Genomic DNA, 56,051 nt, shown 5'->3' on the forward strand with positions numbered 1-56,051 from the left:
AGACGTTTTGTTCTTGGTGATCCGGATAAACCTCGGCCGCCCCTTCTCCGGGCAGGCGGGGGGGTGGGGTGCGGGGGGGGGGGGTGGGGTGTTGGCCTTCTTCGGCACCGGCGCCGGTCCCGCCTCGCTGCTGCTCACCTGGCGCGGCCGGGTCCCCCGCGCGGGCGCCGTCGCCGCCGCCAGCGGGCTCGTCGGGGCCGGGGCCATCGCGCTGCTCGCCCAGGTGCCGACCGTTCCCGCCGCGACCGGCGTGGCGCTGCTCATCGGACTGTCGGCCGGGACGGCCGGAGCACTGGCCGGGGCCCTGGTGCAGAGCCGGGCCGGCGCCGCTTACATGGGGCGGGTCACCGCCGTCACCACCCTGGTCGGCTTCGGCGTCGCACCGCTCACCTTCCCCCTGGTCGGCGGTGCCGCCGCCCTGTGGGGCATCGCGCCGGTGTTCGCGGCCTGCGCCGCGGTCGACGCGCTCGGTGGAATCGTCGTCCTGTGCTCCGGCGCGCTGCGCCGTGCGGAACTTCCCCGCTGACCCTCACCCTTTCGGCCGGGCCGTGGGGGTGCGGCCCCTCAGATGCCCAGCTGCCTGGACTCGTGCAGCTTGCTGATCGCGTCCGCCTCGCCGTCCACCTGCACCTTGGCCGCGTCCTGCCGGCCGAAGGCGAACATCAGCAGCTCCGACGGCTCTCCGGTCACCGTCACCACCGGGGCTCCCCGGTGCGCCACCGCCGTCTGCCCGTCCGGGCGGCGCAGCACCAGACCCGTCGGCACACCCCGGGCCACCAGCCGGGCGGTGCGCTCCAGCCGGGACCACAGGGCGTCCTGGAAGACCGGGTCCAGCTCGCGCGGCGTCCAGTCCGGCTGGGCGCGGCGGACGTCCTCTGTGTGGACGTAGAACTCGACGATGTTGGCCGCCTCGTCGACCTGCTTGAGCTGGAAGGGCGAGAAGCGCGGCGGGCCGGTACGGATCAGCTGGATCAGCTCCTCGTACGGCTTCGCGGTGTACTCGGCCATCACCTTCTCCAGGCGAGGCGCGAGCTGCTTGATCAGCGTGCCCCCGGCCGCGTCCGGGCGGCGCTCGCGCACGATCACGTGCGCGGCCAGGTCCCGGGTGCGCCAGCCCTCGCAGAGGGTCTCCGCGTCCGGACCGACGGTTTCCAAGAGGTCGGCGAGCAGCAGCCGTTCACGCTTGGCGAAGGTCGACATGGGGTCAGCCTACGACCAGGCGGCGAGTCCGCGCAGTGGACACGGCAGCGGCACTGTCGTACCCGCGCGGCACAATGGCACCCATGACCAGTACGACCGGGATGCCCCGGCCCAGCAGCCTCGACCCGGAGATCGCCGCCCGCCTCAAGCGCAGCGCCGACGGCCTCCTGCCCGCCATCGCCCAGCAGTACGACACCGGTGAGGTGCTCATGCTCGGCTGGATGGACGACGAGGCGCTGCACCGCACGCTGACCACCGGCCGCTGCACCTACTGGTCCCGCAGCCGCCGGGAGTACTGGGTCAAGGGCGACACCTCGGGCCACGTCCAGTGGGTGAAGTCGGTCGCGCTGGACTGCGACGCCGACACCGTGCTGGTCAGGGTCGACCAGGTGGGCGCGGCCTGCCACACCGGCGCGCGCACCTGCTTCGACGAGGACGTGCTCCTCAAGGACGCGGATTCCGCCGCTCCGGCATCCGATCAGTAAGGTCAGCCGCCATGGACCTCGAGACCTTCCGCAAGCTCGCCACCGACCGGCGTGTCATCCCGGTCACGCGCAAGCTCCTCGCCGACGGCGACACCCCCGTCGCGCTCTACCGCAAACTGGCCGCCGAACGCCCCGGCACCTTCCTGCTGGAGTCCGCGGAGAACGGCCGCTCCTGGTCCCGGTACTCCTTCGTCGGCGTCCGGTCCGCCGCCACGCTGACGGAACGCGACGGACAGGCCCACTGGCTCGGCACCCCACCGGTCGGCGTGCCCGTCGAGGGCGACCCCTTGAAGGCCCTGCGCGCCACCATCCAGGCCCTGCACACCCCGCACCAGGAGGACCTGCCGCCCTTCACCGGCGGCATGGTCGGCTATCTGGGCTACGACATCGTGCGCCGCCTGGAGAAGGTCGGCCCCGGCGAGCGCGACGACCTGGAGCTGCCCGAGCTGACCATGCTCCTGACCAGCGATCTCGCCGTCATGGACCACTGGGAGGGCTCGGTCCTGCTGATCGCCAACGCGATCAACCACAACGACCTCGACACCGGCGTGGACGAGGCCCACGCCGACGCCGTGGCCCGCCTCGACGCCATGGAGGCCGACCTCACGCGCGCGGTCGCCCAGCCACCGGCCGTCCTGCCGCCCTCCGAGCTGCCCGAGTACACCGCGCTGTGGGGCGGCCCGGACTTCCGGGTGGCCGTCGAGGACATCAAGGAGCGCATCCGCGCGGGCGAGGCCTTCCAGGTCGTGCCCTCCCAGCGCTTCGAGACCCCGTGCACGGCGAGCGCGCTCGACGTCTACCGCGTCCTGAGGGCCACCAACCCCTCGCCGTACATGTACCTGTTCCGCTTCGACGGCTTCGACGTCGTCGGCTCGTCCCCCGAGGCCCTGGTGAAGGTCGAGGACGGGCGGGCGATGGTCCACCCCATCGCCGGCACCCGGCCCCGCGGGACCACCCCCCAGGAGGACCAGGCGCTCGCCGAGGAACTGCTCGGCGACCCCAAGGAGCGCGCCGAGCACCTGATGCTGGTGGATCTGGGCCGCAACGACCTGGGCCGGGTCTGCGAGCCCGGTTCCGTCGAGGTGGTCGACTTCATGTCCATCGAGCGGTACTCGCACGTGATGCACATCGTCTCCACCGTCACCGGCAGGGTGGCCGAGGGCCGCACCGCCTTCGACGTGCTCACCGCCTGCTTCCCGGCGGGCACCCTGTCCGGCGCTCCCAAGCCGCGCGCGATGCAGATCATCGACGAACTGGAGCCGTCCCGCCGCGGCCTGTACGGCGGCTGTGTCGGCTACCTGGACTTCGCGGGCGACTCCGACACCGCGATCGCCATCCGTACCGCCCTGCTCAGGGACGGCACGGCCTACGTCCAGGCCGGAGCCGGCATCGTCGCCGACTCCGACCCGGTGGCGGAGGACCAGGAGTGCCGCAACAAGGCGGCGGCGGTCCTGCGCGCGGTGCACACGGCCAACCGGCTGGGCAGACAGGGCGCTTCCGGGTAGGTGGGGCGCTTCTCATACGAACCCCGGGTGACGGTTCGCCCGGGGTTCAGGCGATAGTGGAGTACGTGACTGCTGTACCTCACCCCCGTACCGAAGCCGCCGCGCCCGCCCGCTCCGGCCGCCGCAGCCTCGCCGTGGCCCTGCTGAGCGGTGCGCTCGGCGCGGCCGTGGCGCTGCTCGCGACCCGACAGCGCTGGGCGGAGGGCACCGCGACGGTGGCCGGCGGCGCGTTCCCGCTCACCGCCAAGGGCAGCGACGTCACGGGCGTCCCCGCGGCCCTCGCCATAGTGGGTCTCGCCGCGCTCGTCGCCGTCTTCGCCGTCCGCAGGGCCGGCCGCTTCGTCGTCGCCGGGGTGCTCGCGCTCTCCGGCGCCGGCATCGTCGCCGCCGCCCTCGTGGCCGCCTCCGACACCTCCGCGCTGGACGAGAAGGCCGCCCAGGCCAGCGGCGACACCTCCGCGACCGTCACCGCGCTCAGCCACACCGGGTGGCCGTACGTCGCGGCCGTCGGCGGCGCGCTGATCCTGCTGGCAGGCCTGCTCGCGCTGCGCTACGGCAGCCTGTGGCCCGCCATGTCCGGCCGCTACGAGCGGGGCACCGACCGGCCCCGGCGCAGGGCCCGGCCGGTCGACCCCGAGCGGCCCGAGGAGATCTGGAAGGCCCTGGACCGGGGCGAGGACCCGACGGGAGCCTGACCCCCGTGGCGGGTGTGGCGAACCAGACGCCACCCCCGCGTCCGGCACGCGTGCGCGTACGGGACAATGGACGACGAGCGTCCGGCTCGGACAGTGACGGGCGGGCTCGGAGCGGTACGAAACGTGCGACGCTCCCCTGGGACACGTACACAGCAACGAGGAGCACACACATGGCGGGCAGCAGCCACGGCCACGGTCACACCCCGGCCGCCTGGACCGGTGTCATCATTTCCTTCATCGGTTTCTGCGTCGCGGGCGCCTTCATGGTGATGGCCAACCCCGTCGGCTTCTGGGCCGGCATGGTGCTCATCCTCGGCGGCGCGGTGGTCGGCGGCATCATGAAGGCCATGGGCCTCGGTGCGGACCCCAAGCCCCTCAAGGTCGCCGGCGTGCCCGCCGTGACCCGCGAGCCGGCCGGCGTGGAGAGCTGAGCGCACCTCCTGCTTCCCCGAGGGGCGGCCCGCCAGCCACAGGCTGCGGGGCCGCCCTTCGTGGTGTACCGGGAAGCCGGCCCACCCCACGGCCTGACGCGCGCGGTGCCGGCCCGCAGGGGACAATGCTCGGGTGAACGCCGACAGCCGCCCGGCCCCGCCGGCCCTGCCCTGGGCACCCATGCCGTCCGCTCCCGTGTGGCGGCGGCTCGCCGTCCCGGCCGGGGTCCTCACGGCCGTCGCCGGAGCCTTCGCGTACGTCGGCGCCGTCGATCCGAACCGGCCCGGGCACTACCCCGTCTGCCCGCTGTACCGGCTCACCGGCCTGTACTGCCCCGGCTGCGGCGGCCTGCGCAGCGCGCACGCCTTCGTGCACGGCGACCTCCTCACCGCCCTGCGCGACAACGCACTCGGCGTGGCCGCCTACCTGGGCTTCGCCGTGCTGTGGGCCGTGTGGGTGGTCCGCGCGGCGCGGGGCCGGCCGATGCGCGTGGACCTGGGGCCGGCGCACCTGTGGGCGGCCGGTGCGGTGCTGGCGCTGTTCACGGCTGTCCGCAACCTGCCGTGGGGCGGCTGGCTGCATCCCTGATCAAGCGGGGACGTCCAGGTAGTGGGACCGGCGTCCACCGGATGCGAGGGCTCCGCGCCGCTGCGGATACCATCGCAGTGACCACGGGTTTTCAAAACCTTGAAGGAACCACCGTCTGAAAGGGGGCCGCTCGCGTGAGTGTGCTCGACGAGATCATCGACGGAGTCCGTGCCGACCTCGCGGAGCGGCAGGCACGCGTCAGCCTCGACGAGCTCAAGGAGCGCGCGGCCAAGGCCCGTGCCGCCAAGGACGGGGTGGCCGCGCTCAAGGGCGACGGCGTGAAGGTGATCTGCGAGGTCAAGCGCTCCAGCCCCTCCAAGGGCGCGCTGGCGGCGATCGCCGACCCGGCCGGGCTGGCCGCGGACTACGAGGCGGGCGGTGCGGCCGTCATCTCCGTCCTCACCGAACAGCGCCGCTTCGGCGGCTCGCTGGCCGACCTGGAGGCCGTCCGCGCGCGCGTGGACATCCCGGTCCTCCGCAAGGACTTCATCGTCACCTCGTACCAGCTGTGGGAGGCCCGGGCGTACGGCGCCGACCTCGCGCTGCTGATCGTGGCCGCCCTGGACCAGCCGGCCCTGGAGTCGCTGATCGAGCGCGCGGTGTCGATCGGCCTGACCCCCCTGGTCGAGGTGCACGACGAGGACGAGGTGGAGCGGGCCGTGGACGCGGGCGCCAAGGTCATCGGCGTCAACGCGCGCAACCTGAAGACGCTGGAGGTCGACCGCGGCACGTTCGAGCGGGTCGCGCCGGAGATCCCGGACCACGTGGTCAAGGTCGCCGAGTCCGGCGTCCGCGGTCCGCACGACCTGATCGCCTACGCCAACGCCGGCGCGGACGCGGTCCTGGTCGGCGAGTCCCTGGTCACCGGCCGCGACCCGAAGACCGCCGTCGCCGACCTGGTCGCCGCGGGCGAACACCCCGCGCTGCGGCACGGCCGGAGCTGATCACCCGGTAGGCTGATCCCGATGACTCCCACCATGACGACCGTGGACCGGTACGCCCGCCTCGCGCGCGGCTGCCGCCCGAGGGGCTGCCGCGCCCCGGCGAGGCGTGTCCACGGCCGCAGGGTGCGCTATGTCATCGGTGACGAGCCGGGACAGGTAAACGGTCGTCGATGGCAGCATGCCCCACAGGGGCGCGGGGAACTGCGCGACCAGCCGCACCCGGCCTGAGGTCGTTCCATCAGCTCCGCCCCCACGGCGAACAGTGTCTTTTCACGCACTCACCGTGAGGTTCTGGCATGCCCAGCGATTTCTTCTTCCCTGACCCACAGGGTCAGGTCCCCACCGCCGAGGGATACTTCGGCGCGTTCGGCGGCAAGTTCATCCCGGAGGCCCTCGTCGCCGCCGTGGACGAGGTCGCCGTCGAGTACGACAAGGCCAAGCACGACCCCGAGTTCGCCCGGGAACTCGACGACCTGCTGGTGAACTACACCGGCCGCCCCTCGGCGCTCACCGAGGTCCCCCGTTTCGCCGAACACGCCGGCGGCGCTCGCGTGTTCCTCAAGCGCGAGGACCTCAACCACACCGGCTCCCACAAGATCAACAACGTGCTCGGCCAGGCCCTGCTCACCAAGCGCATGGGCAAGACCCGGGTCATCGCGGAGACCGGCGCCGGCCAGCACGGCGTCGCCACGGCCACCGCCTGCGCCCTCTTCGGCCTCGACTGCACGATCTACATGGGTGAGATCGACACCCAGCGCCAGGCCCTGAACGTGGCCCGCATGCGCATGCTCGGCGCCGAGGTCGTCGCGGTGAAGTCCGGCAGCCGCACCCTGAAGGACGCCATCAACGAGGCGTTCCGCGACTGGGTCGCGAACGTCGACCACACCCACTACCTGTTCGGTACGGTCGCCGGCCCGCACCCCTTCCCCGCCATGGTCCGCGACTTCCACCGGGTCATCGGCGTCGAGGCCCGCCGCCAGCTGCTGGAGCGCGCCGGGCGCCTCCCGGACGCCGCCGTCGCCTGCGTCGGCGGCGGCTCCAACGCCATCGGCCTCTTCCACGCCTTCATCCCGGACGACGGCGTCCGCCTCATCGGCTGTGAGCCCGCCGGACACGGCATCGAGACCGGGGAGCACGCGGCCACCCTGACCGCGGGCGAGCCCGGCATCCTGCACGGCTCCCGCTCCTACGTGCTGCAGGACGAGGAGGGCCAGATCACCGAGCCGTACTCGATCTCGGCCGGTCTGGACTACCCGGGCATCGGCCCGGAGCACTCCTACCTGAAGGACTCCGGCCGGGGCGAGTACCGCGCGGTCACCGACGACGCGGCCATGCAGGCCCTGCGCCTGCTGTCCCGCACCGAGGGGATCATCCCGGCCATCGAGAGCGCCCACGCCCTGGCCGGCGCGCTGGAGGTCGGCAAGGAGCTGGGCAGGGACGGCCTGATCGTCGTCAACCTCTCCGGCCGCGGCGACAAGGACATGGACACCGCCGCCCGCTACTTCGGCCTGTACGACACCGACGCCGAGGTGGCCGCCGACCAGGCCGACACCGCCGAGATCGAGGGGGACGCCAAGTGAGCGGGAACATCCAGCTGCTGTCGGACACCCTCGCGGGCGCCAGGGCCGAGGGCCGGTCCGCGCTCATCGCCTACCTCCCGGCCGGGTTCCCGACCGTGGACGGCGGCATCGAGGCGATCAAGGCCGTCTTCGAGGGCGGGGCGGACGTCGTGGAGGTGGGGCTGCCGCACAGCGACCCCGTCCTCGACGGTCCCGTCATCCAGACCGCCGACGACATCGCCCTGCGGGGCGGGGTCAGGATCGCCGACGTGATGCGGACGGTCCGCGAGGTGTACACGGCGACCGGCAAGCCCGTGCTCGTCATGACGTACTGGAACCCCATCGACCGCTACGGCGTCGAGCGGTTCACCGCCGAACTGGCCGAGGCGGGCGGCGCGGGCTGCATCCTGCCCGACCTGCCGGTGCAGGAGTCGGCCCTGTGGCGGGAGCACGCCGAGAAGCACGGTCTTGCGACGGTCTTCGTCGTGGCGCCGAGCAGCAAGGACGAGCGGCTGGCCCAGATCACGGCGGCGGGCAGCGGCTTCGTCTACGCCGCCTCGCTGATGGGCGTCACCGGCACCCGCGAATCCGTCGGCGCACAGGCCCAGAACCTGGTCGAGCGCACCCGCGCCACCGGCACCGCTCTGCCCGTCTGCGTCGGACTCGGTGTCTCGGGCGGCGCCCAGGCCGCCGAGGTCGCGGGCTTCGCCGACGGTGTGATCGTCGGCTCGGCGTTCGTGAAGCGGATGCTGGACGCCCCCGACCACGCGTCGGGTCTCTCGGCGGTTCGCGAGCTGGCCGGTGAGCTGGCGAAGGGCGTGCGCGGCCAGGCGTAACGGCCGGACGTTTTCCTATCAGAACATTCGGTCACTCGAACGAGTGGACCTGGGACCGGGGAGGCGCGCTGCGCCTCCCCGGTTCGTTCTGGGGGTGTGAGTGAGAAGAACCGTGACGGAAAGCGCACCGCCCGGGAGCGGCTGGCGGTTGAGCGCGAGAAGCAGAAGGCCGCTGACAAGCGCAGGCGCACGCTCATCGTGGCCGCGAGCGTGGTCTGCGTCCTGGGCCTCGCGGCGGTGATCGGCGTGGTCGCCGCGAACTCGGGCAAGGAAAAGGGCAGCAACAAGGCGGGACCGGTCGTGGCGCCCTCCGGCGCACAGGGCAAGGACAGCCTCGCGATCCCGGTCGGCAAGGACAACGCCAGGTCCACGCTCACCGTGTGGGAGGACCTCCGCTGCCCGGCCTGCCAGGCCTTCGAGGTCGCCTACCGTCCGACGCTCCACCAACTGGTCGACTCCGGCAAGCTCAGGATCGAGTACCACCTGGTCCGGCTGATCGACGGCAACCTCGGCGGCACCGGCTCCCTGCGCGCGGCCAACGCCGCGGCCTGCGCCCAGGACGCCGGAAAGTTCCGCGACTACCACGACGTGCTGTACGCGAACCAGCCCAAGGAGACCGACGACGCGTTCGCCGACAACGCCAAGCTGATCCAGCTGTCCGCAAAGGCCGGCGGTCTGGACACCCCCGCCTTCCAGAAGTGCGTCAAGGACGGCACCCACGACAGCTGGGTGAACAAGTCCCACAAGGCCTTCCAGGGCGGCGGCTTCACCGGCACGCCCACGGTCCTGCTCGGCGGGAAGAACATCTACCAGGACCAGACCATGACCCCGGCCAAGCTCAAGCAGATGGTGGAGGCGGCCGACCACGGGTAAGGACCTGCCCCGGTCCCGTCCGTTTTTCTCACGCCCCTGTTATGGACCCGTAGCCGGGCTGCTTGCCGTCCCCACGGCCCGGCACGGTAGCGTCGGACCTGCCATGGAACTTTCCTACATTCCCAGCCCGTCGCGCGGGGTGCTGTACCTCGGCCCCATCCCGCTGCGCGGCTACGCCTTCTGCATCATCATCGGCGTCTTCGTGGCCGTCTGGCTCGGCAACAGGCGCTGGATCGCCCGCGGCGGGCGGGCCGGCACGGTCGCCGACATCGCGGTCTGGGCGGTGCCGTTCGGTCTGGTCGGCGGCCGGCTGTACCACGTGATCACGGACTACGAGCTGTACTTCAGCAACGGCCGTGACTGGGTGGACGCCTTCAAGGTGTGGGAAGGCGGCCTGGGCATCTGGGGCGCGATCGCGCTCGGCGCGCTCGGCGCGTGGATCGGCGCGCGGCGCCGGGGCATCCCGATGCCGGCGTACGCCGACGCCGTCGCGCCCGGCATCGCCTTCGCGCAGGCCATCGGCCGCTGGGGCAACTGGTTCAACCAGGAGCTCTACGGCCGTGAGACCCACGTCCCCTGGGCCCTGCACATCACCTCCTCCGAGGGCGGCCGGGTGCCGGGCTACTACCACCCGACGTTCCTCTACGAGTCCCTGTGGTGCATCGGTGTGGGCCTCCTGGTCATCTGGGCCGACCGCCGCTTCAAGCTGGGCCATGGCCGGGCGTTCGCCCTGTACGTCGCCGCGTACTGCGTGGGCCGCGGCTGGATCGAGTACATGCGCGTGGACGACGCGCACCACATCCTGGGCCTCCGCCTGAACGACTGGACCGCGCTGATCGTGTTCCTGCTGGCGGTGGTGTACATGGTGGTGTCGTCGAAGAAGCGGCCGGGTCGTGAGGCCGTGGTGGAACCCGGAGCCGAGGTCTCCGAAGACGACGCTCCGGCCGACGACACGGCCGACGACACGGACGTCGCCGCCGAGACCGGGGACGAGGGCAAGGCCGGGCCGGATGCCGTGGAGGCGGAGGACGAGGCGAAGGACGAGGCCGAATCCACGTCCACGACGAAGAAGAGCTGACGGCTGGTGGTACGACACCGAGGGCGCCCGGAACTGCTCCGGGCGCCCTCGGTGTCGTAGGGGCCACCCGGAGAACGAACGTCAGCCTCGGAAAGCCAGTGACAGGGTGCGCCGGGCCATCGCCACCACCGCCGCGTCGATGAAGCGGCCGTCGGGAAGGGCCTGGGCGCCCTCTTTCGTGGCTGCCGCCTTGAGGATCGTCTCCGCGTGTTCGATCTCCGCCGGGGTGGGCAGATAGGCCCGCTCGATCACCGGCAGCTGCCGGGGGTGGATCGCGGCGCGACCCAGGAAGCCGAGGGTGCGGCCGTGGGCGCAGGAGGCGGCGAGGCCGTCCAGGTCGCGGATGTCGGGGTGGACCGACTGGGGCGGCGGGGCCAGGCCGGCCGCACGGGCGGCGACGACCACCCGGGAGCGCGGCCAGTCGAGGCCCGCGTCGGCCCGTACCCCCAGGTCGGCCCGCAGGTCCGCCTCGCCGAGGGCGATGCCCCGCAGGGCGGGGTGCGCGGTGGCGACGGCGTAGGCGTGCTCGATGCCGAGAGCCGACTCCAGCAGGGCGTAGAGGGGGACGGGGGTGACCGCGGCGACCCGTCTGATCTGGTCCGGGGCGGTCACCTTCGGGAGACGGAGACCCGAGAGGCCGGGGAGCGCGGCCAGGCCGGCCAGGTCGGCGGTGGCCCAGGGGCTGTCCAGGGCGTTCACACGGACGTGCACCGGGACCGGCTGGGGCTCGGTGAGGAGGTCGGCCGTGGCCGCCCGGGCGTACTCCTTGCGGTCCTGGGCGACGGCGTCCTCCAGGTCGATCACCACCACGTCGGCGCCCGCGGCCAGCGCCTTGGTCACCACGTGAGGGCGGTCGCCGGGGGCGTAGAGCCAGGTGAGCGGGGCCCGGGTCACAGGGCTCCCTCCGTGCGCAGGGCGGCGATCTCGGCCGGGGTCAGACCCAGCTCGGTGAGCACGGCTTCGGTGTCCGCGCCGTGCGGGCGGCCGGCCCAGCGGATCTCACCGGGGGTCGCGGAGAGCCGGAAGAGGACGTTCTGCATGCGCAGCGGACCGAGTTCGGGGTCGGTGACCGTGGTGATCGTGTCCAGGGCCTGGTACTGGGGATCCGTCATGACGTCCCGGACGTCGTGGACGGGGGCCGCCGCGGCCTCGGCCTTCTCGAAGGCGGCGAGGACCTCCGCGCGGGTGCGGGCGGCGATCCAGGAGCCGACCGCCCCGTCCAGGACGTCGGCGTGCGCGGCCCGCTCCGCGCCGGTGGCGAACCACGGTTCCTCGATCAGCTCGGGGCGGCCCACCAGGCGCATCACCCGCTCCGCGACCGACTGGGCGGAGGTGGAGACGGCGACCCAGAGGCCGTCGGCGGTGCGGTAGGTGTTGCGCGGGGCGTTGTTCGCGGAGCGGTTGCCGGTGCGCACCTGCACATGCCCGAGCTGGTCGTACCAGGTGGGGTGCGGGCCGAGGACCGACAGGATCGGTTCGATGATCGCCATGTCGACGACCTGCCCGGCGCCGGTGCGCTCCCGCGCGGCCAGCGCGGTGAGCACGCCATAGGCGGTCGCCAGGCCCGCGACCGAGTCCGCGAGCCCGAACGGCGGAAGCGTGGGCGGCGCGTCCGGCTCGCCGGTGATCGCGGCGAAGCCGCTCATCGCCTCGGCCAGGGTGCCGAAGCCGGGGCGATGGGCGTAGGGCCCGAACTGACCGAAGGCCGTCACCCGGGCGAGGACCAGCCGGGGATTGACGGCCGCCAGCTCCTCCCAGCCCAGCTCCCACTTCTCCAGGGTCCCCGGACGGAAGTTCTCGATCACCACGTCGGCGGTGCCGGCGAGCCGGAGCAGGACGGCACGGCCGCCGGGCGTGGACAGGTCCAGGGTGACGGTCCGCTTGTTGCGGCCGAGCACCTTCCACCACAGGCCGACGCCGTGCTTGGCCGGGCCGTGTCCGCGGGACGGATCGGGCCGGTCAGGATGCTCGACCTTGATCACCTCGGCGCCGAAGTCGCCGAGCAGCGTGGCGGCCATCGGGCCCGCGAACAGGGTCGCCAGGTCCAGCACCCGCAGACCGGTCAGCGGCGGTGCCGTCGTACTCACACGTGCCGCACTCATGCGGTGCACTGGGCGTCGATCTCCGGGCGGTACGGCATCGACGCCGACGCCCCGGCCCGCTGGACGGAGATCGCCGCGGCGGCCGCCGCCCAGGACAGGGCCTCCCGCACCGGTTTCTCCTCGGCGAGGGCCACCGCGAGCGCTCCGACGAAGGTGTCTCCGGCGCCCGTGGAGTCGACGGCCGTCACGCTCGGCGCCGGGATCACGAGCGGCTCGGCGCCCCGGGACAGGTAGAGGCTGCCGGTCGCGCCCAGGGTGACGACGACCTCGGGCACCTGGTCCAGCAGGGCGGCGGCGGCCTCGCGGGGGTCGGTGCGGCCGGTGAGGGTGGCCGCCTCGAACTCGTTGGGCACCAGCAGGTCGGTCGCGGCGAGGAGTTCGGGCGGCAGCGGCTGGGCGGGCGACGGGGTGAGGACCGTACGGACCCCGTGCCGGCGCGCCGCCTGAGCGCCCGCGACGACCGCGGCCAGCGGGATCTCCAGCTGCAGCAGCAGGGCGTCGGCGGAGGCGATCACCCCCTCGTCACCGGGGGAGAGGTGGTCGACGGTGCCGTTCGCGCCGGAGATGACGACGATGGAGTTGGCGCCCTCGTCGTCCACCACGATGTGCGCGGTGCCGGACGGGCCCTCGACCGTGCGCAGGGAGTCGGTGTCCACGCCGGAGTGTTCGAGGGTGTCGCGCAGCCGCCCCCCGAAGGCGTCGTTGCCGACCGCGCCGATCATCGAGACGGTCGCGCCGGCGCGGGCGGCGGCGATCGCCTGGTTGGACCCCTTGCCGCCGGGGACGGTGTGGAATGAGCGTCCCGTCACGGTCTCGCCGCGCTGGGGGGCCTTCGCGACATAGGTGACGAGGTCCATGTTCGTGCTGCCGAGGACGACGATGTGGGTCATGAGCGGGTCGCCTCCAGATGGGTGAGGTGGGCGAGGGTGTCGAAGCCGGTGCCGTCGAAGTCGCCGACGGTGCTGGCGAGCCGGTTCTTGAGCGGGGCCCGCCAGCGGTCGGGGAGGGCGGCGGGGGTGCCCGCGAGCAGCCCGGCGACGCTGCCGGCCGTGGCGCCGTTGGAGTCGGTGTCCCAGCCTCCCGACACCGCACGGCGGACGGAGCCGGTGAAGTCGCCGTCCGCGTGGGTGAGGGCCGCGGTGAGCAGGGCGGTGTTGGGGATGGCGTGCACCCAGTGGTGGGTGGGGGAGTAGTGGGCGTGGAGTTCGTCCACGACGTCGTCGAAGTCCTCGTGGGACCCGGCCAGCCGGACGGCGTGGTCGATCGCCCGCGCGAGCCGGGAGCGGGGCGGGATCACGCTCCGGCCGGTGCGCAGGCAGGCGTGCACGTCCTGGGTTCCGGTCGCGGCGGCGGCGATGACGGCGGCCGTGAACATCGCCGCGTAGACGCCGTTGGCGGTGTGGGTCAAGGCCGCGTCGCGGTAGGCCTGTTCGGCGGCGGCGGCCGGGTCGCCGGGGTTGGTCCAGCCGTGCACGTCGGCGCGGATCAGGGCGCCGATCCATTCGCGGAAGGGGTTGCGGTGGCGGGCGGTGTGCGGGGGTTCGATGCCGGAGAGCAGGTTGCGGTAGGCGACGCGTTCGGCGGTGAAGGTGCGGCCGGGCGGGAGTTCGTCCAGCCAGAGCCGCGCGACGTCGACGGTGCCGAAACCCCTTCCGTGGCGCTGGAGGAGCAGCAGGTTGAGGAGGGGGTAGTTGAGGTCGTCGTCCTCGGGCATGCCGTCGATGTTCTCGGCGAGGGAGGTGGCGGCGGAGCGGCGGTTCCAGGGGTGGGCGGCGAGGAGACCGTCCGGGACGCCGACGGCGGTGAAGTAGGTGGCGAGGGGCCAGTTCCCGGCGGCCCTGGCGAGGGCGCGGATGGCGTCGAGGGGAAGCTTTTCGACCGGTTTGCCAAGGAGACAGCCGATGGCTCTGCCCAGCCAGGCTGCTTCGAAGCCGGCCGGTGCGGGGTGCGGGCGTCCCGAAGGGGCGCGCGGGTCGCGGGGCGTCGGCCAGTCGGCGCACAGCGACTTGATACGGGCGAGGTCCGTCGGCTCGTCCTCGCTGAACGCGCTGGGCAGGTCGGCCAGTTCGTCCAGCAGGTCCTCCGCCAGGAGGCGCAGGTAGCGGGATGCCCGGTGGGTGGACGCGCCCGCCCGGGGCGGGGCGTCCGGGCCGCCCGCCGCCCGCCAGCGTGCCTCGATCGCCGACGGCTCACGGCCGTCGAGGCGGGCCTGGCGGAGTTCGTGGCCCATGAGGTCCTCCGGCTGGACCCAGGTCAGTCGGAGCATGCGGTTCCTCCGAGGGCCGTGAACGCCCGTTCGTGGGCGCGGCGCCGGCGTACGTCGCGTGCGAAGACCTCCCGCGCGACCTCGGTGAGCGTCCGGGCCGGCGCCCACAGGTCCAGGCGGCTGGCCTCCGCCACCGTCTTCGCCCAGTCTTCCGGGACGGCCGAGCCGAGGGCGCCCGCGAGGGCACCGGCCATCGTGGCGATCGAGTCGCAGTCGCGGCCGTAGTTGACGGCGCCGAGGACGGCGTGCCGGTAGTCGCCGCCGGAGACCAGCAGCATGCCGAGGGCGATGGGCAGCTCCTCGATCGCGTGCAGCCGGGAAGGGCGGCGGGCGGCGAGGGAGGGGGCGCGGTAGTCGGGGCCGACGGTGTCGTACGGGGCAACCGCCGCGCGCAGGGGCCGTAGCGCCGACTCGAAGTCCCGGTGCCGTACGGCCACTTCGCAGACCTTCTCGATCGCCTCGCGGGTGCCGTCCTTCGCCAGGGTCAGGCAGGCGGTGACGACCGAGTCCGGGGTCGCGCCCGGTGTCGTGGCGGCGGCGACGGCCGCGGCGAGGACACCGGCCGCCTCACGGCCGTACGACGACTGGTGCGCGCCGGCGACGTCCAGCGCCTCGGCGTAGGCGGCGGCCGGGTTCGCCGCGTTGACCAGGCCGACGGGGGCCATGTACATGGCCGCGCCGCAGTTGACGATGTTGCCGACGCCCGCCTCCCGGGGGTCGGCGTGGCCGTGGGCCAGCCGGGCCACGAGCCACTTCTCGGCGAGGAAGATGCGGTGCAGCGGCAGGGTCTCGGCCTCCAGCTCCGGGATCCAGCGCGGGTTCGTCATCAGGTCCGGGACCAGGTGGTCGGCGACGGCGTACGCGTCGAGGTGGTCACGGACGCGGGCGTAGACCCTGATCAGCGCGTGGGTCATCAGGGTGTCGTCGGTGACGTGGCCGTCGCCCTTGTGGTACGGGGCGATGGGCCGGGCGGTGCGCCAGTCCTCGCCGTGCCAGGGGCCGACGACGCCGTGCACGCGGCCGCCGTGGCGCTCGCTGATCTGCTCGGGGGTGTACCCCTCGACCGGCCCGCCGAGTGCGTCGCCGACCGCGGCTCCGACCAGGGCGCCGGTGATCCGTTCGGCGAGGCTGTGCCCGGGACTGTCCGAAGGCGGCCGGCTGCTTTCTTCTTCTTCGAGTCCTTTGGACTCCTTGGGCGTCATGCCCCGAATCATCCCCCTGGGTGGGCCGGTTGTGCGGCTTCCAGGAGTCCGGCGAGTTCCACCAGGTCGGTGCCGGTGAGACGGGGCAGGGCACAGCCGGACAGGGTGCGGCAGGCGTCCCGCCAGGTCTGCGGGATGGCCGCGCCGCCGCCGAGAGCCCCGGTGAGGGCGCCCGCGAGGGCGGGGGCGGAGTCGGCGACCCGGGACAGGCAGGCGGCGGCGGGCACGGCCTCGGCGATACGGCCGCCGGCGGCGGTGGCGAGGGCGAGGGCGACCGGAACGGTCTCGGCGGCGGCGATGCCATAGCTGTAGACGTGGTCGACGATCTGGTGCTCGAGGAGCGGGACGAGCGCGAAGGCGGACTCGCCGTCCGCGGCGAGGGCGAGCGCGTGGCGCGTGTTGCGGCCGATCTCCGTGTCGGCGGGGAGTTCCGCGAGGGCGGCGGTCACGCAGGTGTCCGTGTCGGCGTCGGCGAGGGCCAGCGCGAGGGCGGCGGCCATGGCCCGGGCGCCGTGCACGCCGTCGCCGTCCTGGGTGTAGCGGGCGTCGAACTCGGCGAGGGCGGCGGCGCGTTCGGGGTCACCGGGGTGGGCGACGGCGAGGACGCAGGCGCGGACGCAGGCGGCGTCGTCGAAGTAGTGGGGGTTGTCGTGGCCGGTGGCGGGCGGGCGCAGACCGGTGGCGAGGTTGCCGAGGCCGGCGCGTACGGAGATGCGGGCGCGCAGGGGCAGTACGGCGGACTCGACCTCGGGGGCGCGCTCCGCCGCCGCGGCGACTTCCGCGGCCACGGCGGTCCAGGTGAGGTCGATGGCGGCGCGGGTACGGCGCTCTCGGCTGAGGTCGCCGAGGACGTCGTCGGCGCCGGCCCGCAACACCGCCTCCGCGGCGAAGGCCGCCCACTCGGCGTCGTCGGACGGGCCCAGGCGCAGGGGTTCGGGGGGTTGGTTGAGGGCGATCGGTACGGGGAGGGTGGTGGTGGCGTTCTGCTCGGCGAAGGTGTCCAGCTCGCGGGTGAGCCGGCGGGTCCACTCGGGCATACGGGCGGCTCGGTGCCGGGCGGCGGGCCAGCCGGCGGCGTCGCCTGCGGCCAGGCCGAGCAGGAGCCCCTCGATACGGCGCCGTGTCATGGCCGGCCCTCCCTGTCCTGTTGCCCGGCGTTACCGGCCCCCACCAGCGGGCTCCGCCCCTTGAACCCCCACCCACCCGACTCGGCCGGTTGGGCTGCGGACGTGAACGCGCAGGCTGCCTCACCCCGACCCACCTCCGCCGCCCCTGCGTCCCGCTCCGCGGCCGAGCCCGGTGGAGCGGTTTCCGCTTGTTCTGCGGGGGAGCAGGGGAGGGCGGCTTCCGCTTGTTCTGTGGGTGAGTGGGGGAGGGTGACTTCTGCTCGTTCTGTGGGGGAGTCGGGGAGGGTGACTTCCGCCCTTTGCCTGGGCGAGCCGGCCAGAGGCGTTCCCGCCTCCTCCGGGGGTGTGCCGGGTGGGGCGATCTCCGCCCCTTCCGTGGGCGTGCCGTGGAGGGCGATCTCCGCCCCTTGCGTGGGGGTGCCCGGCAGGGCGACCGCTGTCCGTTCCGCGGGCGAGCTGGGTGGGGCGGCCTGCGCTCCTTGCGCGGGCGGCCCCGGCAGGGCAACTCCCGCACCCTCCGGAAGCAAGCCCGGTAGGGCCGCCCCCGTCCCCCACTTCCCGCCCTCTCCGGGGACCAGCAGTTCCGCCACGTCCAGGATGTGGTGGCCGGCCATGGAGGGGAGGCAGCGGCCGCGGGCCGGGCCGATGGGGGTGGCCCAGTGGGGCGGGATCGCTGTGATGCCGTGTGTCGCGCCGGCGAGGGCGCCGGCCACCGCCGCCGTGGTGTCCGCGTCGCGGCCCATGTTGACGGCTGTCAGGACGGCCTGGACGAAGTCGCCGTCGGCCGCCGCGTACGCGCCGAAGGCCAGGGCGACCGCCTCGGGGGCCAGGTCGGTCCAGGGGTACCCGCCGATGACGACCGCGGAGCGGACCGCGCGTTCGCCGCGGTGGGACACGGCCACCGCGCGGCGCAGGGAGCGTGCCGTCCAGGAGTCCTCGGGGATCACGGCCAGGGCGGAGGCGATCACCACCGGCACCGGAGCGCCGGTCATCGCCGCCGCCACTCCCGCAGCGACCGCCTGGCCGCCGTAGAGTCCCTCGCCCTCGTGGCTGACCGAGCCGTCGATCGCCACCAGCCGGGCCGCCTCGGCGGGGCGGCCGGCCGCGAAGACGCCGGAGGGAGCCGCCCGCATCGCGAGGCCGTCGCTCCAGGCGTGCCGGTGCTGGGCGGAGATGGGGGCGGCAAGGCCCCGGCGCAGGTTCTCCAGGGTGCCGCGTTCGCTGAAGCCCGCGCCCCGGAAGGGGCCCTCGGCACGGTCGGCGATCCACTCGTGCCAGGCCGCCTCCACGTGCGCCGGGGTCAGCGCCGAACCGTGCCGGGCGAGCAGCAGCCCCGAGAAGATCGCGTACTCCGTGTCGTCCGTGCCGCACGGCTTCTCCGCCACGTACCCGGTGATACGGCCCCAGCGGGCGCGGATCTCGGACGGCTTGAGGTTCTCCGCCGGCGCCCCCAGCGCGTCCCCGACGGCCAGGCCGAGCAGCGCGCCGCGCGCCCTGCCGCGGAGTCCGGCCGCGTCGTCGGGTGCCGGGAGCGGGGGAGTGCAGGCGATCGATGCCATGGGCGGCCTCCTTCAGAGGGACCCCGAAGACCCTTTGCGGATGTGTCCCACGGTGTGCGCCCGCGCGAGCCTCCGCACGGCTGGAGTCACCCGCACGGCATCTGAGCATGATCATGCACGGATGAGCAAAACGGTGCGGAAACAGGTAAAGGCGCAGGTTAGCCCAGCCTTTCCTTGCTGGCGGCACCGGAAGAATGGGCGTAAGTTCAGGGTTGTCGAAAAGTAGAACTCGTCCAAAGTTAGCTTTGGCTAAGCTATCCGGGGGTCCCCATGGCCGTCATCGAAACGCAGGCCGCGCTGCATGAGGCGCATCGCGACAACCACACGCATCGCGACGTCAACGGCGGCTGGCTGCGCCCGGCGGTCTTCGGCGCGATGGACGGCCTCGTCTCCAACCTCGCCCTGATGACCGGTGTGGCCGGCGGCGCGGTGAGTCAGCAGACCATTGTCATCACCGGGCTCGCGGGGCTCGCGGCGGGTGCCTTCTCCATGGCGGCCGGTGAGTACACCTCGGTCGCCTCGCAGCGGGAGCTGGTCGAGGCCGAGCTGGACGTCGAGCGCCGTGAGCTGCGCAAGCACCCGCAGGACGAGGAGGACGAGCTGGCGGCGCTGTACGTCGCCCGCGGCGTGGAGCCCGAGCTTGCCCGGGAGGTCGCGCGACAGCTGTCCAAGGACCCCGAGCAGGCCCTGGAGATACATGCCAGGGAGGAGCTGGGCATCGACCCCGGTGACCTCCCCTCGCCGCTGGTCGCCGCCGTTTCCTCCTTCGGCTCCTTCGCCCTCGGGGCCCTCCTGCCGGTGCTGCCGTACCTGCTCGGCGCGACCGTCCTGTGGCCCGCCCTGCTGCTCGCACTCGCCGGGCTCTTCGGCTGCGGTGCCGTGGTGGCCAAGGTGACCGCGCGGAGCTGGTGGTACAGCGGCCTCAGGCAGCTCATGCTGGGCGGTGCGGCGGCCGGTGTGACGTACGCCCTGGGTAACCTGTTCGGAACGGCCGTAGGATAGCGCCGCCGGTATTTATGCGACGGGCCGCATAAATAGCCGTTACTCGCTGGTTTCAGATGCGTGTCCAGCGGGCATGAGCCGTAAGCGCCGCAGGCAACGACGCCTGCCGCACCCTTGTGGGGAGAGTGAAGCCGCTCCCCCTGCCCCCCTCGGGCCGCTGGACGCCGATCCGACCGATCTTGTCCATGACGGTCCCCCTCGAATGTCTGCTGCCGCCGTGCGCGGCACCCGCCGCCCCCGCGCGGCAGCACCGCCGCGTACCGCGCGGCACCCCCCGCCGCCTTGTGCGGCACCCCCCGCCGCCTTGTGCGGCACCCCGCCGCGGACCGTGCGGCACCGTTGCCACGGACCCCGTGGCGTCCGCATGTTGGAACGGAGTATCCGCTTCTCGGGAACCGCCCCATCATGTAATCTGCACGAAATTTTGCACTCCACGCAGAGGGCCAACGTCGTCCCTCGGCACCTGCCACATGCCTCATGACGACGACGGGAGAGCCGATGCGTACGCCGCGCCAGCCGTCCCAGCATTCCGCGAATGGCCAGAACTGGTCGTTCATGGATGCTCGCCCTGCTGCGCAGGGTATGTACGACCCCCGCAACGAACACGACGCCTGCGGCGTCGGTTTCGTCGCCACTCTCACCGGCGAGGCGTCCCACACGCTGGTCGAGCAGGCACTGACCGTCCTGCGCAACCTGGAGCACCGCGGTGCCACCGGCTCCGAGCCCGACTCGGGCGACGGCGCCGGCATCCTCTCCCAGGTGCCCGACGCCTTCTTCCGCGAGGTGGCCGGATTCGAGCTTCCCGCGGCGGGCTCCTATGCCGTAGGCATCGCCTTCCTGCCGGACGAAGGGACCGCTGACGCCGTCTCGCAGATCGACACGATCGCCGGCGAGGAGGGCCTGACGGTCCTCGGCTGGCGCGAGGTCCCGGTCGCGCCCGAGCTCCTCGGCGCCACCGCCCGCTCCACCATGCCGGTCTTCCGGCAGGTCTTCGTCACCGACGGCGGCGCCAGCGAGGGCATCGCGCTGGACCGCAAGGCGTTCGTGCTGCGCAAGCGCGCCGAGCGCGAGGCCGGTGTCTACTTCCCGTCGCTGTCCGCGCGCACGATCGTGTACAAGGGCATGCTGACCACCGGCCAGCTGGAGCCCTTCTTCCCGGACCTGTCCGACCGCCGCTTCGCGTCGGCCGTCGCGCTGGTGCACTCGCGCTTCTCCACGAACACCTTCCCGTCGTGGCCGCTCGCGCACCCGTACCGCTTCGTCGCGCACAACGGTGAGATCAACACCGTCAAGGGCAACCGCAACTGGATGGTCGCCCGCGAGTCCCAGCTGGTCTCCGACCTCTTCGGCGACCGCGACCTCGGGCGCGTCTTCCCGGTCTGTACGCCGGACGCCTCCGACTCCGCCTCCTTCGACGAGGTCCTCGAACTCCTGCACCTGGGCGGCCGTTCGCTGCCGCACTCCGTGCTGATGATGATCCCGGAGGCGTGGGAGAACCACGAGTCCATGGACCCGGCCCGGCGCGCCTTCTACCAGTTCCACTCCACGATGATGGAGCCCTGGGACGGCCCGGCCTGCGTCACCTTCACCGACGGCACCCAGGTCGGCGCCGTACTCGACCGCAACGGTCTGCGCCCCGGCCGCTACTGGGTCACCGACGACGGCCTCGTCGTCCTCGGCTCCGAGGTCGGCGTCCTCGACATCGACCCGGCCAAGGTCGTCCGCAAGGGCCGCCTGCAGCCCGGCAAGATGTTCCTCGTCGACACCGCCGAGCACCGCATCATCGAGGACGACGAGATCAAGGCCCAGCTCGCGGCGGAGGCCCCGTACGCCGAGTGGCTGGAGGCCGGCGAGATCGAGCTGGGCGACCTGCCCGAGCGCGAGCACATCGTCCACACCCACGCCTCGGTCACCCGTCGCCAGCAGACCTTCGGCTACACCGAGGAGGAGCTGCGCGTCATCCTCGCCCCGATGGCCCGCACCGGCGCCGAGCCGATCGGCTCCATGGGCACGGACTCGCCGATCGCGGCCCTCTCCGAGCGCCCGCGGCTGCTCTTCGACTACTTCACCCAGCTGTTCGCGCAGGTCACCAACCCGCCGCTGGACGCGATCCGCGAGGAGCTGGTCACCTCCCTGCGCTCGTCGCTGGGCCCGCAGGGCAACCTGCTCGACCCGACCGCCGCCTCCTGCCGGTCCGTCGTGCTGCCCTTCCCGGTCATCGACAACGACGAGCTGGCCAAGCTCATCCACATCAACGCCGACGGCGACATGCCCGGCTTCAAGGCCGCGACCCTCTCCGGCCTGTACCGGGTCTCCGGCGGCGGTGACGCGCTCGCCGCGCGCATCGCGGAGATCTGCGCCGAGGCCGACGCCGCCATCGAGAACGGCGCCCGCCTGATCGTCCTCTCGGACCGGCACTCGGACGCCGAGCACGCGCCGATCCCGTCGCTGCTGCTCACCGCGGCCGTGCACCACCACCTCATCCGCACCAAGCAGCGCACCCACGTGGGCCTGCTGGTCGAGGCCGGTGACGTCCGCGAGGTCCACCACGTCGCCCTGCTGATCGGCTTCGGCGCCGCCGCCGTCAACCCGTACCTGGCCATGGAGTCGGTCGAGGACCTGCTGCGCGCCGGCACGTTCCTGAACGGCCTGGAGCCCGAGAAGGCCATCAAGAACCTGATCTACGCCCTCGGCAAGGGCGTCCTGAAGGTCATGTCCAAGATGGGCATCTCCACCGTCGCCTCCTACCGCGGCGCCCAGGTCTTCGAGGCCGTCGGCCTGGACGAGGCCTTCGTCGAGAAGTACTTCAACGGCACCGCCACCAAGATCGGCGGCGTCGGCATCGACGTCATCGCCGAGGAGGTCGCCGCCCGCCACGCCAAGGCCTACCCCGCCTCCGGCATCGCTCCCGCGCACCGCGCGCTGGAGATCGGTGGCGAGTACCAGTGGCGCCGCGAGGGCGAGCCGCACCTGTTCGACCCGGACACGGTCTTCCGCCTCCAGCACTCCACGCGCACGGGCCGCTACGACATCTTCAAGAAGTACACGTCCCGTGTGAACGAGCAGTCCGAGCGCCTGATGACGCTGCGCGGCCTGTTCGGCTTCAAGTCCGACCGCGCCCCGATCTCCGTCGACGAGGTCGAGCCGGTGAGCGAGATCGTCAAGCGCTTCTCCACCGGTGCCATGTCGTACGGCTCCATCTCCAAGGAGGCGCACGAGACCCTCGCCATCGCCATGAACCAGCTGGGCGGCAAGTCCAACACCGGTGAGGGCGGCGAGGACCCGGAGCGCCTGTACGACCCGGCCCGCCGGTCCGCCATCAAGCAGGTCGCCTCCGGCCGCTTCGGCGTCACCTCCGAGTACCTGGTCAACGCGGACGACATCCAGATCAAGATGGCCCAGGGCGCCAAGCCCGGCGAGGGCGGCCAGCTGCCCGGCCACAAGGTCTACCCCTGGGTCGCCAAGACGCGTCACTCGACGCCGGGTGTCGGCCTGATCTCCCCGCCGCCGCACCACGACATCTACTCCATCGAGGACCTGGCCCAGCTGATCCACGACCTCAAGAACGCCAACCCGGCGGCACGTATCCACGTGAAGCTGGTGTCGGAGGTCGGCGTCGGCACGGTCGCCGCGGGTGTCTCCAAGGCGCACGCGGACGTCGTGCTCATCTCGGGTCACGACGGTGGTACGGGCGCGTCGCCGCTGACGTCGCTCAAGCACGCCGGTGGCCCCTGGGAGCTCGGCCTCGCCGAGACCCAGCAGACCCTGCTGCTCAACGGCCTGCGCGACCGGATCGTCGTGCAGACCGACGGTCAGCTGAAGACCGGCCGTGACGTGATCATCGCCGCGCTGCTCGGCGCCGAGGAGTTCGGTTTCGCGACCGCGCCGCTCGTCGTCTCCGGCTGCGTGATGATGCGCGTCTGCCACCTGGACACCTGCCCGGTCGGCATCGCCACCCAGAACCCGACCCTGCGCGACCGCTTCGCCGGCAAGGCCGAGCACGTGGTGAACTTCTTCCGGTTCATCGCCGAGGAGGTCCGCGAGCTCCTGGCCGAGCTGGGCTTCCGCTCCATCGAGGAGGCCGTCGGCCACGCCGAGGTGCTGGACGTCGAGCGCGCGGTCGACCACTGGAAGGCACAGGGCCTGGACCTCGCGCCGCTGTTCCACGTGCCGGACCTGCCCGAGGGCGCGGTGCGCCACCAGCTGGTCGCCCAGGACCACGGCCTGGAGAAGGCGCTGGACAACGAGCTGATCAAGCTCGCCGCCGACGCCCTGGCCGCGAACGACGCCACCGAGGCACAGCCGGTGCGCGCCCAGGTCGCCATCCGCAACATCAACCGCACGGTCGGCACCATGCTCGGCCACGAGGTGACGAAGAAGTTCGGCGGTGCGGGCCTTCCCGACGACACCATCGACATCACGTTCACCGGCTCGGCCGGCCAGTCCTTCGGCGCGTTCCTGCCGCGCGGTGTCACGCTGCGCCTGGAGGGCGACGCCAACGACTACGTCGGCAAGGGCCTGTCCGGCGGCCGGATCGTCGTCCGCCCGGACCGGGCCGCCGACCACCTCGCCGAGTACTCGACCATCGCGGGCAACACCATCGGCTACGGCGCCACCGGCGGCGAGCTGTTCCTGCGCGGCCGTACCGGTGAGCGGTTCTGCGTCCGCAACTCCGGGGCACTGGTCGTCTCCGAGGGCGTGGGCGACCACGGCTGCGAGTACATGACCGGCGGTCACGCGGTCGTCCTCGGCCCGACAGGCCGCAACTTCGCGGCGGGCATGTCCGGCGGTGTCGCCTACGTCATCGACCTCGACCGCGACAACGTCAACGCCGGCAACGCCGGGTCGGTCGAGGCGCTGGACGAGGCGGACAAGCAGTGGCTGCACGACGTGGTGCGCCGCCACGCCGAGGAGACCGGCTCGACGGTCGCCGAGAAGCTGCTCGCCGACTGGGACGTGGCCGCGGAGCGGTTCAGCAAGATCATCCCCAGCACGTACAAGGCAGTGCTCGCCGCCAAGGACGCCGCCGAGCGAGCCGGTCTCCCCGAGACCGAGATCACCGAGAAGATGATGGAGGCGGCGATCAATGGCTGACCCGAAGGGCTTCCTGAACCACGGCCGTGAGGTCGCCAAGACCCGTCCCGTCGGTGAGCGCGTCCGGGACTGGAACGAGGTCTACGTCCCCGGTTCCCTGCTGCCGATCATCAGCAAGCAGGCCAGCCGGTGCATGGACTGCGGCATCCCGTTCTGCCACAACGGCTGTCCGCTGGGGAACCTGATCCCCGAGTGGAACGACTACGCCTACCGCGAGGACTGGGCCGCGGCCCAGGAGCGGCTGCACGCGACCAACAACTTCCCGGAGTTCACCGGTCGCCTCTGCCCGGCCCCCTGCGAGTCGGCGTGCGTGCTCGGCATCAACCAGCCGCCGGTCACCATCAAGAACGTCGAGGTCTCGATCATCGACAAGGCGTGGGAGACCGGGGACGTCGCCCCGCAGATCCCCGAGCGCCTGTCCGGCAAGACGGTCGCGGTCATCGGCTCGGGCCCGGCGGGTCTCGCCGCCGCCCAGCAGCTGACCCGGGCCGGTCACACGGTCGCCGTCTACGAGCGCGCGGACCGCATCGGAGGTCTCCTCCGCTACGGCATCCCCGAGTTCAAGATGGAGAAGCGGCACATCAACCGCCGTATCGAGCAGATGCGCGCGGAGGGCACCCGCTTCCGCACCGGTGTCGAGATCGGCCGTGATCTGGGCGCCCGGGACCTGAAGAAGCGGTACGACGCGATCGTGATCGCCGCCGGTGCCACGACCGCCCGCGACCTGCCGGTCCCCGGCCGCGAGCTCAAGGGCATCTACCAGGCGATGGAGTACCTGCCCCTGGCCAACAAGGTCCAGGAGGGCGACTATGTGGCGCCCCCGATCTCGGCCGAGGGCAAGCACGTCGTCGTCATCGGCGGCGGTGACACCGGCGCGGACTGCGTGGGCACCGCCCACCGCCAGGGCGCGGCCTCCGTCACCCAGCTGGAGATCATGCCCCGCCCGAACGACGAGCGGCACCCGACCAACCAGCCCTGGCCGACCTTCCCGATCCTCTACAAGGTCACCTCGGCCCACGAGGAGGGCGGCGAGCGGATCTACTCCGCCTCCACCACCCACTTCGAGGGCGACGAGGACGGCAACGTCCAGTGGCTGCACCTGGCCGAAGTGGAGTTCGTCGACGGCAGGTTGACGTCCAAGCCGGGCACCGAGCGCAAGATCCCGGCCCAGCTGGTCACCCTCGCCATGGGCTTCACCGGCACCGACCGGGAGAACGGCCTGGTCGACCAGTTCGGCCTGGACCTCGACGAACGCGGTAACATCGCCCGCGACGCCGACTTCCAGACCAACGTGCCGGGTGTGTTCGTCGCCGGTGACGCCGGCCGCGGCCAGTCCCTCATCGTGTGGGCGATCGCGGAGGGCCGCTCGGCCGCCCGCGGAGTCGACCGGTTCCTGACCGGTGCCAGCGACCTGCCGGCCCCGATCCGCCCGACGGACCGCGCCCTGGCGGTCTGACGGCCCCCTGAAGACGTCCCGTACAACGGCGTACGGAACACTGACGGCGCCTGCCCTACTGTCCCCGACCGGACGCCTGGGCAGGCGCCGCCGCATGTCCGCACAGCCGAGGGGGATCATGGCCGCGATCAGTCTGCGCAAGGTGGAGGAGACCGCACCCGCGCTCGCCGGTGCCTACCGGTCGGCCGCGGTGTCCCTGCGCAAGCACGGCCTGGACGGGCTGCGGGCCGCCGTCTACCTCGTGGTCGACTACTCCGGCTCCATGAAGCCGTACTACGAGGACGGCAGCGTGCAGGCGCTCGCCGACCGGGTGCTGGGCCTGTCCGCCCACCTGGACGACGACGGCCGGGTACCGGTGGTGTTCTTCTCCACGGACGTCGACGCGGTCACCGACATCTCCCTCGCGAGCCATGCGGGCAGCGTCGAGCGCATCGTGGCCGGGCTCGGGCACATGGGCAGGACCAGCTACCACCTGGCGATGGACGCCGTCATCGACCACTACCTGGACAGCGGCGCCACCGACCCCGCCCTGGTCGTCTTCCAGACCGACGGCGGGCCCGTCAGCAAGCTCGCCGCCGAGCGCTATCTGTGCAAGGCGGCCAGGCTGCCGATGTTCTGGCAGTTCGTCGGCTTCGGCGACCCCGGCAGCCGGCAGTTCGACTTCCTGCGCAAACTCGACGAACTGGCCGTGCCGGGCAAGCGGATCGTCGACAACGCGGGCTTCTTCCACGCCGGCCAGGACCCGCGGCGCGTCGGTGACACCGAGCTGTACGACCGGCTCGTCGGCGAGTTCCCGCAGTGGCTCGCGGCCGCGCGCGCCGCAGGCATCGTGCGGTCGGCCTGAGCCCCACCCGGACCTCGCTCACGCCTGTGCCGGTGCCTTGAGCGCGTCTTCGAGCACCACCTCCCGGCACTCCTCGGGCGTGCCCCACGCCGTGCGCAGCGCGCGGGCCTTGGTCAGCCACAGGGACAGGTCGTACTCCGCGGTGTAGCCGATCGCGCCGTGCAGTTGGAGTGCGGTGCGGGCGGTGGTGTACGCCGCCTCGCACGCCGTGAGCTTGGCGGCCGCCACGTCCGAGGCGCGGAGCGATGTCGCCGCGCCGAGGAGGAGGGGCCGGGCGAACTCCAGGGCCGTCCTGGCGTCCGCGAGACGGTGCTTGACCGCCTGGAAGGAGCCGATGGGCACGCCGAACTGGGTGCGCTGGCGGACGTACGTGACCGTGCGGTCGAGAAGGGCGAGCCCCACACCGAGGGCCTGGGCGGCCGTGGCCAGACGGGCCCAGGCAAGGGCACGGTCGCGCGGGGGATCGGCGGTGAGGAGTCCGCCGTCCGGGGTGAGCGGGATGAGCCGGCGGGAGGGATCGAGGGAGCGGCGCAGGGGGCCCGCGGCCGCGGTGGACAGATGGAGTCCGTCGGCGCCGAGAACGAGACGGAGGGTGGCCACGTCGCCGTCGAGGGCCGGTCCCGTGGACCTGTGCGCGAGCGCCTCGGTACCGGGCGCAGTCCCGGCGGGCATCGCCACCGTCGCAAGGTCACTCCCCGCCACCAGCCCCGGCAGGAACCGCTCGGCCGACGGGAGGTCCTGGACGAGCACGGCCGCCACGACCGTCTCCACCAGTGGGCCCGGTACGGCGTGCCGCCCCAACTCCACGAAGGCGAGCGCCAGTTCCACGGGATGCCGGCCCAGCCCGCCGTGCTCCTCGGGTACCGCGAGGCCGAACACCCCCGCCTCGGCGATCCGTGCCCACAGCGCGCGCCCGCCCGCGTGGTCGCCGCGACTCCAGGCCCGGATCACCGCCGGGGTGTCTGCGGCCGACAGCATCGCGTGCAGGGAGCCGGCGAAGGCGCGCTGCTCGGCGTCGAGGAGGAAGCGCATCAGCGGCGTCCCTTCGGCAGGCCGAGCAGCCGCTCGGCGATGATGTCACGCTGGATCTCGTTGGTGCCCGCGTAGAGGGGACCGGCGAGTGCGAAGACGTACCCCTCGGCCCAGCCCGTGTCCGCCCGCTCGCCTTCCGGGCCCAGCAGATCGAGTGCCGTCTCGTGCAGGGCGAGGTCCAGCTCGGACCAGAACACCTTGTTCATGCTGGACTCGGGGCCGAGTTCCTCGCCCTCCAGGAAGCGGGCGGCGGCCGCGTAGGTGAACAGCTGGTACGCGCGGGCGCCGATCACCGCGTCGGCCACCCGGGCGCGGGCGTGCTCCGGGCAGCCGCGCGCTCGCCACAGCTCGGCCAGCCGGTGCGCCGAGGCGAGGAAACGGCCCGGCGAGCGCAGGGTGAGCCCGCGTTCGTTGCCCGCCGTGGACATCGCGATCCGCCAGCCCCGGCCGGGCTCGCCGATCACGTCCTCGTCCGGCACGAACACATCGTCCAGGAAGAGCTCGGCGAAGGCCGGTCTGCCGTCCAGGCGGCCGATCGGGCGGACCGTGACACCGGGGGCCCGCAGGCCGAACATCACGTACGTGAGCCCCTGATGGGGCTTCGGGGCGTCCGGGTCGCTGCGGAACAGTCCGAAGGCCCGGTCGGCGAAGGCCGCCCGTGAGGACCACGTCTTCTGCCCGCTGATCAGCCACCCGCCGTCCGTCCGCACCGCCCTGGAGGTCAGCGAGGCCAGGTCGGAGCCCGCCTCCGGCTCGGACCAGGCCTGCGCCCAGACCACCTCGCCGGTGGCCATCGACGGCAGCACGCGCGCGCGTTGCTCCTCGGTGCCGTGGTCGAAGAGCGTCGGGGCGAGCAGGCTGATCCCGTTCTGGCCGACCCGGCCCGGCGCGCCCGCCGCCCAGTACTCCTCCTCGAAGACCAGCCAGCGCAGCAACCCCGCGTCCCGGCCGCCGTACTTCTCCGGCCACGACACCACCGACCAGCGGTCCGCGGCCAGTTCGGCCTCCCATGCGCGGTGCGCCGCGAAGCCTTCGGCCGTCTCAAGGGACGGCAGTGGCGTGCGCGGCACATGCGCCTCCAGCCAGGCCCTGGCCTCGGCGCGGAACTCCTCGTCCGCCTCGGAGTGGGACAGATCCACCGCCGTCGCCTCCCTTCCGGTCCCTTCCGGCAGCTTCCCTAACAAGTGTTTGGTAGGTTAGCGTGCCCCTATGACAGGCGTCGAGAGCCCGGCCTATGTGCCGGGGCACGGACTGCTCAGGGGCCGCACCGCCGTCATCACCGCGGCGGCCGGCGCCGGCATCGGCGGAGCGACCGCCCGCCGCTTCCTGGAGGAGGGCGCGCACGTGGTCATCAGCGACGCCCACGCGCGCCGCCTGAAGGAGCACGAGGCCGAACTGGGCCGCAAGTTCCCGGGCCGGGTGACGGCCGTGCCGTGCGACGTCACCGACGAGGGCGAGGTACGGGCCCTGTTCGAGGCGGCCGTGGCCGGGCACGGACGGCTGGACGTCGTCGTCAACAACGCCGGTCTCGGGGGCACTTCGGACCTCGTCGACATGACCGACGAGCAGTGGTCCCGGGTCCTGGACGTCACCCTGAACGGCACCTTCCGGTGCACACGCGCCGCCCTGCGGGCGATGCGGGAGACCGGCGGCGGAGTGATCGTCAACAACGCCTCCGTCGTGGGCTGGCGCGCCCAGGCCGGGCAGGCGCACTACGCCGCCGCCAAGGCCGGGGTGATGGCCCTGACCCGGTGCGCGGCGATCGAGGCCGCCGCGTACGGCGTGCGGGTCAACGCGGTGGCCCCGAGCCTCGCCATGCACCCGCACCTGGTCAGGGTCACCTCGGCCGAACTGCTGCGGGAGCTGACCGAACGGGAGGCCTTCGGGCGGTACGCCGAGCCCTGGGAGGTGGCCAACGTGATCGTCTTCCTGGCCTCCGGCTACTCCTCCTACCTGACCGGCGAGGTCGTCGCCGTCAGCAGCCAACATCCTTGAGGGCCGGGACAGACCACAATGGGAGCGTGCCGACCAAGAAGAAGCCCCAGGTGACCGCGGCAGCAGCCCGGCGCGGCGAACTCCTCAGCACCGCTGCCGAGGTCTTCGCCGAGCACGGCTACAACGCCACCACCGTCCGCAGGATCGCCGACCACGCCGGAATGCTCGCGGGCAGCCTGTACTACCACTTCGACTCCAAGGAGTCGATGCTCGAGGAGATCCTGCGCACCTTCCTCGACGAACTGTGGGGCGGCTACGACACCGTCCTCGCCGCGGGGCTCGGACCCCGCGAGACGCTGGAGGCGCTCGTCACCGAGTCCTTCCGGGAGATCGACCGGCACCGCGCGGCCGTCGCGATCTACCAGAAGGAGAGCAGGCAACTCGTCGCCCAGGACCGGTTCGCCTTCCTCGCCGAGTCCCAGCGCCGGTTCGAGAAGGCCTGGCTCAGCACGCTGGAACGCGGTGTCGCCGAGGGCACCTTCCGCGCCGACCTCGACGTCCGCCTCACCTACCGGTTCGTGCGCGACACCGTGTGGGTCGCCGCCTCCTGGTACCGGCCCGGCGGACAGCACAGCCCCGAGGAGATCGCCCGCCAGTACCTGTCGATGGTGCTGGACGGGATCGCCGTACGCGAGTGACACCTGTGGAACACCACCCCTTTCCTGCCAGGGAGTTGCCATGGCCGAGGCCTACATCGTCGAAGCGGTCCGCACGCCCGTCGGACGGCGCGGGGGAGGGCTCAGCGCAGTCCACCCCGCCGACCTGGGCGCGCATGTGCTGACGGCCCTGGTGGAGCGGACCGGGATCGACCCGGCCGCCGTGGACGACGTGGTCTTCGGCTGCCTGGACGCGGTCGGGCCGCAGGCCGGGGACATCGCCCGTACCTGCTGGCTGGCCGCCGGGCTGCCCGAGGAGGTGCCGGGCGTGACCGTCGACCGGCAGTGCGGCTCCTCGCAGCAGGCCGTGCACTTCGCCGCACAGGCCGTGCTGTCCGGCACCCAGGACCTGGTGGTCGCGGGCGGGGTGCAGAACATGTCCCAGATACCGATCGCCTTCGCCTCCCGGCAGGCCGCCGAACCCCTCGGTCTGACCGACGGGCCCTTCCTCGGCAGCACCGGCTGGCGCGCCCGCTACGGCAACCAGCCCGTCAACCAGTTCACCGGCGCCGAGATGATCGCCGCCAAGTGGGGCATCAGCCGCGAGGACCAGGAGCAGTTCGCCCTGCGCTCGCACCGGCGGGCGGTCCGCGCCATCGACACCGGCCGCTTCGCGCGCGAGACCGTCCCCCATGGCGACGTCGGCGCGGACGAGGGCCCGCGCCGGGACACCTCCCTGGAGAAGATGGCCGCGCTGAAACCCGTCCTCGACGGCGGCACCATCACCGCCGCCTGCTCCTCCCAGGTCTCCGACGGCGCGGCCGCCCTGCTGCTCGCCTCCGAGCGCGCCCTACGCGACCACGGGCTGCGCCCGCGCGCCCGCGTTCACCACCTCTCCGTGCGCGGCGAGGACCCCATCCGGATGCTGTCCGCCCCCATCCCGGCCACGGCGCACGCCCTGAAGAAGACCGGCCTGACCATCGACGCCATCGACCTCGTCGAGATCAACGAGGCCTTCGCGCCGGTCGTCCTGGCCTGGCTGAAGGAGACCGGCGCCGACCCCGCCAAGGTCAACGTCAACGGCGGCGCGATCGCCCTCGGCCACCCCCTCGGCGCGACCGGCGTCCGCCTGATGACCACCCTCCTGCACGAACTGGAACGCACCGGCGGACGCTACGGCCTGCAGACCATGTGCGAGGGGGGCGGCCAGGCGAACGTGACGATCATCGAACGGCTCTGAGGGCGGGGCCCGGCACCGGGCCTCGCCGTGCGGGGCTCAGGTGCCGAGCGCGAACCCCAGCACCACCCCGGCGGACACCTCGACCATGCCCGGGGCCAGGTCGCCCGCCGAGGCACCGCCACCGCCGCCGTGCCCGCGGCGCTGGCGGAACTCGTACGACTCCGAGTCCACGTCCTGGATGTGGACCACGGAACCCAGCGAGACCCCGGCCGCCTCCGCGTAGACCTCGGCCTTGCGGCGGGCGGCCGCCACCGCCCTGCGGCGCGCCTCGTCCCGCAGCGCCGGCTTGTCGCGCACGTCGAACTCGACCTGGTCGACGTGGTGGGCGCCCGCGTCCACCGCGTCCACGATGAGCTGCCGCAGGTCGTCGAGCGCCTCGGTCTCCACGGCGTACGAGGCCCGGCACCGGTAGCCGAGGAACTTCCGGTCGGCCCCGTAACCCTCGTACTCCGAGTCCAGCTTGAGCCGGGACCCGGACACCGACGCATCCGGTATGCCGTGCCGGCGCAAGGTCTCCCGCAGCCGGGACACGGCCGCGCCCGCCTCCTGGAACGCCCGGTCCGCACCGGGCTCCAGCGCGTCCACCGTCAGCCTCACCCGGACCAGCTGCGGCTCCGCACGCACGCTGCCCGCTCCGAACACACTGAGCCCCCACGGCTCGTTGATCGCCTCAGTCATGCGCGCATTGAAGCACCCCCTGTCCGCAGCGCACCGATGATTTCCCCGGCCTGTGCCATCACCCGCTCCACCAGTTCCGCGCAGGACGGCAGGTCGTCGATCACCCCGGCGACCTGCCCGGACGCCATCACCCCGAGGTCCGTACGGCCGTCCACCATGGCGGACTTCAGCAGCATCGGCGTGTTCGCGGCCAGCACGACCTGGCTCCAGGACAGCTCCTTGCCGTGCCTGAGCGCGAGTCCGTCCCGCACCAGCTGCCGCCAGGTCAGCCCCGACAGCCGCCGGAAGCCGGCCGCCCTCCGTATCGCGTGCGCCAGGACCCGCACCCGGCCCGACCGCTCCAGCGTGTCCACAAGATCCGTGCGCAGCATCCGGTGCGGCAGGCCGTCCACGGCACGGGTGACCGTGACGTCCCGGACCGTCGCCGCCAGATACCGGGCCTTCACCGCCTCCGGCACCGTGGAGTCGGAGGTGAGCAGGAACCGCGTGCCCATCGCCACCCCGGCCGCCCCGTAGGCCAGGGCCGCCACCAGCCCCCGTCCGTCGAAGAAGCCGCCCGCCGCCACGACAGGGATGTCCACCGCGTCCACCACCTGCGGCAGCAGCACGCTCGTCGCCACCTCGCCGGTGTGCCCGCCGCCCTCGCCGCCCTGCACGATCACCGCGTCCGCACCCCAGGCGGCCACCTTCTCGGCGTGCCGGCGCGCCCCGACGGACGGGATGACGACCACACCCGCCTCCTTGAGCCGGGTGATCAGCTCACGCGAGGGGGCCAGCGCGAACGAGGCCACCCGGACGCCCTCCGCCAGCATGATCTCCACGCGGTCGGCGGCGTCGCCCGCGTCGGCGCGCAGGTTCACCCCGAACGGCGCGCCGGTGCGGGACCTCACCTCCCGTATCGCCTCGCGCAGCCGGTCCGGTGTCATCGTCGCGGACGCCAGGATGCCGAGCGCGCCCGCGTTCGCCGCCGCCGAGACCAGCCGAGGTCCGGCCACCCAGCCCATCCCGGTCTGCACGATCGGGTGCCGGACCCCGACCAGCCGGGTGAGTGCCGTGTCCATCAGACCGGAACCTCCCTGGCCCGGGTGTTCCCCGGGTCGATCACCTCGCGGATCAGGCGCAGTTCGGCGGCGGTCGGTTCGCGGGTGCACGGCACCTCGTCCGGGATCACGAGCTCGAACCCGGTCGCCTCCCGGACCTGGTCCACCGTCACGCCCGGATGCAGCGAGACCAGCCGCATCGTGCGGCCCGGCGTGGCGAAGTCGAAGACCCCGAGGTCGGAGACCACCCGGGGGATGCGGTGGTGCGGTGCACCGGCCGCGTGGTCGTACCCCACCCCGCACACCATGTCGACCTTCTCGACGAAGACCCGCCGGGAATGCTTCGGGATCCAGTAACTCGTGGGGTTGTTGAGCGTGTTGACGGGCGCTCCGCGCACCCCGAGCAGCTGCCGCGTCGGCTTCGCCCAGTCGCCGATGCAGGAGATGTTCTGGTTGCCGTAGCGGTCGATCTGGCTCGCACCCATCATCACGTGCCGCCGGCCCCCGGTGACCAGTTCCAGATGCTTGCGGTACGGCAGCCAGCCCTCCACCGTGCCGTCCGGGTCCACGAGCATCGCCTCACCGTCGGTCAGCAGCAGGTCGGGCGCGAAGGTCCGCCTGGCGAGACGGGCACCGACGGACGGAACCAGCCCCATCGGACTCGCCAGGATCTCGCCCCCGTCCCGCCAGGCCTCCGCGCAGGCGATGACGCAGTACTCGGCGCGGGATGCGACGCGGTGTCCGGAGAGTGCGGACTCGCTCATGACTCCTCCTCCACGGCCGCCCGGTGGTCATGTGCGTCCCCGCCCAGCCAGTGCGCCGCGAACCTGGGCCAGGGCGTGGTCGCGTACCGCTTCTGGAGCGCCTCGTCCCGGCCGTAGTCGGGAACGCAGGACGTGAAGTGCGCACCGCCCGGGGCTTGCACGACCCCGGTCACCACGTGCCGCCTGAGCAGCAGGGTCTGTGGCGCCGCCGCCTTCGTCAGCTCGGCCGTGTCGACGATCCGTTCGCAGGACACGTACGCCGTGTCCGCCGCCTCGCAGAACAGGTCGTCGAAGTACGGGTCCGGGCCCAGACACTGGCCGTTTCCCAGCCGGTCGGCGCGGTTGACGTGCACCAGGGCGGCATCCAGCCGCAGGGCGGGCATGGCGACGAACATCTCGCCGTCCTCGTACGGCGAAGTCACCGTCCTCAGGCCGGGGTTGACCCGCATGACGTCCGATCCGAGGCCCGCCCGGACCGGCAGGAAGGGCAGCCGGTTCGCGGCGGCGCGCAGCCCCCACATGAACATCGCCTCGTCGACCTCCGTCAGCTCGAAGGCTCCGCGCTCCCGCGCCGCCCGGTAGTGCGGTTCCAGCGGGATGGAGTCGAGGGTGACGAAGGCGGTGACCAGCCGGCGGATCCGGCCGGCCGCGGCCAGCATCCCGACGTCCGGTCCGCCGTACGACACGACCGTAAGGTCGCTGATCCCCGTCCGCAGCAGGGCCCTGACCAGCGTCAGCGGCTTGCGGCGGGAGCCCCAGCCGCCGATGCCGAGGGTCATGCCGCTCTCCAGCCGTGAGGCCACCTCCTCGGCGGTCATCGTCTTGTCGCCCATCTACGCGCCCTCCTTCCCGAACGTGTCGCGTACCTGGCCGGCCACTCCGCTGAGGCCCGCCTCGAAGGTGAAGCCCTGCTCGAAGCGGTAGCTCCGGCGGACGTCGACCGGGTCGATGCCGTTGATCGCGGCCTTGGCCATGCGCAGCAGCCGCCCGTCCTTGGCGGCGATCTCGCGGGCCAGTTCCAGAGCCGCCGCTCGCAACTCCGTGCGCGGCACCACGCGCCACACCGAGCCGTGACGGTGCAGCTCCTCGGCGCTCGCCGTACGGCCCGTGTAGTACAGGGCGCGCATCAGGTGCTGCGGGACCAGCCGGGCCATGTGGGTCGCGGCCCCCAGCGCGCCCCGGTCCAGTTCGGGCAGCCCGAAGGCGGCGTCCTCGCTCGCCACGATCGCGTCCGCGTTGCCCACCAGGCCTATCCCGCCGCCCAGGCAGAAGCCCTGCACCGCCGCGACGACGGGGACCGCGCACTCGTAGACCGCCGCGAAGGCCTCGGCGCAGCCGTGGTTGGCACCGATCAGCGCCTGCTGCCCCTGCGCCTGTATCTCCTTGATGTCCACGCCCGCGTTGAACCCGCGGCCCTCGGCGGCCAGCACCACGCACCGGACACCGGCATCGCGGCCGCAGGCGCGCACGGCGTCGGCCAGGGCGGCCCAGCCGCGCACCGGCAGTGCGTTCACCGGCGGGAAGTCGACGGTGACCACGGAAATCCCTTTTTCCGGGGACGAACGGGAGACACCCATGGGCGCATCAGCTACCTTTCCACCAAACATTTGTTAGGTGTGAGGCTTCGAAGCTAGCAGTCGACGCAGACAAGCGGGAGGGCCTGTGGACAACTCGCCACGCGGCAGGGCCGACGACAGGGCCGGCGGCACAACCGTGGTGGTCACCGGCGGTACCCGGGGCGTCGGCGCCGGGATCGCCCGGGCGTTCGCCGAGGCCGGGGCCCGCGTCCTGGTCTGCGCCCGCCGCCCGCCCGGACACGCCCTCGACGGCGTGGAGTTCGCGCCCGTCGACCTGCGCGACCCGCCCGCCGTACGGGCCTTCTTCGCCGCGCTGCCCCGGCTCGACGTGCTCGTCAACAACGCCGGCGGCACACCGTACCGGCTGCTCGCCGACGCCGACGCCGAGCGGCACGCCAAGGTCGTCGAGCTGAACCTGCTCACCCCGCTGACCGCGTCCCTCGCCGCGTACGAGCACCTGCGGCGCAGCCGGGGTTCGGTCGTGATGGTCGGCAGCGTCAGCGGCACCCGGCCCTCGCCCGGTTCGGCCGCGTACGGCGCGGCCAAGGCCGGTCTCGCGAACCTGGCCGCCTCCATGGCCGTGGAGTGGGCGCCGGACGTGCGCGTCAACACGCTCGTGGTCGGCATGGTCCGCACCGAGCTGTCCGCTCTGCACTACGGCGGCCCGGACGGCGTCGCGGCCGTCTCCCGCACCGTCCCGCTCGGCCGGCTCGCCGCCCCCGCCGACGTCGGTGCCGCGGCCGTCTTCCTGGCGTCCGACGCGGCCGCCTACATCACCGGAGCGAGTCTGCACGTGCACGGGGGCGGGGAGCGGCCCGCCTTCCTCGACGCCACAACAGCCAACCGGGAGAAGTGAGATGAGCGCACTCTGCGACGGCCGGGTCGTCGTCGTCACCGGAGCCGGCCGCGGGCTCGGCCGCGCCCACGCCCTGGCCTTCGCGGCCGAGGGCGCCCGGGTCGTCGTCAACGACCTGGGTGTGGGACTGGACGGGGCGCCCGGCGCGGACAATCCTGCCGAATCCGTGGTCGCGGAGATCCGGGCCGCCGGCGGTGAGGCGGTCGCGCACGGCGGTGACATCGCCACGACCGACGGCGCCGCCGCACTGGTCCGGACCGCTCTGGAGACGTACGGCCGGCTCGACACGCTCGTCAGCAACGCGGGGTTCCTGCGCGACCGGATGCTGGTGAACCTCGATGAGGACGACTGGGACGCCGTGATCCGCGTTCACCTCAAAGGGCACTTCCTGCCCCTCAAGCACGCGGCCGCGCACTGGCGGGCCGAGGCCCAGGCCGGCCGTGCCCCCGAGGCCAGGATTGTGCACACCAGCAGCGGGGCCGGTCTGCTGGGCTCGGTCGGGCAGGGCAACTACAGCGCCGCCAAGGCCGGGATCGTCGGTCTGACCCTGGTCGCGGCGGCCGAACTCGCCCGCTACGGCGTGCAGGTCAACGCCGTCGCGCCCGCCGCCCGCACCCGTATGACGGAACGTACCTTCGCCGGGGCGATGGCGCCCCCGGCCGCCGGTTTCGACGCCATGGCGCCCGCGAACGTCTCCCCGCTGGTGGTCTGGCTGGGCTCGGCCGCGAGCGCGGGGGTCACCGGCCGGGTCTTCGAGGCGGAGGGCGGCCGGATCACCGTCATGGAGGGCTGGCGGCCCGGCCCCACCGCCGACAAGGGCACGCGGTGGACACCGGCCGAGGCCGGGGAGGCGGCGCGCGAGCTGCTGGCGGCGGCGGAGCCCGCGGGGGCCGTCTACGGATCGTAGGGACGGTCGGCCGGTCAGGCGGTCAGCTGGTCAGGCGGGCCGCCGCGGCGTGCTGCCGCTCGCTCATCACCGACAGGAAGCGGATCACCGTCCTCAGCTCCTCCGTGCTGAACTCCTCGCAGGCGTCGACGATGTCCCGCGCCCAGTCCTCGAAGAACACGGCCAGTTCGGCGAGCTTGTCCCCGTTCAGTTCGACCAGCACCCGGCGCCTGTCCGTCGGGTGCTTGACCCGGCGGACGAAACCCTTGGCCTCCAGCCGGTCGAGCAGCCCCGTGACGGAGGCCGGGGCGAGTCCGGTCAGCTCGGCGAGGTCCTTCGCGGTGAGCGGGCCGTGCCGCTGGAGGAGGTCGAGGGTCTTCTCCTCCGTCGCGTTCAGGCCCTGCTTGGCGGCGACCGCCGAGTGGAACATCACCGTGACCGCGCTGTGGGTCCGGCCCACCGTCATGAGCTGGTCCAGCACCTCGGACCGCGCCGCCTCATCCCGCTTCTCGTCTGTCTCGGCCATGCCCCAAGGCTATCAAAAATTTCGTTCGGTCGAACTAACGACTTGCGGAGACGGGTGCCTGGGTGCAACTCTTTCGTTTGGTCGAACGAAATAAATCCGAGCCGAGGAGCCGAGGAGACCTTCATGTCCGCAACGCTCGCCGAACAACCCGCCCACGCGACCACACCCCATCCCCGCCGCTGGGCCGCCGCCGTCGTGATGATGGCCGCGGCACTGATGGACCTGCTCGACGGCACGATCGTCAACGTCGCCGTGCCGTCCATCAGCCGTGATCTGCACGCCTCGGCGAGCGACCTGCAGTGGGTCGTCTCCGCCTATCTGCTCGGCTTCGCCGCCGCCCTGATCGTCTCCGGACACCTCGGTGACCGCATCGGCCGCCGCCCGCTCTTCCTCGCCGGTACGGCCGGCTTCGGACTGGCCGGTCTGGCCTGCGGGATCGCCCAGTCACCGGGACAGCTGATCGCCGCCCGCGCCGTCCAGGGCGTCCTCGCGGCCGTGCTGGTGCCGCAGGTGATCGGCTCGTTCCGCACCCTCTTCCAGGGCAGGGAACGCGGGGCCGCCTTCGGGATGTACGGCGCCGTCGCCGGGTTCGCCTCCGCCGTCGGACTGCTGCTCGGCGGGGTGCTCACGGACGCCGACCTGTTCGGCTGGGGCTGGCGCTCGGTGTTCCTGGTGAACGTCCCGGTGGCCGTTGCGACCTTCGCCGGCGGGCTGCTGCTCGTCCCCTCCACGCGGGAGCGGTCGGCGGGCCGGCCGGACGCCCTGGGCAGTCTGCTGCTGGCCGGCGGCCTGGTCGCGATCGTGCTGCCGCTGGTGCAGGGCCGGGAGAACGGCTGGCCGCTGTGGGGCTGGATCTGCCTGGGCGCGGGAGTCGTGGCCGTGGTGGGGCTCGGGGTGTACGAGGCCCGACGGCACCGGCCCGGGACGGTGCCGCTGCTGCCGGCCCGTGCCTTCCGGCTCCCGGCCTTCTCGGTGGGCGTCCTCGTCCAGCTGCTGTTCTCCGTCGGCATGCAGGGCTTCTTCCTGGTCTTCGCGGTCTGGCTGCAGGCCGGCGAGCGGTACACGCCGATGCAGGCCGGACTGGTGACGGTCGCCTTCTCGGCCGGCGGTTTCCTCACTGCGCCGGCCGCGGACGGGCTCGCCGTACGGTACGGGCGGCTGGTGCTCGGGGCGGGAGCGCTCATGATGGCGGGCGGCTTCGGCTGGGTCGGGGCCGTGGTCGACGGCGCGGCCGCCGCGCACACCGGGGCGTGGCCGCTCGTGCCTGGGCTGCTCATCGCCGGGGCGGGGCTGGGGTTCCTGGTGGTGCCGCTGGTGAACGTGGTGCTGTCGGCGGTGCCGGTGGAACTGGCCGGCGGGGCGTCCGGGATCTTCTCCACGGCCCAGCAGTTCGGGGGAGCGCTGGGGGCCGCCGTGGTCGGCACGGTGTTCTTCGGGCGGGTGTCCACGGGGATGACCGGGGCCCTGGGCGACGCGATGCCGTGGGTGGTGGGGGCGTTCGTGGCGTGCGGGGGGTTGTGCGCGGCGCTTCCCCGGCGAGGGTCGGCCGGACACCTCGGCTGACCCGCCGCGACGCCCGGGTGGCCCTAGGTGTCGCACTCCAGCACCGTCCGGCACAGCCCGCACCGCGCCCGTACCCGCCCCTTCACCGGCACCCGGATCCGCTGGTGGCAGGTCGGGCAGGGGAAGGACACGCGGAGGTGGCCGGACGGGTCGGGGCTGAAGGCGTAGGGGCCCTCCGGCTGGACACCGGGCGCGTGCCGCCTGTCGTGGGCGTACCGCCGGCGCCCCGCCCAGCCGGCCCCCGTCAGCGGCGGCTGCTGCTCGTCCCGGCGGGCCAGGGCCAGCCCCTTGACGTACGCGTCGTAGGCCTGCGCACTGGTGAACCACACCGAGGGGTCCTCGTGGAAGAGCAGCGCCCGCTTGGCCAACACGTACCCGAACTCCTCCGGGGTGAGGTAGCCGAGCTTCTGCGAGGAGACCGCGTCCTCCCGGTAGGCGTCCAGCAGCAGCCAGCCCGCGCCCAGGTAGGCCGTCACCGTGTCCGTGAGGATCTCGTTCTCCGCCGTGCTCGGGAAGGAGAGGTCCAGGCGGTGCAGATAGACGTGCGCCACCTCGTGGGCGAGCGCCGCGCCGATGTCCCTTCGGTGGGTGCGGAAACGGTCGTTCAGTTCCACGAAGTACTCGGGTCCCGCCGCCAGTTCGACGTTCGCCGCATGGGTCATCTCCCGGAAGCCGACGATCAGCCGCGCGTCCGGCAACCGGAAGTGCCGCACGATCTCGCGGGCCACCCGCTGCGCGCCGAGATGGAGGTCGTCGGTGTCGCAGAAGGCCACGTCGGCGGGGACCACGCTGGTCGAGAACGTCTGGACGGTGGCGTAGGACAGGCGCCTGTACAGCGCGGTGATCGCTGCCCGCACCGTCTCCAGGTGCGGGTAGCCGTGCTGGACCGGTCCGCCGTTCGCCACGTCCGCACCCCCAAAGACGCCTGAACTCCTCTCCACTGTAGGCGGGGCGGACCGCCGGTCACACGGGCAGCAGACGGGGCGCCGCCCGGCTCCGGTCCGACTGGTCCAGCTCCAGCACCCACACCGCGTTCTCGCCCTCCCGCAGTACCGGCCCGGGGACGTACAGGGACCGCTGGGGACCCACCGACCAGTAACGGCCCAGGTTGAAGCCGTTGATCCAGACGAATCCGCGGGTCTGGCCGGGCAGCTCCAGCCGGGCGTCCCCGGCCCCGCGGACGGTCACCCGGCCCCGGTACAGGCCCGGTGCGCCCTCCTCGGGCAGCGCGCCGAACGGCACCGCGTCCACGCCGCCCTCGAACGCGTCCAGATCCAGCCCACGCGCGCGTACCCCGTGCAGGAACTGCCGCTCGTGCAGGATGCCGCCGGTGATCCCCTTCGCCTCGCCGAAGCGCGGACCGTAGTTCACCCGCCCGAAGGACTCCACCCACACCTCCACGCGCGCGGGGCCCGCGACGGGCTCCTTCAGGCGCGGCTCCTCCTCGGTGAGCACCCCGGCCCGCTCTCCGTCGACGTACACCACCGCGAGGTCCCGCAGCCCGCGCAGGGTCAGCGGGTACGGCCGCCGTGGGCCGGGCACCTCCACCTCGTAGCGCACCAGGCCCCGGGTGACGTGCAGGTCCTCGAAGGCCGGCGGCAGCGGCGCGACCGTCTCCTCGCCGCCCAGTGTCTCCAGGACGTCGCCCAGGGGCGCCCAGCCGTCGAGGGTCACCTCCGTCGGACGGGCCAACGAGGCGGGCGCCTGGGGGAGTTCGGGCAGGGGCCCGCAGTGGTGGGCGGCCAGCACTTCGCGGAAGCGCCAGAACTTCTCGGTCGGGCGGCCGTACTCGTCCACCGGGGCGTCGTAGTCGTACGAGGTCACATCGGGTTCCAGCGGGCCCTCGTGCAGTTCGCCGCCGCCCCGGTTGGCCCCCGCCCAGCCGCCGAAGCTGGTGCCGCCGTGCGCCATGTAGAGGTTCACCGACGCCCCGCACTCCAGGATCTCCCGCAGCGCCCCGGCGGCCTCCTCGGGGTCCCGTACGACGTGCTCGCCGGCCCAGTGGTCGAACCAGCCGCACCAGAACTCCATGCACATCAACGGGCCCCCGGGGCGGTGGCGGCGCAGCGTTTCGAAGGCCTCGCGCGCGTGGGAGCCGAAATTCACCGTGGCGAGCACCCCGGGCAGCGAACCGCCGGTCAGCATGTGGTCCTCGGGACCGTCCGACGTGCACAGCGGGACCGTGACGCCCTTGGCGCGCAGCAGAGCGGCCAGCTCCTCCAGATAGCCGGTGTCACTGCCGTAGCTGCCGTACTCGTTCTCGACCTGCACCAGGACCACCGGGCCGCCGCGGTCGATCTGCCGGGGCACGATCTCGTGCATCAGGTGGTGGAACCAGCGCTCCACGGCGGAGAGCCAGCGCTCGTCACGCGTGCGTACGCGCGTGCCCGCCGCGCCCGTGACCCAGGAGGGCAGCCCGCCGTTCTCCCACTCGGCGCAGATGTAGGGCCCCGGCCGCACGATCGCCCACAGGCCGGCCTCCCGTACCGCGTCGAGGAAGCGGCCGAGGGCCCGCACGTCCCGGTAGCCGCCCGGGACCGGCTGGTGCAGGTTCCAGGGGACGTACGTCTCCACGCAGTTCAGGCCCATCGCGCGCAGCATCGCCAGCCGGTGCCGCCAGTGCTCCTCGTGCACCCGGAAGTAGTGCAGCGCCCCGGACAGCAGCCGTACCGGACGACCGTCCAGCAGGAAGTCGGCTTCCCCCACCGTGAACTCGCTCATGCGCCCAAGCCTCAGCCCCTTCCGGCGACCGGCGCCATGGACGAAGATCGGCGCTGCTTGGACAAAACGTTTGGTCAGAGTGTCCGGGGCACGTCCGCCGCCGACGCCGGGAGGAGCGCCGATGTACCAGACCTGGATGAGGTTCTTCAGCCCCGGCCCCGCACACCACCGGCTCGGCCTGGTCTGTCTCGGTGTCGGCCTGCAGCACGGCGCACTGCCCACGGTCGGCCCGCGCACCCTCGACCACCACGTGGCCGTCGTGATCAGCGCGGGCGGCGGCTGGTACCGGGGCGCCGACGGCCGCCGTACGACCGTCACCGCGCCCGCGCTGCTCTGGCTCACCCCCGGCGTGCCCCACCACTACGCGCCCGATCCGGGCACGGGCTGGGACGAGGGCTTCGTCGACTTCGCCGGGCCCGCCACCGCGACGTACACCGAACTCGGCTACATCGAACCCGGGCGTCCCGTCGTCCCGCTCTCGGACGCCTCCGGGCCCCGCGCGGTGGTCGCCCGCATCGCCCGCGCCGCCCGCCGCGGCAATCCGCTGCTGGAGGTGGAGACCGGCGCCGCCGTGCACGAACTCCTCGTCGCCCTGCGCCGCGCCCGCGCCGACCTCGCCCCGGACGGCGACCAGGTGCTGGAGGCGCTCGCGCGGGACGCCTGCACACCGATGAGCGTCGCCGACCACGCGCGCGTGCACGGCATGACCCCGGCCGAGCTGCGCAGCGCCGTCCGCCGGGCCGCCGGCTGCAGCCCCAAGGACTACCTCCTCGGCATCCGCCTCGGCCGCGCCAAGGAACTCCTCGCCGCCACCGAGCTGCCCGTCGCCGCCGTCGCCCGCCGCGTCGGCTACGACGACCCCGCGTACTTCTCCCGGCTGTTCACCCGCCGCGTGGGCCTCGCCCCGGTCCGCTTCCGCGCCCAGCAGGGCCGCAGCGTGCCCGGCGGCTGGAGCGACCGCGTGCCGGACCCCGGCGATCCGCCGGTGATCCACTCTCCGGACACCGCCGGAACCCGGTCCGGCGAACCCATAGGCTGAGGTCCATGACCACCAGCAACACCGGAACCGGTGACGTGGACCCCGAGGTCCGTCAGGAGCTGGAGCGGCTGCGCGACAGCATCGACAACATCGACGCGGCCGTCGTCCACCTGCTCGCCGAGCGGTTCAAGGCCACCCAGCAGGTCGGCCGGCTCAAGGCCGTGCACCAACTCCCGCCCGCCGACCCGGCCCGCGAGGCCCGCCAGATCGAGCGTCTGCGCCGCCTCGCGGAGAACGCCAAGCTCGACCCGGCCTTCGCCGAGAAGTTCCTGAACTTCATCATCGCCGAGGTGATCAGGCACCACGAGCGCATCGCCGAGGACACCGCCAACGGCGAGCAGCCGAACGCCTGACCCCCGCGGACCCCGGCCCCCGGCGAGTCGGATATAAGGTGTGAAGCCGTACACCCTCTGTGCGCTGTCAGTGTCATCAGGCAGCATGGCCTGCATGTCCGTTCTCACGCGTGATGAAGCGCTGCTCCGAGCACAGCTCCTCGACGTCCACCGCTACACGGTCGAGCTGGACCTCACGACCGGGGGCGAGACCTTCGACTCGCGCACCGTGATCCGGTTCACCGCGCGGTCCGCCGGGGACACGTTCGTGGAGCTGAAGCCCGCCGAGTTGCGCGCCGTCACGCTCGACGGGGAGCCGCTCGATCCCGAGTCGCTGCAGGACGGCCGGCTCGTGCTGAAGAACCTCGCCGCGGGCGGACACGAGCTGCGCGTCGACGCCGCCATGCACTACTCCCGCACCGGCGAGGGCATGCACCGCTTCACCGACCCCAGCGACGGCGAGACGTACGTCTACACCCAGCTGTTCATGGACGACGTCCAGCGGGTCTTCGCCGCCTTCGACCAGCCGGACCTGAAGGCCGTCTTCGAGGTCTCCGTCAGGGCGCCCGAGGGCTGGACCGTGCTCGCGAACGGCATCACCGAACAGCGCGCCGACGGCGTCTGGCAGGCCGCGCCCACCCCGCCGATCTCCACCTACCTCGTCGCCGTCGCCGGCGGCCCCTGGCACTCGGTGCGCACCGAGCACCACGGACTGCCCTTCGGCATCCACTGCCGTCGCTCCCTCGCCCCCCACCTCGAAGCCGACGCCGACGAGATCCTGGACATCACGCGCGCGTGCTTCGACCGCTACCACGAGAAGTTCGAGGAGCCGTACCCCTTCGACTCCTACGACCAGGCGTTCGTCCCCGAGTTCAACGCGGGCGCCATGGAGAACCCGGGCCTGGTCACCTTCCGCGACGACTTCGTCTACCGCTCCGCCGTCACCGACACCGAGCGGCAGACCCGCGCCATGGTCATCGCGCACGAGATGGCCCACATGTGGTTCGGCGACCTCGTCACCCTCAAGTGGTGGGACGACATCTGGCTGAACGAGTCCTTCGCCGAGTACATGGGCTACCAGACCACCGCCGAGGCCACCCGCTTCACCGGCCCCTGGACCGAGTTCGGCGTCACCCGCAAGGCCTGGGGCTACGACGCGGACCAGCGGCCCACCACCCACCCCGTCGCCTCCGAGAACGTCGACGACACGGCCTCCGCGCTGCTCAACTTCGACGGCATCTCCTACGCCAAGGGCGCCTCCGCGCTGCGTCAGCTCGCCGCCTGGCTCGGCGAGAAGGACTTCCTCGCCGGCATCAACACCCACTTCGCCCGCCACAGGTTCGGCAACGCCACCCTCGCCGACTTCATCGACTCCCTGGCCTCCGCCACCGACCGCGACGTGCCCGCCTGGGCCGACCGCTGGCTGCGCACCACCGGCGTCGACCGGCTCACGCCCGTCATCTCCGCCGCCGACGGCACCTGCACCCTGACCGTCGACCGCGCCGGCAGCCGCCCGCACCGCCTCACCGCCGGCCTGTACGACCACGACATCGCCGACGAAGGCCGGCTGCACCTGCGCGAACGCCTCGACCTCGACGTCCCGCAGACCGCCCCGCACCCCATCGGCAAGCGCCCCGCGCTGCTCCTGCTCAACGACGGCGACCTCACCTACGCCAAGGTCCGCTTCGACGCCGACTCCTTCGAGACCGTCCGCTCCGGCCTGTCCGGCCTGCCCGACCCGCTCACCCGCGCGGTCGTCTGGAACGCCCTGAGGGACGCCGTACGCGACGGCGAACTCCAGCCCGCCGCCTACCTGGAGACGGCCCGCGCCCACCTCCCGCACGAGACCGACCTGGCCCTCGCCCAAGGCGTCCTCGCGTTCGCCTCCGGACAGATCGCCGACCAGTACCTGAAGCCCGAGGACCGCCCGGCCGCCCTGTCGACCCTCGCCGCCCTCTGCCGCGACCTGCTGCGGCGCACCGAGGACGGCGACAACCCCGGCCTGCGCCTCATCGCCGTACGGCACCTGATCGGTGTGTCCGCCCACCCCGACACCATCGCCGCCTGGCTCGCCGACGGCACCGTGCCCGGCGGACCGGAACTCGACCCCGAGCTGCGCTGGCGCATCCTCGCCCGGCTCGCCGCGCTCGGAGCCACCGACGAGGCCGCCATCGCCGCCGAGCTGGAGCGCGATCCGAGCGCCACCGGCCAGGAGGGCGCCGCCCGCTGCCGCGCCGCCCTGCCCGACCCGGAGGCCAAGCGGGCGGCCTGGGAGGCGATGTTCGCCGGCGACGACCTGTCCAACTACCTCTTCACGGCCACCGCACAGGGCTTCTGGCAGCCCGAACAGGCCGATCTCGTACGGGAGTACGTCCCGCGTTTCTACGACGACGCCGTCGCCGTCAGTGCCCGGCGCGGACCCGCCATAGCCGTCGCCGCCGGCCGCTGGGCCTTCCCGGCACACGCCGTCCACACCGAGAACCTGCGACTGGGCGAGGCCTGTCTGCGCGACGCCGACCCCACCCCGGCCCTGCGCCGCACCCTCGCCGACCGCCTCGACGACCTGGCTCGCGCCCTGCGGGTCCGCGACGAGCAGCACCAGGAGGCACAGACGGCGCGCACGGAGCAGGTCCGGTGACCTGGGGCCCGGCTGGCCCCTGCCGACGATGCGCCGGCCCGGGCGCCCTTCCTGGGCTCGAGCCGTCAGGAGCGACCAGCCGGGCCTTCGGAGGCGACTTCCGTGATCGTGGTGACCGGCGCGACCGGCAACGTCGGCCGTGCCCTCATCGACCGTCTGCTCGCGACGGGCCGGCCCATCCAAACACTGCTGCTCTCCAGCGGCCTGTTCCAGGAGGGTGCCGACGAGACCCACCCCCTCCACGCCATGCACGCCACCGTCGAGCGGCAGATTCACGACAGCGGGCTCGACTGGACCTTCCTGCGGCCGAACGCCTTCGCCGCCGACGCCCTGCAGTGGGCGCCGCGGATCCGCGCCGGGAACACGGTCCGCGGGGTCTTCGCGGGCGCGCTCTCCGCGCCCCTCCACGAGGACGACATCGCGGCGGTCGCCGAACGGGTCCTGCTCGACGGCGGACACGAGGGCGACGTGCGCCGGCTGACCGGGCCCGGCGTGACCACCAACGCCGAGCAGGTCGCCGCGATCGGCGCGGCCGTCGGCCGGGAGCTGACGTTCGTGGAAGCGGAACCCCGGTCCGCACCTTGGCCCAGTGGGCCCGTGATCACGCGGAGGACTTCGGCGAACAGGGCTGATCGGGCCGCACGAAGCCCCCGGCACTTGCCCAACGCGCTTTCCCCGCACGGCAGTACCCACTTTCGGGTTCCGATCGTCGGTCTTTCGGGACAAGCGGTCCTCTTCCCGTACAAGCTGGATACCGAACGAGCCCATGAGTGCGGGAGGACAGCCGATGAGCGGTGCAGAACCCCTGCCCACGCCGCCCCTCGCCGCGGGCCCGCACGGCCCCGGCGCCCTGCGCCCCCTCCTCGGCACCGTCCTCGACGCGCTCGCGACGGGAGGCCGGGCGCGCGGCGGACCGCTGCCCGCCGGGGGCCCCGAGACCGTCGCCGTGCGCGTCGCCGACGTCCTCGGGGACGTCCTGCCGGACCACGGCGACCCCGACGCCCTGCACGCCCTCGTGCACGCCATGGCGGAGGGAGCCGCCGATCCGGCCGACCCGCTGTGCGCGGCCCATCTGCACTGCCCGCCGCTCGCCGTGGCCACCGCCGCCGACCTCGCCGCGAGCGCCCTCAACCCGTCCCTGGACTCCTGGGACCAGGCCCCGGCCGCCTCCGCCCTGGAAGCCGCCGTCACCCGCGCGCTCGCCCACGCCGCAGGGCTCGCCGACGCCCTCGTCACCTCCGGCGGCACCGAGTCCAACCAGCTCGCCCTGCTGCTCGCCCGCGAGGCCCACGGCGGCAGCGTGCGGCTGGTGTGCGGGGCCAACGCCCACCACTCGCTGCCCCGTGCCGCCTGGCTGCTCGGCCTGCCCGACCCCGTCGTCGTCCCCGCCCCCGGCGGCACCCTCGACCCCGCCGCCCTCGACGAGGCCCTCACCACGCTCTCCGGCCCCCTGCTGGTCGCCGCCACCGCCGGCACCACCGACGCCGGCCTCGTCGACCCGCTGCCGGAGATCGCCGGCCTGTGCACCGCCCACGGCACCCGCCTGCACATCGACGCGGCCTACGGCGGTGGCCTGCTCTTCAGCGACCGGCACCGGGAGAAACTCGCCGGCCTCGAAGCCGCCCACACCGTCACCCTCGACCTGCACAAACTCGGCTGGCAGCCGGTCGCCGCCGGCCTCCTCGCCGTCGCCCGCCCCACCGAACTCGCCGTGCTCCACCACCGCGCCGACTACCTCAACGCCGACGACGACACCGAAGCCGGACTCCCCGACCTGCTCGACCGCTCCCTGCGCACCACCCGCCGCCCCGACGTCCTCAAGATCGCCGTCACCCTGAAGACCCTCGGCCGCACCGGCCTCGGCGACCTGGTCGACCTGGTCTGCGCCCGGGCAGCCGAGTTCGCCGCACTGATCCAGGACCACCCCGGCTTCGAGCTGTACGACCGGCCCGTGATCAGCACGGTCCTGTTCCGGCCCGCAGGCGCCGCCGACGACACCGTGGCCGCCGTACGCCGCAGGCTGCTGCACGAGGGCCGGGCCGTCCTCGGGCGCGCCCGCCTCGACGGCCGCCTCTGGCTCAAGGCCACCCTCCTCAACCCCCACACCCGGCCGGACGACCTGGCCCAGCTCCTGAAACTCGTAGAAGAAGGCACCCTCGCATGACCAACGCCCCACACCACGAGCCGGCGTCCCCCCGTGACCTGGTCGGCATCGGCATCGGACCGTGCAACCTCTCCCTGGCCGCCCTCGCCCACCCGCTCGCCGAACTCGACGCCGTCTTCTACGAACAGCGCCCCGGCTTCGACTGGCACCCCGGCCTGCTGATCGAGGGCGCCACCATCCAAGTGCCTTTCCTGGCCGACCTGGTGACCCTCGCCGACCCGACCAGCCCCTGGAGCTTCCTGAACTACCTGAGAGACCGCGAGCGGCTGTTCCCCTTCTACTTCGCCGAGCGCTTCCACATCCAGCGCGCCGAGTACGACGCCTATTGCCGCTGGGTCGCGCAGAGCCTGCCCGGACTGCGCTTCAGCCACCAGGTCGACTCGGTCCGCTGGAACCCGGAACAGGACGTGTTCGAGGTGGACTTCACCCAGCTGAACGCCGAGGACGAGGCCGAGACCCTGGGCCGTACCTACACCCGCAACATCGTCCTCGGCATCGGCACCGCCCCCCATGTGCCCGACGCACTCCAGCCGCTCGTGGACGCCCCCGGAGTGCCGGTCGTCCACGCCGCCGACTACCTGGCCCACCGGTCCGCCGTCCTGGCCGCCGAGCACGTCACCGTCGTCGGCTCCGGACAGTCCGGCGCCGAGATCTTCCTCGACCTGCTGCGCCACCGCCCGGCCGGCCGCGAGAAGCTGCACTGGCTCAGCCGCAGCGAGGCCTTCGCACCGATGGAGTACTCCAAGCTCGGCCTGGAGCACTTCACCCCCGACTACACCCGCTACTTCCACGCCCTCGCCGAACCCGTCCGCGACCGGCTGGTGGCCGCCCAGTGGCAGCTGCACAAGGGCATCGACGCCGGCACCCTCGCCGCCATCCACGACGAGCTGTACCGGCGCACCCTGCACGGCGGCTGGCCCGACGCCGTCCTCACCCCCGGCGTCCGCGTCCGCACCGCGGGCCGCATCGCCACCACCAAGATCGAGCTGCACCTGGAACACCTCCAGCAGGACAGCCGCTCCCGGCTGACGACCGACGCCGTCGTCCTCGCCACCGGCTACCGGGAACGCCCCCTCGGCCGCCTCCTCGCCGGCCTCGACCCCTATGTGCGCCGAGACAGCAGCGAACGCCCGCGTGTCGACGAGGAGTTCCGGCTCGTCCTGGACCCGTCGGTCACCGGCTCGGTCTACGTCCAGAACGCCGAACTGCACACGCACGGCGTCGGCGCCCCCGACCTCGGCCTCGCCGCCTGGCGCAGCGCCACCATCCTCAACTCCCTCACCGAGAAGGAGCCGTACCCGCTGCCCACCCGAACGGCCTTCACCACCTTCGGACTTCAGGGGACGGGCACCCCGGTGCCACAGGCGCGACGGGCGGAGGAGCCGACCCCTCTCGTCGAGGGGCGGTAGCGGCGTCCAGGTGACGCGTGGCGGTGCTGACCTGAACATGACCTGAGGTACCAGGCTCACGAAGTCGGAATTCGCTCATCGGAGCGAGTGGTCGCACAATTCAACACTTGTCAATGACCTTTCACTCAAAGGTTGTTGAGTGGTCATGTGGGCCCGATTCTCTACCCACCAGTAAGGCCTAGGCTCAAGGTATGCGCCGAGCAAAGATCGTCTGCACTCTGGGGCCCGCCACCGACTCGTACGACCAGATCAAGGCACTGGTCGACGCCGGAATGGACGTCGCCCGCTTCAATCTCAGCCACGGCACCCACGCCGAACACGAGGAGCGCTACCGGCGGGTGCGCAAGGCGGCCGACGAAACCGGCCGCAGCGTCGGAATTCTCGCCGACCTTCAAGGCCCGAAGATCCGGCTCGGCCGTTTCGCCGAAGGACCGGTACTCCTTGAACGCGGCGACACCTTCACCATCACCGTGGAGGAGGGCGTCGAGGGCGACCGCCACCAGTGCGGCACCACCTACGCCGGCCTCGCCGCCGACGTCACCCCCGGCGAACGCGTCCTCGTCGACGACGGCAAGGTCTGCCTCGAGGTCACCGCCGTCGACGGCCCCCGTGTCCGCACCCGCGTGGTCGAGGGCGGCGTCATCTCCGACCACAAGGGCCTGAACCTCCCCGGCGTCGCCGTCTCCGTCCCCGCCCTCTCCGGGAAGGACGAGGACGACCTGCGCTGGGCGCTGCGCACCGGCTTCGACGTCATCGCACTCTCCTTCGTCCGCAGCGGCGACGACGCCAGGGGCGTGCACCGCATCATGGCCGAGGAGAGCCGCCGCCTCCCGGTGATCGCCAAGGTCGAGAAGCCGCAGGCCGTGGCGAACCTCGACGGCATCGTGGCCGCCTTCGACGGGCTCATGGTCGCGCGTGGCGACCTGGGCGTGGAGATGCCGCTGGAGCAGGTGCCGATCGTGCAGAAGCGCGCGATCAAGCTCGCCAAGCGCAACGCCAAGCCGGTCATCGTCGCCACCCAGATGCTCGACTCGATGATCGACAACTCCCGGCCGACCCGCGCCGAGGCCTCCGACGTGGCCAACGCGGTCCTCGACGGCACGGACGCGGTGATGCTGTCCGGCGAGACCAGCGTCGGCAAGTACCCCATCGAGACCGTGCGCACCATGGCGAAGATCGTCGCGGCGGCCGAGGAGGACATGCTCGCCAAGGGGCTGCCGCCGCTGACCGAGCGGAACAAGCCGCGCACCCAGGGCGGCGCGGTCGCCCGGGCCGCCGCCGAGATGGGCGACTTCCTGGGCGCGAAGTTCCTGGTCGCCTTCACCCAGTCGGGAGACACCGCCCGCCGGCTGTCCCGCTACCGCTCCCCGATCCCGCTCCTGGCCTTCACCCCCGAGCCGGCCACCCGCTCCCAGCTCAGCCTCACCTGGGGCGCCGAGACCTTCCTCGGACCGCACGTCGACTCCACCGACGCCATGGTCGAGCAGGTGGACGAGCTGCTGCTGAAGTACGGCCGCTGCGAGAAGGGCGACGTCGTGGTGATCACGGCGGGCTCCCCGCCGGGCGTCTCCGGCTCGACCAACATGGTCCGGGTGCACCACATCGGCGAGGACGACAGCCCGAGGTGACCGGCCGGGCCCCCTTGCGGGGCCCTTTTCAGCGCTGGGGACCGACGTGGGTGTACACAAAAAGCGGAGAACCACACGAACGTGATCCTCCGCTTGCATGAGTGACCTTGGAATCCAAGGAAAGTGCCCCGGGTCGGACTCGAACCGACACTGTACGGGTTTTGAATCCGTTGCCTGCTGCCAATTGGGCTACCGGGGCTCGCAGAATCCAAGGTTTCCCCCGACCCTCCGCGCGTCCACCATACCGTAGCTAGGTAGGCTCTTGTCAGCAGTGCCCTGCCTGAACGAGGAGCCCCCGTGACCGCCGAGTCGCCCCAGCCCGTAGACGCGCCCGACGACGACAAGTCGCACGTGCCTCCGCTGACGACCCGTGTCGTCATCGCCGAGGACGAGGCCCTGATCCGGCTCGACCTGAAGGAGATGCTGGAGGAGGAGGGGTACACCGTCGTCGGCGAGGCCGGGGACGGTGAGCAGGCCGTGGAGCTGGCCCGCGAGCACAGGCCGGACCTGGTCATCCTGGACGTGAAGATGCCCAAGCTGGACGGCATCTCCGCGGCTGAGAAGATCGCCGAGGAGTCCATCGCGCCGGTCCTGATGCTCACCGCCTTCTCACAGCGCGACCTCGTCGAGCGCGCCCGGGACGCCGGTGCCATGGCCTACCTGGTCAAGCCCTTCAGCAAGAGCGACGTGGTCCCGGCCATCGAGATGGCCGTCTCCCGCTTCACCGAGCTGAAGCAGCTGGAGAAGGAGGTCGCCGACCTCACCCAGCGCCTGGAGACCCGCAAGCTGGTCGACCGTGCGAAGTCCATCCTGCAGACCGAGTACGGCCTGACCGAGCCGGCCGCGTTCCGCTGGATCCAGAAGACCTCCATGGACCGCCGCCTGTCGATGCAGCAGGTCGCCGAGGCGGTCATCGCGGACAGCGAGGAGAAGAAGGCCAAGAAGGCCTGAGTGGTACGACGAGGCCCGCGCACCCCGAGAAAGGGGGCGCGGGCCTCGTCGTAGCCGGGCTCAGTCCTCTCCGAGGTACGCCTTGCGGACCGACTCGTCGTGCAGGAGATCCTGCCCGGAGCCGGACAGGACGATCGATCCGACCTCCATGACATGGCCCTGGTCGGCGAGCGAGAGCGCCGCCTGGGCGTTCTGCTCGACGAGCAGGATCGTCGTGCCCTGGGACTTCAGCTCGACGATCGTCGCCATGATCTTCTGCATCATGATCGGCGACAGACCCATGGACGGCTCGTCCAGCATCAGCAGCTTCGGCCGGGACATCAGCGCCCTGCCCATCGCGAGCATCTGCTGCTCACCGCCGGAGAGGGTGCCGGCGGCCTGCTTGCGCCGCTCCCCGAGGATCGGGAAGAGGTCGTAGGCGCGCTGGATGTCCTTCTCGATGCCTTCCTTGTCCTTGCGGAGGAAGGCGCCGAGCTGGAGGTTCTCGGCGATGGTCAGGCGCGGGAAGATGTGCCGGCCCTCGGGGGAGTGGGCGAGCCCGAGCGCGACGATCTTGTGCGCCGGAACACCGGTGAGCGGCTTGCCGTCGAAGACGATCTTGCCGGACGTGGGCTTGAGCAGGCCCGACAGGGTGCGCAGGGTTGTCGTCTTGCCGGCGCCGTTGGTGCCGATGAGGGTGACGACCTGGCCGGCCTCGACGCTGAACGAGATGCCCTTGACGGCCTCGATCTTGCCGTAGGCCACCCTGAGGTCCTCGACCTCCAGCAGTGCGGTCACTGGGCCTCTCCCTTGGTGGTGCCGGTGCTCTCCGCGTCGGCGGTGTCCTCCGCGTCGGCGGTGTCCTCCGAGTCACCGGTGCTCTCCGCGTCGGCGGTCTCGGGTTCGGTCTCGGCCGCGGCGGCCGCTTCCGCGGACTCGACCTCCGCGGCCTCCGCCTCCCCGGGATCGCCCTCGAAGGGCTCGCCCAGATAGGCGGCGACGACGCGCTCGTCGGCCTGGACGACCTCCGAGGTGCCCTCGACCAGCTTCTCGCCCTGCACGAGTACGGCCACGCGGTCGCACAGGTTGAAGATGAAGCGCATGTCGTGCTCGATGACGAGGACGGCGACGCCCTTGTCCCGGATGGCGAAGACCAGTTCCTCCGTCGCCCGGGTCTCCTGCGGGTTCATGCCGGCCGTCGGCTCGTCGAGCAGCAGCAGGCCCGGCTCGCTCGCCAGTGCCCGCGCGATCTCCAGCTTGCGCTGCTCGCCGTAGGGCAGGTTGCGCGCGAGGTGGTCGCGCTTGGCGGCGAGGCCCACGAACTCCAGGAGTTCCATGGCCTTGGCCTCGGACTCCTTCTCGGCCTTGCGGAAGCCGGGGCCGCGCAGCAGCGCGGACCACAGGCCCTCCTTGGTCCGCGTGTGGCGGCCCACGAGGACGTTCTCCAGGACGGTCATGTTGGCGAAGAGCCGGATGTTCTGGAACGTGCGGGCGATACCCGCCTGCGTCACCAGGTGCGGCTTGGGCGGCAGCACCCGGCCCTGGTAGGCGACGGTGCCCTCGGTGGGGACGTAGAGGCCGGTGAGGCAGTTGAAGAAGGTGGTCTTGCCGGCGCCGTTCGGGCCGATGAGGCCGACGATCTCGCCGCTGTTGACCGTGAAGTCGACGGACCGGACGGCGGTCAGACCGCCGAAGCGCATCGTGACGTCACGGGCTTCGAGTACAGGTGTCGTCATGGTTCCTTACGCCCCTGCCTTGGTGACGGCCGGATCGTCCGTGAGCGTCGCTTGTGCCGGTACGTCGAGCTGGCCGGTCTCGTGGAACTCCAGCTGGCGGCGGCGGTTGGCGATGATGCCCTCCGGCCGGAACCGCATCAGCAGGATCAGCGCGATACCGAAGGCGAACAGCTCGTAGTTCTGCAGGAACTGGAGCTTCTCGGGGACCAGGTACAGCACGCTCGCACCCAGCAGCGGGCCGCTGACGGTGCCCATGCCGCCGAGGACGACGGCGGCCAGCAGGAAGGCCGAGTTGGGCGGGGCGGCGCCGGCGAACTGGTAGGGCTGCGGGTTGACGCTGTAGTTGACGTGTGCCATCACGGTGCCGGCGAGGCCCGCGAGGGAGGCGCCGAGGGCGAAGGCGATCAGCTTGACGCGGAAGCCGTTGATGCCCATGGCGGTGGCGGCGGTCTCGTCCTCGCGGATGGCGATCCAGGAGCGGCCGATGCGGGAGTCGGCGGCGCGGGTGAAGACGAGCACGACGATCGCCGTGATGACGAGCATCAGGAAGAGGTAGTTGGCGAAGCGGCCGAGGGTGAATCCGGCGACGTCGTGCGCGTCGCCCAGGTTGAACCCGAAGATGTTGATGTCGGGGATCTGGGTGATGCCGTTGGGGCCCCGCGTGACGTTCGGTCCGGAGTCGCCGTCGAGGCTGTTGACGGTGATGCGGAAGATCTCTCCGAAGCCGAGGGTGACGATGGCCAGGTAGTCACCGCGAAGGCGCAGCGTGGGGCCGCCGATGAGGACGCCGAAGACCAGCGAGGCGGCCATACCGGTGAGGGCCGCCGCCCAGAAGGGGAAGTGGACGGAGTAGGGGGAGTACTCCGAACCGGACACCAGGGCGGCCGCGTAGGCGCCGACGCCGAGGAAGGCGACGTAGCCGAGGTCGAGCAGACCCGTGAGACCGACGACGATGTTCAGGCCCAGGGCGACGGTGGCGAAGATGAGGATGTTGACGCCGATGTTGGCGTTGTGGTCGTCGCTCTGGGTGAAGGGGAAGATCACGGCCGCGACGAAGGCCAGGGTGGTGGCGAAGCCCTTGTGGCGGGTGGACATCGTCGCGTAGCGGTCGAGCAGCCCGGCGTGGACGAGTCCCCAGGCGCCGAAGACCAGGACGAGCAGGAAGCCGATGAAGGTCTCGCTGTCGTCGTCGTTGATGCCGATGCCGTAGGTGAAGACCACGAGGGCGAGAGCGGTGCCCACGGTGATGACGGCGCGTTCGGCGAGCGGCGGGAGCGTGCCGTGGCGAGGCTGGTCGGGCTTGGCGAAGTAGCCGCGCAGGCCCGTGCCGGGGGCGGGGTGCGGCAGTGCGAGGGCGCCGACGACGGGCAGTGCGGAGGCCGCCATCGCCACGAAGGCGCCGGGGTCCAGGTTCACCAGGCCGCCGAGGTCCACGGCGATGGCGATGCCGGTGAACCAGCAGACGGCGAAGGCCGAGAGGGCGATCAGGAAGACCGGTGTGGTGGCCTTGGCCGGGTTCAGCCAGTCCAGCCCCCGGACGTTCCAGAGGCTGAGCCCGTAGAGCAGGGTGAGGGCGCCGCTCACGAGAGCGATGACCTGCAGCCCCGCCGGGTAGCCGTAGATCGTCAGGTCGCCGGGGAAGTCGGAGGTCCAGGTCCAGCTGAGGAAGGTGCTGGCGATGGTGGCGATCGCGCCGGTCAGGATGAGCAGGCGGGCGGCGGCGGGGGGCAGCGGGACGGGCCCGCGTCCGGCCGCGGCCGCTTCGGCCGGGGCCTGGGTGGTGGTGTCGGTCATGCTGCTCACGCCCTGTCCGCGACGCGTTCGCCGAGCAGGCCCTGTGGCCTGAAGAGGAGT

51 protein-coding genes and 1 tRNA gene (1 of these 52 only partly in view) are annotated in these 56,051 nt (G+C 72.4%); 29 read left to right on the top strand and 23 right to left on the bottom strand.

Annotation, left to right across the window (positions count from 1 at the left end; translation table 11 throughout):
• Positions 1-88 precede the first annotated feature (88 nt).
• Positions 89-526, top strand: a complete 438-nt coding sequence (locus tag ACZ7HQ_RS04380; protein WP_470984447.1) for an MFS transporter — start codon at positions 89-91, stop codon at positions 524-526.
• A 38-nt stretch (positions 527-564) separates the two neighbouring features.
• Here ACZ7HQ_RS04380 and ACZ7HQ_RS04385 read toward each other — a convergent pair whose 3' ends face one another.
• Positions 565-1,200, bottom strand: coding sequence for a TIGR03085 family metal-binding protein (locus tag ACZ7HQ_RS04385; RefSeq protein WP_470984449.1), 636 nt, complete (start codon positions 1,198-1,200; stop codon positions 565-567).
• An 83-nt stretch (positions 1,201-1,283) separates the two neighbouring features.
• Here ACZ7HQ_RS04385 and hisI point away from each other — a divergent pair, with 83 nt between their 5' ends.
• The 11 genes from hisI to lgt all read left to right on the top strand — a co-directional run bounded on the left by hisI (position 1,284) and on the right by lgt (position 10,195).
• Positions 1,284-1,685, top strand: a complete 402-nt coding sequence (gene hisI / locus ACZ7HQ_RS04390; protein ID WP_470984451.1) for a phosphoribosyl-AMP cyclohydrolase — start codon at positions 1,284-1,286, stop codon at positions 1,683-1,685.
• A gap of 11 nt (positions 1,686-1,696) precedes the next feature.
• Positions 1,697-3,190 carry an anthranilate synthase component I gene (locus ACZ7HQ_RS04395; RefSeq protein WP_470984454.1) on the top strand — a complete coding sequence of 498 codons (1,494 nt, stop codon included), beginning with the start codon at positions 1,697-1,699 and terminating at the stop codon, positions 3,188-3,190.
• Positions 3,191-3,246: 56 nt separating this feature from the next.
• Positions 3,247-3,885: a TIGR02234 family membrane protein gene (locus ACZ7HQ_RS04400; protein ID WP_470984457.1), complete on the top strand. Its 639-nt coding sequence runs from the start codon at positions 3,247-3,249 to the stop codon at positions 3,883-3,885.
• Between the two features lie 170 nt (positions 3,886-4,055).
• Entirely contained in the window at positions 4,056-4,316 is a 261-nt protein-coding gene (locus tag ACZ7HQ_RS04405; protein WP_470984460.1) for an HGxxPAAW family protein, read from the top strand.
• A gap of 181 nt (positions 4,317-4,497) precedes the next feature.
• Entirely contained in the window at positions 4,498-4,905 is a 408-nt protein-coding gene (locus tag ACZ7HQ_RS04410) for a DUF2752 domain-containing protein (RefSeq protein WP_470985204.1), read from the top strand.
• Positions 4,906-5,039: 134 nt separating this feature from the next.
• Positions 5,040-5,849, top strand: a complete 810-nt coding sequence (trpC, locus tag ACZ7HQ_RS04415) for an indole-3-glycerol phosphate synthase TrpC (RefSeq protein WP_470984463.1) — start codon at positions 5,040-5,042, stop codon at positions 5,847-5,849.
• Positions 5,850-5,870: 21 nt separating this feature from the next.
• Positions 5,871-6,077 carry a tryptophan biosynthesis modulator TrpM gene (gene trpM, locus ACZ7HQ_RS04420; RefSeq protein ID WP_470984467.1) on the top strand — a complete coding sequence of 69 codons (207 nt, stop codon included), beginning with the start codon at positions 5,871-5,873 and terminating at the stop codon, positions 6,075-6,077.
• A 68-nt stretch (positions 6,078-6,145) separates the two neighbouring features.
• A complete protein-coding gene (gene trpB / locus ACZ7HQ_RS04425) occupies positions 6,146-7,429 on the top strand; it encodes a tryptophan synthase subunit beta (protein ID WP_470984470.1) in 1,284 nt (427 codons plus the stop codon).
• The gene (gene trpA, locus ACZ7HQ_RS04430) at positions 7,426-8,244 is read left to right on the top strand and encodes a tryptophan synthase subunit alpha (RefSeq protein ID WP_470984473.1); all 819 of its coding nucleotides are present in this window, start codon (positions 7,426-7,428) and stop codon (positions 8,242-8,244) included. The genes trpB and trpA overlap by 4 nt, the downstream gene beginning before the upstream one ends.
• 96 nt (positions 8,245-8,340) lie before the next feature.
• Positions 8,341-9,117: a DsbA family protein gene (locus ACZ7HQ_RS04435; protein ID WP_470984475.1), complete on the top strand. Its 777-nt coding sequence runs from the start codon at positions 8,341-8,343 to the stop codon at positions 9,115-9,117.
• A gap of 103 nt (positions 9,118-9,220) precedes the next feature.
• A complete protein-coding gene (gene lgt, locus ACZ7HQ_RS04440; RefSeq protein ID WP_470984478.1) occupies positions 9,221-10,195 on the top strand; it encodes a prolipoprotein diacylglyceryl transferase in 975 nt (324 codons plus the stop codon).
• A gap of 81 nt (positions 10,196-10,276) precedes the next feature.
• Here lgt and ACZ7HQ_RS04445 read toward each other — a convergent pair whose 3' ends face one another.
• From ACZ7HQ_RS04445 to ACZ7HQ_RS04475, 7 genes are read right to left on the bottom strand one after another with little or no spacing between them, the layout of a single operon-like run.
• Positions 10,277-11,089: an HpcH/HpaI aldolase/citrate lyase family protein gene (locus ACZ7HQ_RS04445; RefSeq protein WP_470984480.1), complete on the bottom strand. Its 813-nt coding sequence runs from the start codon at positions 11,087-11,089 to the stop codon at positions 10,277-10,279.
• Positions 11,086-12,297 (bottom strand): CaiB/BaiF CoA transferase family protein, encoded by a 1,212-nt coding sequence (locus tag ACZ7HQ_RS04450; protein WP_470984482.1) that lies wholly within the window; start codon positions 12,295-12,297, stop codon positions 11,086-11,088. Before ACZ7HQ_RS04450 ends, ACZ7HQ_RS04445 begins: the two co-directional genes overlap by 4 nt.
• Positions 12,294-13,187: a ribokinase gene (rbsK, locus tag ACZ7HQ_RS04455; protein ID WP_470984485.1), complete on the bottom strand. Its 894-nt coding sequence runs from the start codon at positions 13,185-13,187 to the stop codon at positions 12,294-12,296. Before rbsK ends, ACZ7HQ_RS04450 begins: the two co-directional genes overlap by 4 nt.
• Entirely contained in the window at positions 13,184-14,563 is a 1,380-nt protein-coding gene (locus ACZ7HQ_RS04460; protein WP_470984488.1) for an ADP-ribosylglycohydrolase family protein, read from the bottom strand. The genes rbsK and ACZ7HQ_RS04460 overlap by 4 nt, the downstream gene beginning before the upstream one ends.
• Positions 14,551-15,765: an ADP-ribosylglycohydrolase family protein gene (locus tag ACZ7HQ_RS04465; RefSeq protein WP_470984491.1), complete on the bottom strand. Its 1,215-nt coding sequence runs from the start codon at positions 15,763-15,765 to the stop codon at positions 14,551-14,553. The genes ACZ7HQ_RS04460 and ACZ7HQ_RS04465 overlap by 13 nt, the downstream gene beginning before the upstream one ends.
• A gap of 8 nt (positions 15,766-15,773) precedes the next feature.
• Positions 15,774-16,892, bottom strand: a complete 1,119-nt coding sequence (locus ACZ7HQ_RS04470) for an ADP-ribosylglycohydrolase family protein (RefSeq protein ID WP_470984494.1) — start codon at positions 16,890-16,892, stop codon at positions 15,774-15,776.
• A complete protein-coding gene (locus tag ACZ7HQ_RS04475) occupies positions 16,889-18,451 on the bottom strand; it encodes an ADP-ribosylglycohydrolase family protein (protein ID WP_470984497.1) in 1,563 nt (520 codons plus the stop codon). The genes ACZ7HQ_RS04470 and ACZ7HQ_RS04475 overlap by 4 nt, the downstream gene beginning before the upstream one ends.
• Positions 18,452-18,721: 270 nt before the next feature.
• On the opposite strand from ACZ7HQ_RS04475, the gene ACZ7HQ_RS04480 reads away from it, so the two are divergent.
• The 4 genes from ACZ7HQ_RS04480 to ACZ7HQ_RS04495 all read left to right on the top strand — a co-directional run bounded on the left by ACZ7HQ_RS04480 (position 18,722) and on the right by ACZ7HQ_RS04495 (position 26,847).
• A complete protein-coding gene (locus ACZ7HQ_RS04480) occupies positions 18,722-19,453 on the top strand; it encodes a VIT1/CCC1 transporter family protein (protein WP_470984499.1) in 732 nt (243 codons plus the stop codon).
• Between the two features lie 582 nt (positions 19,454-20,035).
• The gene (gene gltB / locus ACZ7HQ_RS04485; protein ID WP_470984502.1) at positions 20,036-24,547 is read left to right on the top strand and encodes a glutamate synthase large subunit; all 4,512 of its coding nucleotides are present in this window, start codon (positions 20,036-20,038) and stop codon (positions 24,545-24,547) included.
• Positions 24,540-26,003, top strand: coding sequence for a glutamate synthase subunit beta (locus ACZ7HQ_RS04490; RefSeq protein ID WP_470984505.1), 1,464 nt, complete (start codon positions 24,540-24,542; stop codon positions 26,001-26,003). Before gltB ends, ACZ7HQ_RS04490 begins: the two co-directional genes overlap by 8 nt.
• 118 nt (positions 26,004-26,121) lie before the next feature.
• Positions 26,122-26,847: a vWA domain-containing protein gene (locus tag ACZ7HQ_RS04495; RefSeq protein WP_470984508.1), complete on the top strand. Its 726-nt coding sequence runs from the start codon at positions 26,122-26,124 to the stop codon at positions 26,845-26,847.
• Positions 26,848-26,865: 18 nt separating this feature from the next.
• Here the strand turns inward: ACZ7HQ_RS04495 and ACZ7HQ_RS04500 are convergent, their stop codons facing one another.
• The gene (locus ACZ7HQ_RS04500; protein ID WP_470984510.1) at positions 26,866-27,879 is read right to left on the bottom strand and encodes an acyl-CoA dehydrogenase family protein; all 1,014 of its coding nucleotides are present in this window, start codon (positions 27,877-27,879) and stop codon (positions 26,866-26,868) included.
• Positions 27,879-29,018 (bottom strand): acyl-CoA dehydrogenase family protein, encoded by a 1,140-nt coding sequence (locus ACZ7HQ_RS04505; RefSeq protein WP_470984512.1) that lies wholly within the window; start codon positions 29,016-29,018, stop codon positions 27,879-27,881. The genes ACZ7HQ_RS04500 and ACZ7HQ_RS04505 overlap by 1 nt, the downstream gene beginning before the upstream one ends.
• 70 nt (positions 29,019-29,088) lie before the next feature.
• Here ACZ7HQ_RS04505 and ACZ7HQ_RS04510 point away from each other — a divergent pair, with 70 nt between their 5' ends.
• The 3 genes from ACZ7HQ_RS04510 to ACZ7HQ_RS04520 are packed head-to-tail and all read left to right on the top strand — an operon-like array spanning position 29,089 to position 31,710.
• Entirely contained in the window at positions 29,089-29,874 is a 786-nt protein-coding gene (locus ACZ7HQ_RS04510; RefSeq protein ID WP_470984514.1) for an SDR family oxidoreductase, read from the top strand.
• Positions 29,875-29,900: 26 nt separating this feature from the next.
• Positions 29,901-30,512: a TetR/AcrR family transcriptional regulator gene (locus ACZ7HQ_RS04515; RefSeq protein WP_470984517.1), complete on the top strand. Its 612-nt coding sequence runs from the start codon at positions 29,901-29,903 to the stop codon at positions 30,510-30,512.
• Positions 30,513-30,552: 40 nt separating this feature from the next.
• Positions 30,553-31,710, top strand: coding sequence for an acetyl-CoA C-acetyltransferase (locus ACZ7HQ_RS04520; protein ID WP_470984520.1), 1,158 nt, complete (start codon positions 30,553-30,555; stop codon positions 31,708-31,710).
• Positions 31,711-31,746: 36 nt separating this feature from the next.
• Here ACZ7HQ_RS04520 and ACZ7HQ_RS04525 read toward each other — a convergent pair whose 3' ends face one another.
• Genes ACZ7HQ_RS04525 through ACZ7HQ_RS04545 form a run of 5 tightly spaced genes read right to left on the bottom strand, consistent with a single transcriptional unit; the run spans position 31,747 to position 35,769 of the window.
• A complete protein-coding gene (locus ACZ7HQ_RS04525) occupies positions 31,747-32,388 on the bottom strand; it encodes an SIMPL domain-containing protein (RefSeq protein ID WP_470984523.1) in 642 nt (213 codons plus the stop codon).
• The gene (locus ACZ7HQ_RS04530; RefSeq protein WP_470984526.1) at positions 32,385-33,449 is read right to left on the bottom strand and encodes an NAD(P)H-dependent flavin oxidoreductase; all 1,065 of its coding nucleotides are present in this window, start codon (positions 33,447-33,449) and stop codon (positions 32,385-32,387) included. Before ACZ7HQ_RS04530 ends, ACZ7HQ_RS04525 begins: the two co-directional genes overlap by 4 nt.
• On the bottom strand, positions 33,449-34,192 hold the full coding sequence (locus ACZ7HQ_RS04535) for a CoA-transferase subunit beta (protein WP_470984529.1): 744 nt from the start codon (positions 34,190-34,192) through the stop codon (positions 33,449-33,451). The genes ACZ7HQ_RS04530 and ACZ7HQ_RS04535 overlap by 1 nt, the downstream gene beginning before the upstream one ends.
• A complete protein-coding gene (locus ACZ7HQ_RS04540) occupies positions 34,189-35,025 on the bottom strand; it encodes a CoA transferase subunit A (RefSeq protein ID WP_470984532.1) in 837 nt (278 codons plus the stop codon). Before ACZ7HQ_RS04540 ends, ACZ7HQ_RS04535 begins: the two co-directional genes overlap by 4 nt.
• Complete coding sequence (locus ACZ7HQ_RS04545; RefSeq protein WP_470984535.1) at positions 35,026-35,769, bottom strand: enoyl-CoA hydratase family protein; 744 nt, start codon at positions 35,767-35,769, stop codon at positions 35,026-35,028.
• An 85-nt stretch (positions 35,770-35,854) separates the two neighbouring features.
• On the opposite strand from ACZ7HQ_RS04545, the gene ACZ7HQ_RS04550 reads away from it, so the two are divergent.
• Both ACZ7HQ_RS04550 and ACZ7HQ_RS04555 read left to right on the top strand, forming a co-directional pair.
• Positions 35,855-36,625: an SDR family oxidoreductase gene (locus ACZ7HQ_RS04550; protein WP_470984538.1), complete on the top strand. Its 771-nt coding sequence runs from the start codon at positions 35,855-35,857 to the stop codon at positions 36,623-36,625.
• 1 nt (position 36,626) lies between these two features.
• Positions 36,627-37,532, top strand: coding sequence for an SDR family oxidoreductase (locus tag ACZ7HQ_RS04555; RefSeq protein ID WP_470984540.1), 906 nt, complete (start codon positions 36,627-36,629; stop codon positions 37,530-37,532).
• 22 nt (positions 37,533-37,554) lie between these two features.
• Here ACZ7HQ_RS04555 and ACZ7HQ_RS04560 read toward each other — a convergent pair whose 3' ends face one another.
• On the bottom strand, positions 37,555-38,037 hold the full coding sequence (locus tag ACZ7HQ_RS04560) for a MarR family winged helix-turn-helix transcriptional regulator (RefSeq protein WP_470984542.1): 483 nt from the start codon (positions 38,035-38,037) through the stop codon (positions 37,555-37,557).
• A gap of 123 nt (positions 38,038-38,160) precedes the next feature.
• Between ACZ7HQ_RS04560 and ACZ7HQ_RS04565 the strand changes: the two genes are divergently transcribed.
• Entirely contained in the window at positions 38,161-39,600 is a 1,440-nt protein-coding gene (locus ACZ7HQ_RS04565) for an MFS transporter (protein WP_470984545.1), read from the top strand.
• 23 nt (positions 39,601-39,623) lie between these two features.
• Here ACZ7HQ_RS04565 and ACZ7HQ_RS04570 read toward each other — a convergent pair whose 3' ends face one another.
• Together ACZ7HQ_RS04570 and ACZ7HQ_RS04575 are read right to left on the bottom strand one after the other, a co-directional pair.
• Positions 39,624-40,505: a hypothetical protein gene (locus ACZ7HQ_RS04570; RefSeq protein ID WP_470984548.1), complete on the bottom strand. Its 882-nt coding sequence runs from the start codon at positions 40,503-40,505 to the stop codon at positions 39,624-39,626.
• A 58-nt stretch (positions 40,506-40,563) separates the two neighbouring features.
• Positions 40,564-42,321: a beta-galactosidase gene (locus ACZ7HQ_RS04575; RefSeq protein WP_470984551.1), complete on the bottom strand. Its 1,758-nt coding sequence runs from the start codon at positions 42,319-42,321 to the stop codon at positions 40,564-40,566.
• 121 nt (positions 42,322-42,442) lie between these two features.
• On the opposite strand from ACZ7HQ_RS04575, the gene ACZ7HQ_RS04580 reads away from it, so the two are divergent.
• The 6 genes from ACZ7HQ_RS04580 (at position 42,443) to pyk (ending at position 51,531) form a co-directional block, all read left to right on the top strand.
• Positions 42,443-43,360: a helix-turn-helix domain-containing protein gene (locus tag ACZ7HQ_RS04580; protein WP_470984554.1), complete on the top strand. Its 918-nt coding sequence runs from the start codon at positions 42,443-42,445 to the stop codon at positions 43,358-43,360.
• Between the two features lie 5 nt (positions 43,361-43,365).
• Positions 43,366-43,713: a chorismate mutase gene (locus ACZ7HQ_RS04585; protein ID WP_470984557.1), complete on the top strand. Its 348-nt coding sequence runs from the start codon at positions 43,366-43,368 to the stop codon at positions 43,711-43,713.
• A 94-nt stretch (positions 43,714-43,807) separates the two neighbouring features.
• The gene (pepN, locus tag ACZ7HQ_RS04590; protein ID WP_470984561.1) at positions 43,808-46,330 is read left to right on the top strand and encodes an aminopeptidase N; all 2,523 of its coding nucleotides are present in this window, start codon (positions 43,808-43,810) and stop codon (positions 46,328-46,330) included.
• A gap of 787 nt (positions 46,331-47,117) precedes the next feature.
• Complete coding sequence (locus ACZ7HQ_RS04595) at positions 47,118-48,494, top strand: pyridoxal phosphate-dependent decarboxylase family protein (RefSeq protein ID WP_470984563.1); 1,377 nt, start codon at positions 47,118-47,120, stop codon at positions 48,492-48,494.
• Positions 48,491-49,903, top strand: coding sequence for a lysine N(6)-hydroxylase/L-ornithine N(5)-oxygenase family protein (locus ACZ7HQ_RS04600; RefSeq protein WP_470984565.1), 1,413 nt, complete (start codon positions 48,491-48,493; stop codon positions 49,901-49,903). The genes ACZ7HQ_RS04595 and ACZ7HQ_RS04600 overlap by 4 nt, the downstream gene beginning before the upstream one ends.
• Positions 49,904-50,094: 191 nt before the next feature.
• Positions 50,095-51,531: a pyruvate kinase gene (gene pyk, locus ACZ7HQ_RS04605; protein WP_470984568.1), complete on the top strand. Its 1,437-nt coding sequence runs from the start codon at positions 50,095-50,097 to the stop codon at positions 51,529-51,531.
• Positions 51,532-51,655: 124 nt separating this feature from the next.
• Here pyk and ACZ7HQ_RS04610 read toward each other — a convergent pair.
• Positions 51,656-51,730: transfer RNA gene (locus tag ACZ7HQ_RS04610), tRNA-Leu, on the bottom strand.
• A 98-nt stretch (positions 51,731-51,828) separates the two neighbouring features.
• On the opposite strand from ACZ7HQ_RS04610, the gene ACZ7HQ_RS04615 reads away from it, so the two are divergent.
• Positions 51,829-52,482: an ANTAR domain-containing response regulator gene (locus ACZ7HQ_RS04615; protein WP_470984571.1), complete on the top strand. Its 654-nt coding sequence runs from the start codon at positions 51,829-51,831 to the stop codon at positions 52,480-52,482.
• 60 nt (positions 52,483-52,542) lie between these two features.
• On the opposite strand, the gene ACZ7HQ_RS04620 is transcribed toward ACZ7HQ_RS04615, so the two are convergent.
• The 4 genes in view from ACZ7HQ_RS04620 to ACZ7HQ_RS04635 are tightly spaced (at most 6 nt apart) and all read right to left on the bottom strand, a layout consistent with a single transcriptional unit that may run on beyond the window.
• A complete protein-coding gene (locus ACZ7HQ_RS04620; protein WP_470984573.1) occupies positions 52,543-53,259 on the bottom strand; it encodes an ABC transporter ATP-binding protein in 717 nt (238 codons plus the stop codon).
• A complete protein-coding gene (locus tag ACZ7HQ_RS04625; RefSeq protein ID WP_470984575.1) occupies positions 53,256-54,197 on the bottom strand; it encodes an ABC transporter ATP-binding protein in 942 nt (313 codons plus the stop codon). Before ACZ7HQ_RS04625 ends, ACZ7HQ_RS04620 begins: the two co-directional genes overlap by 4 nt.
• Before the next feature lie 6 nt (positions 54,198-54,203).
• Positions 54,204-55,991, bottom strand: a complete 1,788-nt coding sequence (locus ACZ7HQ_RS04630; RefSeq protein WP_470985206.1) for a branched-chain amino acid ABC transporter permease — start codon at positions 55,989-55,991, stop codon at positions 54,204-54,206.
• A 5-nt stretch (positions 55,992-55,996) separates the two neighbouring features.
• Positions 55,997-56,051, bottom strand: the final stretch of a protein-coding gene (locus tag ACZ7HQ_RS04635) for a branched-chain amino acid ABC transporter permease (RefSeq protein WP_470984579.1). 884 nt of this gene lie beyond the right edge of the window; only the last 55 of its 939 coding nucleotides appear in the window; its start codon lies off the right edge, out of view; its stop codon occupies positions 55,997-55,999.

The sequence above is a fragment of the Streptomyces sp. NPDC037290 genome, assembly GCF_055603245.1.

Bases quoted from the DNA above. Each gene is read 5' to 3' on its own strand.
- ACZ7HQ_RS04385 (WP_470984449.1), bottom strand. From the start codon at position 1,200: ATGTCGACCTTCGCCAAGCGTGAACGGCTGCTGCTCGCCGACCTCTTG.
- hisI (WP_470984451.1), top strand. From the start codon at position 1,284: ATGACCAGTACGACCGGGATGCCCCGGCCCAGCAGCCTCGACCCGGAG.
- ACZ7HQ_RS04395 (WP_470984454.1), top strand. From the start codon at position 1,697: ATGGACCTCGAGACCTTCCGCAAGCTCGCCACCGACCGGCGTGTCATC.
- ACZ7HQ_RS04405 (WP_470984460.1), top strand. From the start codon at position 4,056: ATGGCGGGCAGCAGCCACGGCCACGGTCACACCCCGGCCGCCTGGACC.
- ACZ7HQ_RS04410 (WP_470985204.1), top strand. From the start codon at position 4,498: ATGCCGTCCGCTCCCGTGTGGCGGCGGCTCGCCGTCCCGGCCGGGGTC.
- trpM (WP_470984467.1), top strand. From the start codon at position 5,871: ATGACTCCCACCATGACGACCGTGGACCGGTACGCCCGCCTCGCGCGC.
- trpB (WP_470984470.1), top strand. From the start codon at position 6,146: ATGCCCAGCGATTTCTTCTTCCCTGACCCACAGGGTCAGGTCCCCACC.
- lgt (WP_470984478.1), top strand. From the start codon at position 9,221: ATGGAACTTTCCTACATTCCCAGCCCGTCGCGCGGGGTGCTGTACCTC.
- ACZ7HQ_RS04450 (WP_470984482.1), bottom strand. From the start codon at position 12,297: ATGAGTGCGGCACGTGTGAGTACGACGGCACCGCCGCTGACCGGTCTG.
- rbsK (WP_470984485.1), bottom strand. From the start codon at position 13,187: ATGACCCACATCGTCGTCCTCGGCAGCACGAACATGGACCTCGTCACC.
- ACZ7HQ_RS04460 (WP_470984488.1), bottom strand. From the start codon at position 14,563: ATGCTCCGACTGACCTGGGTCCAGCCGGAGGACCTCATGGGCCACGAA.
- ACZ7HQ_RS04465 (WP_470984491.1), bottom strand. From the start codon at position 15,765: ATGACGCCCAAGGAGTCCAAAGGACTCGAAGAAGAAGAAAGCAGCCGG.
- ACZ7HQ_RS04470 (WP_470984494.1), bottom strand. From the start codon at position 16,892: ATGACACGGCGCCGTATCGAGGGGCTCCTGCTCGGCCTGGCCGCAGGC.
- ACZ7HQ_RS04475 (WP_470984497.1), bottom strand. From the start codon at position 18,451: ATGGCATCGATCGCCTGCACTCCCCCGCTCCCGGCACCCGACGACGCG.
- ACZ7HQ_RS04480 (WP_470984499.1), top strand. From the start codon at position 18,722: ATGGCCGTCATCGAAACGCAGGCCGCGCTGCATGAGGCGCATCGCGAC.
- gltB (WP_470984502.1), top strand. From the start codon at position 20,036: ATGTACGACCCCCGCAACGAACACGACGCCTGCGGCGTCGGTTTCGTC.
- ACZ7HQ_RS04490 (WP_470984505.1), top strand. From the start codon at position 24,540: ATGGCTGACCCGAAGGGCTTCCTGAACCACGGCCGTGAGGTCGCCAAG.
- ACZ7HQ_RS04495 (WP_470984508.1), top strand. From the start codon at position 26,122: ATGGCCGCGATCAGTCTGCGCAAGGTGGAGGAGACCGCACCCGCGCTC.
- ACZ7HQ_RS04500 (WP_470984510.1), bottom strand. From the start codon at position 27,879: ATGCGCTTCCTCCTCGACGCCGAGCAGCGCGCCTTCGCCGGCTCCCTG.
- ACZ7HQ_RS04510 (WP_470984514.1), top strand. From the start codon at position 29,089: ATGACAGGCGTCGAGAGCCCGGCCTATGTGCCGGGGCACGGACTGCTC.
- ACZ7HQ_RS04520 (WP_470984520.1), top strand. From the start codon at position 30,553: ATGGCCGAGGCCTACATCGTCGAAGCGGTCCGCACGCCCGTCGGACGG.
- ACZ7HQ_RS04525 (WP_470984523.1), bottom strand. From the start codon at position 32,388: ATGACTGAGGCGATCAACGAGCCGTGGGGGCTCAGTGTGTTCGGAGCG.
- ACZ7HQ_RS04530 (WP_470984526.1), bottom strand. From the start codon at position 33,449: ATGGACACGGCACTCACCCGGCTGGTCGGGGTCCGGCACCCGATCGTG.
- ACZ7HQ_RS04535 (WP_470984529.1), bottom strand. From the start codon at position 34,192: ATGAGCGAGTCCGCACTCTCCGGACACCGCGTCGCATCCCGCGCCGAG.
- ACZ7HQ_RS04540 (WP_470984532.1), bottom strand. From the start codon at position 35,025: ATGGGCGACAAGACGATGACCGCCGAGGAGGTGGCCTCACGGCTGGAG.
- ACZ7HQ_RS04545 (WP_470984535.1), bottom strand. From the start codon at position 35,769: ATGGGTGTCTCCCGTTCGTCCCCGGAAAAAGGGATTTCCGTGGTCACC.
- ACZ7HQ_RS04555 (WP_470984540.1), top strand. From the start codon at position 36,627: ATGAGCGCACTCTGCGACGGCCGGGTCGTCGTCGTCACCGGAGCCGGC.
- ACZ7HQ_RS04560 (WP_470984542.1), bottom strand. From the start codon at position 38,037: ATGGCCGAGACAGACGAGAAGCGGGATGAGGCGGCGCGGTCCGAGGTG.
- ACZ7HQ_RS04565 (WP_470984545.1), top strand. From the start codon at position 38,161: ATGTCCGCAACGCTCGCCGAACAACCCGCCCACGCGACCACACCCCAT.
- ACZ7HQ_RS04575 (WP_470984551.1), bottom strand. From the start codon at position 42,321: ATGAGCGAGTTCACGGTGGGGGAAGCCGACTTCCTGCTGGACGGTCGT.
- ACZ7HQ_RS04580 (WP_470984554.1), top strand. From the start codon at position 42,443: ATGTACCAGACCTGGATGAGGTTCTTCAGCCCCGGCCCCGCACACCAC.
- ACZ7HQ_RS04585 (WP_470984557.1), top strand. From the start codon at position 43,366: ATGACCACCAGCAACACCGGAACCGGTGACGTGGACCCCGAGGTCCGT.
- pepN (WP_470984561.1), top strand. From the start codon at position 43,808: ATGTCCGTTCTCACGCGTGATGAAGCGCTGCTCCGAGCACAGCTCCTC.
- ACZ7HQ_RS04595 (WP_470984563.1), top strand. From the start codon at position 47,118: ATGAGCGGTGCAGAACCCCTGCCCACGCCGCCCCTCGCCGCGGGCCCG.
- ACZ7HQ_RS04600 (WP_470984565.1), top strand. From the start codon at position 48,491: ATGACCAACGCCCCACACCACGAGCCGGCGTCCCCCCGTGACCTGGTC.
- pyk (WP_470984568.1), top strand. From the start codon at position 50,095: ATGCGCCGAGCAAAGATCGTCTGCACTCTGGGGCCCGCCACCGACTCG.
- ACZ7HQ_RS04625 (WP_470984575.1), bottom strand. From the start codon at position 54,197: ATGACGACACCTGTACTCGAAGCCCGTGACGTCACGATGCGCTTCGGC.
- ACZ7HQ_RS04630 (WP_470985206.1), bottom strand. From the start codon at position 55,991: ATGACCGACACCACCACCCAGGCCCCGGCCGAAGCGGCCGCGGCCGGA.